The organism is Pauljensenia sp. 20925_1_25 (genome assembly GCF_041433955.1).
Lineage (GTDB): Bacteria > Actinomycetota > Actinomycetes > Actinomycetales > Actinomycetaceae > Pauljensenia.
On record NZ_JAPWCL010000016.1, the window covers coordinates 1 to 57,671 of the forward strand.

Consider the following 57,671-nt stretch of genomic DNA (forward strand, 5'->3'; position numbering starts at 1 on the left):
CGTCGGTGCGTGGCAGTGAGAGGCGTCCCCAGGCCTCGTCTGATCCCACGTCGGTGCGCGGCAGTGAGAGGCGCCCCCAGGCCTCGTCCGACCCCAGGTCGACGCCCGCCCGTGAGACCTCGCGGCGACGCTTCACCGACCCCGACCCGACCCAGACTCCCCTGCAGGGGGTTGACCGGGCCTCTACGACAAAGAAGAGTTCCGTTCGCGGCTTGTGGCGGTCAACGCGCACGATGCCGGACCCTACCCCGACGCCCGATGCTGGAGTACCGTCGGTTGCGGACGACGATGACGAGTCCTTCGACACGTCGACCGACTTCGGCTTTGATGCCTTGACGGATCCCGGCGAAGAGACAGCCACGGTCAGCGGATTCGACGCAATCATCGCCGGAACCGGAGACGAAGGCCGCTCCCGTCAACATTCAGAAGACCCCTCCGAGACCACCGGCATGCGCTCGCGTCGCATCGCCGCCGAGAGACATGCGGCGCGCAAGCGCAAGCGCCGTCGTCGCATCCGTTCCTTCTTCGTGCTGCTCCTCGTGATCGGACTGGTCAGTGGGGCAGGCTACGTGGCCTACTCGCAGCTCATGAATACCTCAATGGTCGCCTCCGACGACTTCCCGGGGCCGGGCACCGACCCAATCCTCGTCACCATCGATGACCAGGCCACGGGCCGTGACATCGGTCGTGCCCTACACGAGGCCGGCGTCGTCAAGTCGGTGGGTGCCTTTGTCCGCCAGTACGAAAAGAACAGCGCGGCACGCACAATTAACCCGGGCACCTACCGCTTCAAGCGCCAGATGAGCGCGGCCGACGCGCTTGCCGTGATGCTCGATCCCATGAACCGTGTCGAGTCAACCATCACGGTCCTCGCAGGCGAACGCATGTCCGCCATCAAGAGACGCATCGTGGACGTCATGGATGTTTCCTCCGCGGACGTGGACAAAGCTTTCGCGGACACCGCCGCCATCGGCCTGCCCGCTGAAGCGGGTGGCAGCGCCGAGGGATGGCTGCACCGCGGCGAGTACAAGGTCGAGGAAGGCGACACCCCGACGGCTGTCATCGCCCGCATGGTCAAGGCGACTATCGACGAGTTGGATGCGCTCGGGGTACCCGCTGCGGACCGCGAGACGGTCCTTATTAAGGCGTCGATCGTCGAAGGAGAGATGGGAAACAACCCGAAGTACATGCCCAAGGTCGCCCGCGTCATCGAGAATCGCCTCGTCGACGACAAAGATACACACGGTGTCCTTGGCATGGACTCGACCACACTCTACGGAGCCGGCAAGGAGTCCGGCCTGCCGAGCCAAGCTGACCTCGATAACGACAACCCCTACAACACGCGTCTGCACGCAGGCCTGCCGCCCACGCCCATCAACCAGCCGAGCGCGGACGCCATCAAGGCCGTTCTGAACCCGGAAGCGGGCGACTGGCTCTACTTCGTGACGGTCGACCTCAACTCGGGTGAGACTCTCTTCGCGGCCACTGCCGATGAGCACGAGAAGAACAAAGCGAAGCTGGACGCGTACTGCACCAAGCACCCGATTCAGTGCTCGCCGCAGTCATGACGATGTGGGCCGCAGTTATCGGATCCCCTATTGCTCACTCACTGTCCCCGGTCATCCACCGGGCGGCGTGGCAGCAGCTCGGGATCGACGGATGGGAGTATCGCCGCGCCGAGGTGACCGAAGAGTCTCTGCCGACTTTCATCGGCCAGCTCGACGAGTCCTTCCGCGGACTATCGGTCACGATGCCCTGCAAGCAGGCCGTCATGCCGCTGCTTGATGCCATCGACCCGCTGGCGAGCGCGGTAGGAGCCGTCAACACGGTCGTGCCCTCGGCAGGAATGCTCGCGGGTTTTAACACCGATGTCACCGGTATTGCGTCAGCGATCCGCCGTGTGTGCTCGCGCTCTGGCGTACCCGTTCCGTCGAGTGCCCTCGTGCTCGGAGCGCGCGCAACTGCTTCCTCTGCCCTGGCAGCCTTGGGAGAGCTGGGAGTCACGACGACGACAGTGGCTGCCCGACGTTTCGGTGGTCCCGGCTCTGTCATCTCCGCAGCCTCACGCCTCGGCGTGAGCGTCGAGCAGGTCATGTGGTCCGATGTCTCTGCGGTAGCGAGTGCTGCCGCCCGCGCCGACGTGCTGATCTCGACGCTGCCCGCGGGCGTTGCAGATGCCATAGCGAGCCGTCTGGCACCCCGCGAGGGCCAGATTCTCCTGGACGTCATCTACTCGCCGCGTGACACCGCGCTGCGCACCACCTTCGAGAAAGCCGGGGGAGTCGTCGCTGAAGGCACCGACATGCTGGTCTACCAGGGGGCCGCACAGGTCCAGCTGATGACCGGTCGCAGCCCCGATCCCGCCGTGATGCGTCATGCGCTGGAGACTGAGCTGGAGCGCCGCGCGCGCGAGGCCGGGGGAACGGTGCACCCGTGATCGTCGAGTGGCTTCCACCTCGTATCAGCGCCGATCTGTCCCTCGTGTCGGGCTTCCTCACGTGGATCATTATCCTGGCGTGGCTGTGGCGCTCTGGCTGGAGGATTCAGCGCCGATACTTCATCGAGGCCACGCAGAAGCCGCTGACACGCAATGCCATCGTGTGGTGCGCTGGAATCTTCGGAGCGTTCTTTTTCGTAGGTGCCCAGATGCGCCCAGGCATGCCCGCCGTCATGACGGTGGCCATGATTGGGGCGCTGAGCGCGTACGTGGATGCCTGCACGCACCGGTTGCCGAACACGTATACGGCGGTCATGGGCATCGGTGTTCTCGCGGGTACCCTTGTCGGAATGCTCATTTCACCGATGTGGCAACAGCGGCTCATTGGCTGCGTGATCGGCATGCTCATCTGGACCATCCCGATTGCAATCCTGAATCGCCTGCCCGGTGGAATGGGCGGAGGCGACGTGAAGCTCGCCCCCGTCCTCGGCGCGATGGTGGGATCTGTTGGTCTCGAGGCCGCAGTCGCTGCGTTGGCCTTGTCGTTCCTCTCCGCCGGTCTCGCGGCCCTGTGGAAGATCGTCGTCGGCTGGGCTGGCACGCAGAGCCGCGTTCCCATGGGACCGTGGATGATTGGGTCCGCGCTGGTGGGCACCATCGCGTGGGGCGTCGTCCCCGACTGGCTATAGGCCTTTGTCACTGGCCTCATCGTGGACCCGTCGGGACGGAGTGGGTCCGGGATGGGACAATGACACGGTGAGTATTACGACGCCTTCGCATCAGTCCGAGCCTGTCAGCCTCGAATGGGGCCAAACGTGGCCTCCTCGTGACGTGTTCACCTCGCTCGCCGCGTCTCGGCGCGTGATCCCCGTCGTGCGCCGTGTTCTCGCTGACGAACTGAGCGCAGTCGGCGTCTACCGCCAGCTCGCTCATGGTGACTATGGCAGTTTTATTCTCGAATCCGCCGAGCATGGTGGCTCCTGGGGGCGCTGGTCCTTTGTCGGGGCGTCGAGTGCCGGTGCCATCGTTGCCCGTGATGGTCATGCCCAGTGGGTGGGTGCTCATCCGGAGGGGGCGCAGCCGGAGGGTACGTTCCTAGAGGTCGTGCACTCCGCGCTTGAGCAGCTGGCGGCGTCGCCCATCGAGGGGCTGCCCCCGCTGACGGGCGCTCTCGTCGGCTCGCTCGGTTGGGGCATCATCCCCGAATGGGAGCCGACCTTGGCGGCAACAGCCCCCAAGGAGTCCGACGTCCCCGATGCGACGCTCGTGCTCGCCACCGAGGTGGCCGCCATCGACCACGCGACGGGGTCGGTGTACCTGATGGCCATCGCCTGGAACCTCAACGGCTCGGATGAGGGTGTCGACGGTGCCTATGATCGCGCGATCGAGCGCCTGGACGCTATGACAGCCCAGCTTGCCTCGCCTATCGCTCCGGCTGTGCTGGGGGTGAGTGGCCAGGAGGCACCTGCCGTCCGTCAGCGCACGCAGCGCGCGGACTTCGAATCCTCCGTTCACGCCGCCAAGCAGGCGATCACGGACGGTGATGCATTCCAGATCGTGCTCTCCCAGCGACTCGACGTCTCCACGAATGCCAGCGGCGTCGACGTCTACCGCGTGCTGCGCACCGTCAACCCGTCACCCTACATGTACTACCTGGACTTGCCCGACGAGCGTGGCGGCCACTTCGAGGTCGTCGGTTCCTCGCCGGAGACTCTGGTCAAGGCCGAGGGGCGGCGGGTGTGGACCTATCCGATCGCCGGGTCGCGTCCGCGCGGTGGCGATTCCGCGGAGGACCATCGCCTTGCCGCCGAGCTCCTTGAGGACCCGAAGGAACTCTCGGAGCACGTCATGCTGGTCGATCTGGCGCGCAATGACCTGTCGAAGGTGTGTGATCCCGCCTCGGTCGAGGTCGCCACGCTCATGGAACTCAAGCGTTTCTCGCACATCCAGCATATTTCCTCGACCGTCACGGGAGTGCTGCGCCCGGATGCGGATGCCCTCGACGCCCTGGTCGCGACGTTCCCGGCGGGCACTCTCTCGGGTGCACCCAAGCCTCGTGCGATCCAGCTGATCGACGACTTCGAACCCGCAGCGCGCGGTGTCTACGGCGGCGTCGTTGGCTACTTCGACCTGTCGGGTGATGCGGACCTTGCGATCGCGATCCGCACGGCGTCCCTTAAGGATGGCGTCGCCTCGGTGCAGGCCGGTGCCGGCGTTGTCGCCGACTCGGTGCCCGCGCTTGAGTACGAGGAGTCCCGCAACAAGGCGGCAGCCGCAGTGGAATCCGTCGTGCGCGCCTCGACGCTGGCCCCTCTGTCGTGACACGCGCGTCCGGACGCTGCAAACGGGCGTCCCTATTATTCGCTAGCCTTGATGGCGTCCAATTGTTTCTCGGTGAAAGGGGAGCGTCGTGAGCGTTCTCGATGACATTATTGCAGGGGTTCTCGACGACCTGAAAGAGCGCGAGGACCGCGTTCCTCTCAGCCGTGTCAAGGAAATGGAGCAGGCCGTCCCCGAGGCGAAGGACGCCCTGGGTGTCCTTCGCAACCGAGATGGTGCCGTCAAGATCATTTCCGAGGTGAAGCGTTCGTCTCCCTCCAAAGGGGCGCTCGCCGATATCCCCGACCCCGCAGCGCTGGCATCGATGTACGAGGCCGGGGGAGCCTCCGTGGTCTCTGTGCTGACCGAGCAGCGCCGCTTCCACGGCTCGCTGGCCGACCTCGACGCGGTGCGCGCGGCGGTCGATATCCCGATCCTGCGCAAGGACTTCATCGTGACGCCGTATCAGATTCACGAGGCGCGTGCTCACGGCGCGGATCTCGTCCTGCTGATCGTGGCTGCCCTGGAGCAGAGCGCGTTGGTCTCCCTGCTAGAGCGCACGCGTTCGCTTGGTATGGAGGCGCTCGTCGAGACGCATTCGCGACTGGAGGCGCTGCGTGCCCTTGAGGCCGGTGCATCGATCATCGGCGTCAACGCACGTAACCTGAAGACCCTCGAGGTTGACCGCTCGACCGTCGAGCAGGTCATCGATGTCATCCCGCAGAACGTCGTTGCGGTCGCAGAGTCGGGTGTCGCTAAGGCCCACGACGTCTTTGAATACGCGAAGTGGGGCGCGGACGCCGTTCTGGTCGGTGAGGCTCTCGTGACCTCGGGTGACCCGCGCTCGAGTATTCAGGACATGGTCAGCGCCGGGCAGCACCCCGCGCTGCGCACGGATCGTAAGGCCCGCGTCGCCGCGGCGCTCAAGGAAGGATTGTGATGACGGCTGAGAACTTTGTGCCCGGACCTTACTTTGGCGATTTCGGAGGTCGCTTCGTCGCCGAGTCGCTCATGGGACCCCTTGAGGAGGTTGAGGCTGCGTGGAAGCGCCTGTGGCGCGACAAGTCCTTCCAGCATCGCCTGCGCGACCTGTTCGCCAACTACGCCGGTCGTCCCTCCCTGCTGACCGAGGCTCCGCGCTTTGCCGCCGATCTGGGCGGCGTGCGCGTCTTCCTCAAGCGCGAGGACCTTAACCACACGGGTTCCCACAAGATCAACAACGTACTGGGTCAGGCTCTGCTCACCAAAGAGCTGGGCAAGACGCGCGTCATCGCTGAGACGGGCGCGGGCCAGCACGGCGTGGCCACCGCGACGGCCGCCGCACTCCTGGGGCTGGATTGCACGATCTACATGGGCCGCGAGGACACCGAGCGTCAGGCCCTCAACGTCGCGCGCATGCAGATGCTGGGTGCCGAGGTGATCGCCGTGACCGCCGGCTCTGCGACCCTCAAGGACGCCATCAACGAGGCGTTCCGCGACTGGGTGACCAACGTCGAGACGACGAACTACATTTTCGGCACCGCCGCGGGTCCGCACCCGTTCCCCGAGCTTGTGCGTGACCTCCAGCGTGTCATCGGTGACGAGGCGCGCGCCCAGCTGCTTGCCGCCGAGGGGCGCCTGCCCGACGTCGTCGTGGCGTGCGTGGGCGGCGGCTCGAACGCGATTGGCTCTTTCACGGCGTTTATCGATGACCCGAGCGTCGAGCTGCTGGGCTGCGAGGCTGCGGGCGACGGTTTTGACACCGGGCGTCACGCCGCCTCCATCACCGCCGACCAGGTCGGCGTCCTTCACGGTGCACGCACCTTTGTCCTGCAGGAGCGCGACGGCCAGACCAAGGCTTCACACTCGATTTCTGCCGGCCTCGATTACCCGGGCGTTGGTCCGGAGCACGCATGGTTGGCGCGTACGGGACGCGCCTCGTATATCCCCGTCTCCGACGCCGAGGCCATGGATGCCTTCCTGCTCCTGTCGCGCACGGAGGGCATCATCCCCGCCATTGAGTCCTCGCACGCGCTCGCCGGAGTACGCGCATGGGCGCGCGCGAAGGTCGAAGCCGAGGGGCCCTTCGCACCGGGGGAGGAACCCATCGCCATCGTGACCGTGTCGGGACGCGGCGACAAGGACGTGGACACCGCGTCGCGCTGGTTCGGCTACGGACGCGCGAAGCTGCAGGTGATCGACCCCAGTGCCGGACCCTCCGGCGTGGCCGTCTTGGACGAGAACGAGGAGAAGTGAGATGACGCGAGCACCCCATTCCGCCGTCGCTATTGACGCTGCCCTGGCGCGCGGTGACGCCGCGCTGATCGCTTATCTGCCCGTCGGCTTCCCGTCGGTCGAGGATTCGATCCGCGCGGGTAAAGTTCTGGCGGACGCTGGCGTGGACGCCATCGAACTCGGCTTCCCGTACTCGGATCCGGGCATGGATGGCCCCACGATCCAGCGCGCGACCGTTGCAGCCCTCAAGCGCGGCACCCACCTGGAGGACCTTTTCCACGCGGTGGACGAGCTGACCTCGTACGGTGTCTCGACGACCTCGATGACCTACTGGAACCCCGTGGAGTGGTGGGGCGTCGAACGCTTCGCGCGGGACTTTGCGGCGGTCGGCGGCTCCGGTCTGATCACCCCCGACCTGCCACCCGAGGAAGGTGCGCAGTGGGAGGCGGCATCGGACAAGTACGATCTGGAGCGCATCTACCTGACCGCCCCCTCCTCACCGGAACACCGCCTCACGTTGATCGCTGAACACTCGCGAGGCTGGGTCTACGCCGCCTCCTCGATGGGTGTCACGGGTGCCCGTGCGACTGTCGGGGAGCACGTCGCGGACGTCGTCGCGCGTACTCGCGCCGCGGGGGCACAGCGCGTGTGCGTCGGCCTCGGCGTCTCCACCGGCGCCCAGGCCCGCGAGATCGGCGCCTACGCGGACGGTGTCATCGTCGGATCCGCGCTCGTCAAGACTCTCTTCGATGAGGATTTCGACCGTGGTCTGAAGGCCCTGGGCGAGCTTGCCAGCGAACTGAAGTCCGGCGTGACTGGAGCCCGCGCGTGAGCCTCGTCGCCGCCACTGGCATCCCTTCACCCTCCGAGGGCGTGTGGTACCTCGGTCCGCTGCCGCTACGCGCGTACGGCATCATCATTGCTATTGGAATGGTGGTGGGCGTGTGGTGGACCGCTCGCCGCTACGTGGCACGCGGTGGTAGTTCCGACACGATTTACGACGTCGCACTGTGGGCGATCCCGCTGGGCGTCGTCGGAGCCCGTCTGTACCACGTCGTCACCTCGCCCGAGGCCTATTTCGGGCCCGGCGGCGACCCGATGCTTGCCTTCCAGATTTGGCGCGGCGGCTTGGGGATCTGGGGCGGTGTCACCCTGGGCGCGCTCGGCGCTTACGTTGGCGTTAAACGCGCCAAGGTGCGCTTTGGCCCCATTGCAGACTCGCTGGCCCCCGCGCTACTCGTTGCCCAGGGCATCGGTCGGTGGGGGAACTGGTTCAACCAGGAGCTGTTCGGTGGACCGACGACCCTGCCGTGGGGTCTTCAGATCGACGCAGCGCATGTGCCTGCGGGCTACCCGGTCGGTACCCTGTTCCACCCGACGTTCCTCTACGAAAGCCTATGGGATCTGGCCGGCGCGGCGCTCATCGTGGCGCTTGAGCGCCGTCGCCGCTTCGCGGCCGGTCAACTCTTCGGGATGTACCTGATGGTGTACACCGCAGGACGCGCGTGGATCGAGATGCTGCGCATCGACGACGCACACACGGTTGCCGGTTTGCGCCTGAACGTGTGGACGTCCCTGGCAGTGTTCCTCCTGGGCGTCGTACTGTTTGTTGTCGCGGGTCGCCTGGGGCGGTCTCGCGAGGTCGCCGGTGACGGGGCAGTGACGGATGATGACGAGCGTGAGGAGGAGCACTCTGAGGCTAGCGACTCCGATGCTGAGGACATTATCGAGACACGCGTGGGCGAGGACGAGTCCGCCGAGGAGAGTTCTCTCGAAGACTTTTAAAGCGCCGTCGGGCACGCTATTGGAGTCGAAGGTCCCATGATCACCTAATTCATGGGAATGATCACGTTCCGTGCGAGTGGGTCCTTCGGGATTACCGCGTGATTGAGCGGTAAACTTGCAACCATGCGTCGAGCTAAGATTGTCTGCACTATTGGACCTGCCACTGAATCTCCTGAGCAGCTCCAAGCGCTGGTGGACGCCGGCATGGATGTCGCGCGTATCAACCGGTCGCATGGAAAGGCTGAGGAACATGCGGCCGTCATTTCGCGTGTGCGAAAGGCGTCTGCGACGTCCGGCCGCGCGATTGCGGTTCTCGTTGATCTCCAGGGCCCGAAGATCCGTTTGGAAACCTTCCAGGACGGCCCCCAGGAGCTGCACATCGGTGATACCTTCACCATCACGACCCGCGACGTTCCCGGCACGAAGGAACTCGTTGGTACCACCTTCAAGGGTCTGCCCGGCGACTGTGCCCCCGGAGACCGCCTGCTGATTGACGACGGCAACGTCGCGGTCCGTGTCCTCGAGGTTACCGATACCGACGTCGTGACACGCGTCGAGGTGCCCGGCATGGTGTCGGATCATAAGGGCCTGAACTTGCCCGGCGTTGCTGTGTCCGTGCCTGCCCTGTCCGAGAAGGACAAGGAAGATCTGCGTTGGGGCATCGAGCAGGATGCCGACTTCATCGCTCTGTCCTTCGTGCGCTCCGCTGACGACATTAAGGACGTTCACGAGATCATGGACGAGATGGGCAAGCGTATCCCCGTCATCGCCAAGATCGAGAAGCCCCAGGCCGTCGAGGCGCTGGAAGAGATTATCGAGGCCTTCGACGGCATCATGGTCGCCCGCGGCGATCTGGGTGTCGAAATGCCTCTTGAGGCCGTGCCGCTGGTGCAGAAGCGCGCGATCGAGCTGGCTCGTATTGCCGCTAAGCCCGTCATCGTTGCGACGCAGGTCATGGATTCCATGATCAAGAACCCGCGCCCGACGCGCGCCGAGGCCTCCGACTGCGCCAACGCAATTCTCGACGGTGCCGATGCAGTCATGCTGTCCGGTGAGACCTCGGTGGGTGCGTTCCCCATCGAGACCGTTCGCACGATGGCCGCGATCATCGAGTCCACCGAGGAAAACGGCGGTGAGCGCATCGCTTCCATCCCCGGCTTCTTTGCTGATCGCGCCGGCGTCATCTGTGAAGCCGCCGCGCGTATCGCGGAGCATATGGATGCCCGCTACCTGGTGACCTTCACCCAGTCGGGTACCTCGGCTCGCATGCTTTCGCGTATGCGTCGCCCGATTCCGATGCTGGCATTTACGCCGCTCGAGTCGACGCGCCGACGCCTGGCTCTGTCGTGGGGCATCCAGACGTACCGCGTTCCCGAGGTGCAGCACACGGATGACATGGTCTGGCAGCTCGACCTGGTCGCGCAGTCCTCGCGCCTAGCCGAGATCGGTGACCAGCTCGTCATCGTCGCCGGTATGCCCCCGGGCATCCCCGGCTCCTCGAACATGCTGCGTATTCACGAGGTGGGAGACGAAGCCGACTACATGATCGGTGGAGCCCGCGAGGCGTGATCCATGCGAACGGAGGGGTGTCGGCCTGGGGTCGACACCCCTCCCATTTGTTACCGAGAACACATGTTGATTCGCATAGACAAAGTGGCATCGGTGGAATAAAGTTCTCGGATACACGTTGAGGCGTGTAGCGCCGTTCCAACGACGGAGCGGTGAATACAGCAGATTGCTGCGGGTGCGTTTCTTGGAATGCCCGTGCGAACAAAGCACGTTTCCGCGCGCCCACAATGGAAGATGGAGGAAAAATGAATACGAACATCCGGACCGTGTCGGTCCACGACACGCTGTTTGGTCGCGTGGCCAACAACCTGGAGGTCGCCCAGCTCTCGCGAGCCGTTGAGCCGTGGTTTGCTGACTTCCACGACACGAGGGTCAAGCAGGCGATTGCGGATCTCGACGAGCCGACCCGTAGGGGAGCGGCAGCGGAGTACCTCGGCCTCGAGCTGATCGTGGTCGCCTAGAAGATACGGTGAGGGGCCGACAAGCGTTGCTTGTCGGCCCCTGTTCGTCTGCGAAAACTGCGCGTATCAATCCCTGTTCCAGCGTCGCGCTGGTACCTGTTTGCCGGTAGGATAGATCACGTACTCCAATGGCGGTACCCCGAGTGGGATTCGAACCCACAACAAGCCGGGTTTGAGCCGACCGCCTCTGCCAGTTGGGCTATCGGGGCTTTCGCGTCTGCGGGATCCACAATAGAACAGCTGGGCACACCAATCAAACTGAGGGATATGACAATGAGTGAAGAGCAGGCTGAACCGCGTCGCGTCCTCGTGGCCGAGGACGAGGGGTTGATTCGTCTCGATATCGTTGAGACGCTGACCCAGGCGGGGTTCGAAGTCGTCGGCGAAGCAGCCGACGGTGAAGAGGCTGTCGAGCTGGCACTGGAGCTCGAACCTGACCTTTGTGTGATGGACGTCAAAATGCCGAAGATGGACGGCATCACGGCTGCCGAGAAGATTCTGCAGGAGCTGTCGTGCGCGGTCGTCATGCTGACGGCGTTCTCCCAGACGGAGCTTGTTGAGCGTGCTCGCGACGCCGGCGCGATGGCATACGTCGTCAAGCCCTTCAGCCCCTCCGACCTGATCCCCGCCGTTGAGATCGCGCTGTCGCGTCACGCGGAGATTGAGTCCCTGGAAGACCAGATCGCCGACCTGACGGATCGCTTCGAGACTCGCAAGCGCGTGGATCGCGCGAAGGGCCTGCTCATGAAGAACATGGGGATGAGCGAGCCAGAGGCGTTCCGCTGGATTCAGAAGACGTCGATGGATCGTCGCCTGTCCATGCGTGAGGTTGCCGACGCGGTCATCAACCAGGTCGATGACTGATTACTGGCTGAGATGAGGCGGGGAGAGTCTACATGACTCTCCCCGCCTTCGTCGTCTCGTCACGACGCGACATTAGTCGTGCGTGGAGCGCACCAGGATGCGGTTGGCGACGCGCGCGATAGAGATCAGGCGGTCGGCTTCGTCGCGGATCTCCACGGTGTGAACGGTGGAGGAACGGCCCAGGTGCACGGCCGTGGCCGTGGCCGTGATCGTGCCCTCGCGTCCGGCCGCGATGTGCGAGGCGTTGAGTTCAGTGCCCACCGCGTAGGCCTGCTTACCGGGGTGTGTTTCGCGCGCGTGGATCTGCGCGGCGAAGGATGCAGCGGTCTCGGCGAGAGCTGCAGAAGCTCCGCCGTGCAGAATACCGGCGCTCTGCCGGTTGCCATCGATGGGCATGGAGATGACGGTGCGCGCTGCGGAGTGCTCGAGTACCTCCATGCCGGTTGCCTCCATGAGGGTGCCGGGCCAGTGGGCCCCCACCCATCCGCCCCGGGCGAGGGGGTCGGGCGTGGAGGAGTGGGAGCGTTTCGTCTGGTGATCGTGTGTCATGGCATCTAGGGTGGCATGTGTGAGTGACACTGTGCTGATTATTGATGGCCATTCGATGGCGTTCCGTGCGTTCTACGCGCTGCCGCCGGACAACTTTGTGACGGCGACGGGCCAGCACACGAACGCTGTTTACGGCTTCGTGTCAATGCTGACGCGCCTCTTGGAGACGGAGCGACCAACGCACGTGGCCGTTGCCTTCGATGTGTCGAGGCACTCATTTAGGACCGAGGAGTACCCGGACTATAAGGGGACGCGCGACGCGACCCCCGAAGAGTTTAAGGGGCAGGTGGAGCTGATCCGTGAAGTCCTGGACGCGATGGGTATTGTGTCGCTCTCGCGCGAAGGGTTTGAGGCTGACGACATCCTGGCGACCCTGGCCTACCGCGCTGGTCACGAGGGCGCGACCGTCCTTGTTGTGTCGGGTGACCGCGACTCGTTCCAGACGGTGACGGAGAACGTGACGGTCCTCTACCCGGGCACAGGTCCCGGCGATCTGCGCCGTATGACTCCCGAGGCCGTGGAAGCAAAGTACGGGGTGCCTCCCCACCGCTACCCGGAGATCGCCGCCATCGTGGGCGAGACCTCAGACAATCTGCCGGGTGTTCCCGGCGTCGGCCCCAAGACCGCCGCCCAGTGGATCAACAAGTACGACGGCCTGGATAACCTTCTGGCCCGCGCGGATGAGATCGGGGGCAAGCGCGGCGCTGCGCTGCGCGAGCACATGGACGATGTCGTGCGCAACCGGCGTCTCAACCGCCTCCTGACTGACATGGACCTGGAGGTTGGCCCCGCAGACTTGGCGCGCCGAGCGACCGATGTGGCTGCCATTGACCGTCTCTTCGACTCCCTCGAGTTCGGACGCCTGCGCGTCAAGGTCCGCGAGGTGTCCGGCATTGGCATGGGGGAGAGCGCAACCGTCGAGGCCGTGGACGCTGCCGCTCCCGAGGCTCAGACCGAGGTGAGCCTGGCCGATGATTCGTGCGACATCGCGGCCTGGGCAAACGCACACCCGGTCCTTGCTCTCCTGGTCGAGGGGGATATGCGCCCGACGCGCGGCGAGGTCACCCGGATCGTTCTGGCGGGAGCCAACGACGCGCTCGTGATTGCCCCCGCAGAGCTGAGTCCCGCGCAGGAGAGAGGTCTGGCCGAAGTCCTCGCCCAGGCCTCGTCCCTGATCACCCACGACGCGAAGGGAGCACGCCACGCCCTGGCCGCACGCGGCTGGACGCTCGGTGACGTCGCCTTCGACACGATGCTCGCGGCGTACCTGGCCCACCCGGACCAGCGCTCGCACAAGCTCGAGGACGTGCTCTCCCGCCTGCTCGGCGTCACCATCGAGGAGGAAGCCTCAGATTCCGACGCCCTCTTCGACCTGGGCGAGATTGGTGCGGGACCCAGCGCCGCCCAGGTGCGTGCGGGGCGCCTGGCCGCAGCGCTCCACCCGCTCACCGACAAGCTGCGTCGGGCGCTGGATGAGAGCGGCGAAACCGCGCTCCTTACCGACATGGAGATGCCGCTGTCGCGCCTCCTCGCCCAGATGGAAACCACGGGCATCGCCGCGGACACGCGTGTCCTCGACGACCTGTCCGCCGAACTCGGAGCCGACGTTGACGCCGCCCGTCAGGGAGCCTGGAGCGCCGCCGGACGCGAGGTGAACCTCTCCAGCCCCAAGCAGCTCCAGGAAATCCTTTTTGACCACTTCGCTCTGCCCAAGACCAAGAAAACGAAAACCGGCTACACGACGAACGCCGACGCCCTGGCGGACCTGTGGGCCAAGACCGAGGCGAGCGGGGGAGCGGGGCACGACTTCCTCGGCTTCTTGCTCACCCACCGCGACCGCATCAAGCTCAAGCAGATGGTGGACTCCCTGTCCGCCACAGTCGCCTCCGATGGGCGCATCCACTCGACCTTCTCCCAGGTAGCCGCAGCCACGGGACGCCTAGCCTCTTCCGACCCGAACCTGCAGAACATTCCCGCGCGCAGTGCCGACGGCATGCGCATTCGCGGTGCCTTCGTTCCCGGAGTAGGCTTCGAATCCCTCATGAGCGCCGACTACTCGCAGATCGAAATGCGCCTCATGGCCCACCTGTCCGGCGACGAGGCACTCATTGAGGCCTTCAACTCCGGCGAAGACCTGCACCGGACCATGGCATCGATGGTCTTTGGGACGCCCGTCGCCGAGGTCAGCGGCGAGGAACGCTCGCGTATCAAGGCCACCTCCTACGGCCTCGCCTACGGCCTGTCCTCCTACGGCCTGGCCGCACAGCTCGGCATCCCTGTGCCCGAGGCCGCCGCCCTGCGCGACCGTTACTTCGAGCGCTTCGGCAAGGTTCGCGACTACCTCGAAGGACTCGTCGCCCAGGCTCGCGCCGACGGCTACACGCAGACCATGTTCGGTCGCCGACGCTACCTGCCCGACCTGCGCTCCTCCAACCGCCAGCGCCGAGAGATGGCTGAACGCGCCGCCCTCAACGCGCCGATCCAAGGCAGTGCCGCCGATATCGTCAAGATCGCCATGATGGATGTTGCCACCGCCCTGTCCGAGGCCGACCTGACCTCGCGCCTCCTCGTGCAGATCCACGACGAACTCCTCCTCGAGATCGCACCCGGTGAAGAGGAGACTGTCGAGGCCCTCGTTCGAGAGAAGATGGCGTCGCCTGTCATGCTCTCCGTGCCCCTGGATGTCGCTGTTGGAATCGGTGCGTCTTGGCAGTTGGCAGCACATTAGGAGCCGGAGGGGCGACGCATACCACGGAAACGAGCGCTACATTCGTCACATTTATGCGTCAAAGGCTGCTAAACTAGACCACGGTGCCTAGGGACAGGTGCATCTGCATCCATCCTGCCGCACTGGAACTGTCCATCTACTATCCAGTCCGTTTCGGAGAAACTACTACATGACCACGAATACGCCGCAGGTCGCTATCAACGACATTGGTTCGGAAGCAGACCTGATCGCAGCCATCGACGAGACCATCAAGTACTTCAACGATGGCGACATCGTCGAGGGCACTGTCGTCAAGGTCGACCACGACGAGGTCCTCCTCGACATCGGCTACAAGACCGAGGGTGTCATCCTCTCTCGTGAGCTGTCCATCAAGCACGACGTCAACCCCGACGACGTCGTCGCCGTGGGCGACCAGATCGAGGCCCTCGTCCTCCAGAAGGAAGACAAGGAAGGCCGCCTCCTCCTGTCGAAGAAGCGCGCTCAGTACGAGCGTGCGTGGGGCAAGATCGAAAAGATCAAGGAAGAGGACGGCGTCGTTACCGGTACCGTCATCGAGGTCGTCAAGGGCGGCCTGATCCTCGACATCGGCCTGCGTGGCTTCCTGCCCGCCTCCCTCGTCGAGATGCGTCGCGTCCGCGACCTCGCCCCCTACATCGGTCGCGAGATCGAAGCGAAGATCATCGAACTCGACAAGAACCGCAACAACGTGGTCCTGTCCCGCCGCGCATGGCTCGAGCAGACTCAGTCCGAGGTCCGCACGAACTTCCTGCACACCCTGCAGAAGGGCCAGGTGCGCTCCGGCGTCGTTTCCTCCATCGTCAACTTCGGCGCGTTCGTCGATCTCGGTGGTGTCGACGGCCTGGTTCACGTCTCCGAGCTGTCCTGGAAGCACATCGACCACCCGTCCGAGGTCGTCGAAGTTGGTCAGGAAGTCACCGTCGAGGTTCTCGACGTCGACATGGATCGCGAGCGCGTCTCCCTGTCCCTCAAGGCCACACAGGAAGATCCGTGGCAGGCCTTTGCCCGCACCCACGCCATCGGCCAGGTTGTGCCCGGCAAGGTCACCAAGCTCGTCCCCTTCGGCGCGTTCGTCCGCGTCGAGGACGGCATCGAGGGCCTCGTTCACATCTCCGAGCTGGCTCAGCGTCACGTCGAGCTGCCGGACCAGGTCGTCAAGGTCGGCGAAGAGGTCTTCGTCAAGGTCATCGACATCGACCTCGAGCGTCGCCGCATCTCCCTGTCCCTCAAGCAGGCCAACGAGGGCGTGGACCCGAACTCCGAAGAGTTCGATCCTTCGCTCTACGGCATGGCTGCCGAGTACGACGAGAACGGCAACTACAAGTACCCCGAGGGCTTCGATCCCGAGACCCAGGAGTGGATGGAAGGCTTCGACGCTCAGCGCGAGGCTTGGGAAGCCCAGTACGCCGAGGCTCAGGCCCGCTGGGAGGCCCACAAGGCTCAGGTCCGCAAGGCTCTCGAAGAGGACGCCGACGCGGCTCCCTCCATCGAGGAGCAGGCCTCCTACTCGACCCCGGTCGACAACGAGGGCACCCTTGCGTCCGACGAGGCCCTGGCCGCGCTGCGTGAGAAGCTGACGAACAACTGAATCAGTCTTTCTGACTGAGCTTCAACTCGTCAGTTCACGCGAGTGAACGCATGAGTGGTGGTCCCCAGGTTTTCCTGGGGGCCACCACTTTTTGTCTGATTGCGACGCCGCCAGATCTCCGGCCTCCGCGAGGAGCACCTGTTGGTATCGGCCTGCTTGGTGTGCCCGTGGGCGGCGGCCCGCCCGCTCGCCGTCCGCGCTGCGAGCTTCGCTCGGCGCGTCGTCTCGAAGCCCGGCCAGGCCCTGCCGCCGCCCACGGACATCGCAGCCAGGCCCCGCAGGCCTCGCAGCGACCTCCGATCGGGCGGTCTGATGAGCAAAGCCCGGCCCCGCCACAGCCTACGAACAGCGGAATACGAGAGGTTCCGACACAGTTCGTGTGGTGCCGCGCCTAGTGGCGAAGACAACTGAACCCCGCACAGAAACGAATCCGCACGGGGCCTTTGCTGTTGGCGCTCAGGAGGCAGCGCGTTTCATCGCTACTAGGTCGGCGCACGTGCCGATCAACGCCGCGACAACGGTGGGGAGGATCCAACCAAGCTGGTTGGCCTGGAGCGGACTCCACGTAAGCGCGGAGTTGATTTGGTTGGTGGCGACGCCCACCTGCGCGAGCGTCGTTGCGGCCGACCACGCGGCGGCCATCCAGGTGCCCAGGCGGAAGGTCCACGTCACAGGGGTCGCCAGGCGGAAGGGGTGGGTCATGATCGTAATGAAGACGACTGTGATAGCGATCGGGTAGAGGAAGGTGATGATCGGTACCGCGATCGTGAGCACCGAGGACAGCCCCGCAGACGCCAGCACGAAGGAGATGAGCGTGAAAAGGATTATCCATGTGCGGTACGGAATCGCGGGCAGCAGACGGTTAAAGAACTCCGAGGTCGCGGCGATGAGGCCCACCGCCGTTGTCATACACGCGGTCAGCACGATCAGACCGAAAACGATCTGCCCCGGACGCCCCATCGTCGACTGCGCGGCGTCGGCCAGGAGGCTGGCACCATCCGTGTAAGACTGTGCGTTCGGGATGACATGCCCGATGAGGCCCAGGCCGACGTAGACGACGCCCAGGAGCGCACCCGCAATGACCGCCGCGATCGAGGTCCGATGCACGACCTTCGCACCGATGCCACCGCCCGTATGCCCGAGCGAAGTCACGACGATGATGCCGAAGGCCAGGGCTGCGATGGAGTCCATCGTCATGTAGCCCTCAAGTAGACCGGCGGCCAGCGGGTTGTGGACGTACTCGCCGGTGGGCGCGTCGTGCGAGGCCGGCAGCGACGCCAGGCAGAGGAATACCAGCAGAACGAGCAGGCCAAGGAGGATCGGTGTCAGGACCTTCCCGAGGCTGTCGATAATGTTCGTCGGGTTCCAACACAGGTAAAAGGCGATCCCAAAAAAGATCAGGTTGAAGATGACCGAGGCGAGCACCGACTTCGTGCCGATGACGGGCGCGACAGCCGTCGAGAAGGAGACAGCACCCGTTCGCGGGAGGGCGTAGAAGGCGCCGATGGACAGGTAGACCAGGACCGAGAAAACGAACCCGAAGGGCTTTCCGGCGCGGCTGACAAGGTCGCGGATATCGGTGCCGGATAGGGCGATCGTGATGATCGAGATGACGGGCAGAGCGACGCCGCCGATCAGGAAACCGATCATCGCGGGGGTCAAGTTGGTGCCGGCCGACGCGCCCATGATCGGCGGGAAAATAAGGTTACCGGCACCAAAAAACATGGAGAAAAGAGTCAGGGAGGTCGCGATGAGGACCGCGGTACTCGAACGCTGGCCGGAATCATCGTTGACTGTCTGCGTCACTGCTGCTCACTGTGTTGTGTGGGGGCTTTAACAGCTCCAATTCTTGCACGAGGGCACATATACGCAACCGCAGCCGCGATACCCTGAGGATGTGACCGCTTCGTTTTCTTGTGGAGGATGCTCTGCGACGCTGCTCCGCCCGCTGCACCAACACCGCAGTGGGGGACCTGCACGCGTGGTCGCGGTGAGTGGCGGAATCGGTTCGGGCAAGTCCTCAGTGACCGCTTCCTTCAAGTCTCTGGGTGCACTGGTCGCCGATGCCGACGTCATTGCCCGTGAGATTCTCGAACCCGGTCGGCCCGCGCTCGCGCAGGTGGCCGCACGATTCGGAGATGATCTGATCCGTGAGGACGGGACCCTTGACCGGGCGTGCCTCGCGCGTCGTGTCTTCGCCGGTGAGGGCGCCGACGAGCGCGTCGCTGCTCTCAACGCGATCACCCACCCGGCCATCGAGCGTCGTGCTTGGGAGATCCTGAACGCTGCCCCCGCAGGATCGCTTGCCGTCTACGACATTCCGCTCCTCGTCGAGGGCGACTACGCTGACCGTTTTGACGCCGTCGTCATCGTCGATGCCCCCATCGAGGAGCGTGTCGCACGCCTGGAGGGCAGGGGAGTGGCCCCCGAGGACGCGCGCGCCCGGATCCGCGCCCAGGCCTCGTCCGATCAAAGGCGAGCGATCGCGCACGTGTGGATCGATAACTGCGGAAGCGCGGACGATCTGGCGCAGGTGTGCACGCAGGTGTGGGAGCGTTGGCTGACCTCAGACCTCTAGGGGCCATCGACGAGGCCGAGGCGGGCTTTCGCTGGCCGCGCACCCGGGCGGGTCCTCCGCGCGATGCCAGGGCGTGGGCGGTAGCGTAGGAGAGTGAGTGAAACCCCCGTCATCCGGCAAGACAAGCCTTTCGAGGTCATCTCCCCCTACACGCCGTCGGGTGACCAGCCCAAGGCGATCCGTGAGCTGGCAGCGCGCATTCGCGACGGCGAGCAGGACGTCGTCCTCATGGGTGCGACGGGTACGGGCAAGAGCGCGACCACCGCCTGGCTCATTGAGGAGCTGCAACGTCCCGCGCTGGTCCTGGAACCCAACAAGACGCTCGCCGCGCAGCTTGCGGCCGAGTTCCGCGAGCTGCTGCCGGGCAACGCCGTCGAGTACTTTGTCTCCTACTACGACTACTACCAGCCCGAAGCCTACGTCCCCCAGACGGACACCTTCATCGAGAAGGATTCCTCGATCAACGATGAGGTCGAGCGGCTGCGCCACAGCGCTACCAACTCGCTGCTCACGCGGCGCGACACGGTCGTCGTCTCCTCCGTGTCCTGCATCTACGGCCTCGGCACCCCCGAGGAATACGTGGCGCGCATGATCGAACTCGAGCGCGGCATGATCATCGACCGCGACGCACTGCTGCGCCGCTTCGTCGCCATGCAGTACGTGCGCAACGACATGGCCTTCACACGCGGCACCTTCCGCGTGCGTGGCGACACGATTGAGATCATCCCGGTGTACGAGGAACTCGCGATCCGCATCGAGATGTTTGGCGACGAGATCGACTCCCTGGCGGTCCTGCACCCCCTCACCGGCGACGTGATCGACCAGGTCGACCACACCTACCTGTTCCCGGCCTCGCACTACGTGGCCGGCGAGGAACGCATGAAGAAGGCGATTGCCTCCATCGAGGACGAGCTCGATGATCGGCTTGCGTGGTTCCGAAGCCAGAACAAACTCCTCGAGGAGCAGCGCCTGCGCATGCGCACGACCTTCGACCTGGAGATGCTCAAGGAAATCGGGTCGTGCTCGGGCGTGGAAAACTATTCGCGCCACATCGACGGGCGCGGTCCCGGCACCCCTCCGCACACGCTGTTGGACTACTTCCCGGACGACTTCCTGCTCATCATCGACGAGTCCCACGTGACCGTCCCACAGATCGGCGCGATGTTCGAAGGCGATATGTCGCGTAAGCGCACCCTCGTCGACTACGGATTCCGCCTGCCCTCCGCGATGGACAACCGTCCGCTCAAGTGGGACGAGTTCGCCCAGCGCATCGGCCAGACCGTGTACCTCTCCGCGACCCCCGGCCCCTACGAGCTCGAGCGCTCGGACGGCGTGGTCGAGCAGATTATTCGCCCAACGGGTCTCGTCGATCCGCTCGTCGTTGTCAAGCCCACCGAGGGACAGATCGATGACCTCCTCGAACAGGTGCGGTTGCGCGTCGAACGTGACGAGCGCGTCCTCGTCACCACCCTCACCAAGAAGATGGCCGAGGAACTGACCACCTACCTGGCCGAGCGCGGCGTCAAGGTCGAATACCTGCACTCCGACGTCGACACGCTGCGCCGCGTCGAGCTGCTGCGCGAGCTGCGCCTGGGTACCTTCGACGTGCTTGTCGGCATCAACCTGCTGCGCGAGGGCTTGGACCTGCCCGAGGTCTCCCTCGTGTCCATCCTCGACGCAGACAAGGAAGGCTTCCTGCGCTCCACCCGCTCGCTCATCCAGACCATTGGCCGCGCCGCCCGAAACGTGTCCGGCGAGGTCCACATGTACGCCGACAACATGACGGACTCGATGAACGAGGCCATCTCCGAGACCATGCGTCGCCGCGAGATCCAGATCGCCTACAACAAGGAGCACGGCATCGACCCGCAGCCGCTGCGCAAGAAGATCTCCGACGTCACCGATATGCTCGCCCGCGAACAGGTCGACACTCAGACCCTGCTCGAGGGCGGGTACCGCAAGGAGAAGAGCGCACGCGACCGCAGTGCCGCTGCGAAGGCACCCGCCGTCTCGAATCCTGGTCAGCGCGCGGAGGCAGAACTCGCCGAACTCATCGAAGAACTCTCTGCCCAGATGATGACCGCCGCTCAGCACCTCCAGTTCGAGGTTGCCGCGCGCCTGCGCGACGAAATCGAGGACCTCAAGAAGGAACTGCGCGCCATGAAGCGCGCCCACTGACGCCCGCCGACCACCTGCTTCGCGCTGAGGAACGAGGCAGCCACTGCCTCGTTCCTCAGAAATCGCGGCGCTAAGCGACCGATGCCACTGCTCGGGCGTGGACGCGCGCGCAGCCGCCCCACTAAACTAGACGGCGTTAGCGGAGGGGAGTACTCCCACAAACAGTGGCGTCGTCATCACGACGGCCCCGCCCACGCGGCGAGGCCTCCGGCGCCACCGGCCAGGGATTCCTGGCGGGAGGAGACCTCCGGTACCCGACTCGTACCGGAGGCCCCACGTATGCACGTGCACGCGCTCGCCTGGATCGTCCTGGCTGGCATTATCCTGACCATGATCGCCGTCGATATCGTCGGTCACGTTCGCACACCCCACGAACCCACTCTCAAGGAAGCCACCTGGTGGTCGGTCGCCTACATCGCGATCGCCCTCCTTTTTGGCGGCATCGTCTGGGCTGTGTGGGGACCGCAGTACGGTCAGGAATACTTGGGCGGCTATATCACCGAAAAAGCGCTCAGCATCGACAACCTGTTCGTCTTCGTCATCATCCTCTCGAGCTTCCGCGTGCCCCGCAAGGATCAGCAGGAAGTCCTGCTGGCGGGTATCGTGATCGCGCTGATCCTGCGCCTCATCTTCATTCTCGCGGGCGCAGCCCTCATCGAAAACTTCTCGTGGGTGTTCTACATCTTCGGAGCCTGGCTGCTGTGGACCGCCATCAATCAGGTCCGCGAGGGCGTAGGCGAGGAGGAGGAAGACGAATACCGCCCGCCGTCAATCGTGCGGTGGGTGTCTAAGATCGTGCCCGTCACCGACGGCTTCATCGGCTCGCGCATGCTCTACCGCCACGGCGGCCGCACCTACGTCACTCCGATGCTCCTGTGCGTCATCGCGGTGGGCACAGCCGACGTCATGTTCGCCGTCGACTCGATCCCCGCGATCTACTCGCTCACCAACGAGGCATACCTGGTGTTTGCCGCCAACGCGTTCTCCTTGCTCGGCTTGCGTCAGCTCTACTTCCTCATCGATGGTCTGCTTGACCGCATCATTTTCTTGCACTACGGACTCGCAGCGATCCTCGGCTTCATCGGCTTCAAGCTGATCAACCACGCGCTGCACACGAACGAGCTGCCCTTCATCAACGGCGGGCAACCCATTGTTGCGGTTCCTGAGCCGAACATCGCCTTCTCGCTCGGCTTCATCGTGGTTACCATTCTCATCACGGTCGCTGCCTCCCTGGCGGTGTCACGCTCCCGGCGTGGAGGCGAGGATAGCGCGGCGTAAGGGCGCTATGATGCCGCGGTCAAATAGTTAAGGGGTATTCATGGTTATTCACCCGTGGGCGTGGGGAATCCTCGCTCTTGTGGCCATCGGCCTGGTCGTGATCGATTTCCTCGGTCATGCGCGCAACCCGCACCCGCCCACAGCGGTCGAGGCCGCTCGATGGACCCTGTTCTACGTCGGACTCGCCGGGCTTTTCGGCGTCGGCATCTGGCTGACAAACGGGTGGCTCTACGCTCAGGAGTTCTACGCGGGATGGGCCATGGAGTGGTCCCTGTCCGTCGACAACCTCTTCGTGTTCATCCTGATTCTCAAGGCGTTCCGCGTTCCTCGAGAAAATCAGCAGAAGGCCTTGCTCCTCGGCATTATCATCGCCCTGCTCCTGCGTCTCGTGTTCATCCTCCTTGGAGCCGCGCTGGTGTCGCGTTTCTCGTGGGTATTCTTCATCTTCGGACTCTGGCTGCTGTGGACCGCGTTCAGCCAGGTTTGTGAGACAGCGCGGGGGAGCGACGAAGACGAGGAATACCACGAGAGTGGTTTTATCCGCGCGGTTCGGCGTGTTCTCCCGATCACCGATGGCTTCATTGGCAACCGCATGCTCTTCCGTCACGGCGGGCGCACCTACATCACGCCGATGCTCGTCGTTGTCCTGGCCCTCGGCTCGGCGGACCTGATGTTTGCGTTTGACTCGATTCCCGCGATTTTCGGTATCACGCAGCAGGCATTCCTGGTCTTTGCCTGCAACGTGTTTGCGCTGATGGGTTTGCGCCAGCTGTTCTTCTTAGTGGATGCTCTTCTCAGCAAGCTCGTGTACCTGGGCTACGGCCTCGGCGTGATTTTGAGTTTTATCGGCGTCAAGCTGATTCTTGAGGCGTTGCACGCGAACACTCTGCCGTTTATCAACGGGGGATCGGGCGTGGAGTGGGCACCGGAGATTTCCGTATCGGTATCGCTGGGCGTCATCGTCGTGACGCTGGCGGTCACTGTTGTCGCGTCGCTGATTCGTAGCGCGATGGATGAGGGGGATGCCCATGGTAACTGAGGTGGCGAGCGTGGACGAGCGCGGTCTGAGCACCGACGAAGTGTTCGAGCGCATGTCGCGCGGCGCGGTGAACCGCGTCAAGGACCGTACGTCGCGGTCGGTGGCATCCATCGTCCGCGAGAACGTGTTTACGCTCTTCAACGCGATCATCGTGGGTGCGTCGATCATCGTCCTGTTGTTCGGCGATCTGCGCGACGGCATCTTCGGCGGTGTCATGGTCATTAATGCGGTTATCGGTATCATGTCGGAGCTGCGCGCCAAGCGCACCCTGGATTCTCTTGCAATCGTGGATGCACCGCAAGCCTCCGTCCTGCGTAACGGCGAGGTGTCGGTAATCCCTGCTCGCGACGTCGTGCTCGATGACGTCATCGAGCTGGCGCTTGGCGACCAGGTGAGCGTGGACGGTACGGTGCTGGCCTCGGCAGGCCTCGAGATCGATGAGTCGCTGCTGACGGGCGAGTCGCGCCCGGTTAAGAAGAAGGAGGGCGATCAGCTCCTGGCTGGCACGAGCGTCGTTGCCGGATCGGGACGCATGGTCGCCACGGCAGTCGGCGAGCGTGTCTACGCGCAGGGCCTGTCCGAGCAGGCACGTGCCTTCACCCGTACGATCTCCGAGATCCAGGTGTCGATTAATCGCGTCCTGCAGGTTGTCTCGGTCATGCTGCTGCCGATTGTTGCCTTGACGTTCTATTCGCAGAATCGCATCGCGGGCGGCTTAGGCGGGGACTGGCGAGAGGCCTTGGTCCTGTCGGTTGCCTCGGTCATCGGCATGATCCCCCAGGGCCTCGTACTTCTGACTTCGATGAACTTCGCGATTGGGTCGGCGACGCTGGCCCGGCGCGGGGTCCTCGTGCAGGAACTTCCGGCCGTCGAAGTTCTCGCCCGTGTCGACTGCCTGTGCCTGGACAAGACGGGCACGCTCACCACCGGCGGCATCCGCGTGCGCCAGATCGACGTGATCTCGGGCGACGAGGCACTCATTCGCCGCGCGCTCGCGACTGCGTCGAGCGACCGCACGAACGCGACCGCGCAGGCCATCTGGTCTTTCCTCGACGAGGAGGCACTGGCGGGCGCTCAGGCGCGCGCACAGTGGAGCGTTCCCTTCTCGTCGGCGCGTAAGTGGAGCGCGTGGGGCACGGACTGCGAGTCCTGGATCCTGGGTGCCCCCGAGATCGTCATCGACGAGGCCGTGGCTGGAAACTCAGCTCTGCTGGAGCGGGTGGGTGGCTTCGCGAGTAGCGGAGCCCGCGTCGTCGCGCTTGTCCGCGCGGATTCGGCTGTCGTGGACGATGAGCTGCCGGAGGCCCGCGAGGTAGCCGCGATTGTGGTCCTGGAGGAGGATCTGCGCGAAGACGTGGCCGAAACGCTCGACTACTTCCGTTCTCAGGGCGTGCACGTGCGCGTCATTTCGGGCGACAACCCGACAACGGTCGGCGCGTTGGCCACCCAGGCTGGACTGACGGCGCCCGACGGCATGCCCGCCCGCCTCATGGACGCACGCGACCTGCCCGAGGACCTTTCCTCCGAGGCATTCATCGACGCAATTGAGAAGCATGATGTCTTCGGGCGCGTGACGCCCGAGCAGAAGCGTGCGATGGTCGGCGCTCTGCAGGCCCGCGAGCACTGCGTTGCGATGACGGGCGATGGCGTGAACGACGCCCTCGCGCTCAAGGATGCCGACCTCGGTATCGCGATGGGCAACGGCACGCAGGCCACGAAGGCGGTTGCGCAGATTGTCCTCGTTGACTCGAAGTTCTCTGTTCTGCCGGGCGTTTTGTCGGAGGGCCGCCGCATCATCGCGAACATGGAGCGCGTCTCCTCGCTGTTCCTGGCCAAGACCACCTACGCGGCTGTCCTCGTGATCGTGACCGCACTGGTCGGCTGGCGCTACCCGTTCCTGCCGCGCCAGTTCAGCTACATCGACTCCCTGACGATCGGCATCCCGGCGTTCTTCCTGGCGCTATGGCCCAACCCGCGTCGTTATGTGCCGGGATTCCTCAAGCGCACGCTGTCCCTGGCGATGCCGACGGGTGTCATCCTGGCGGCTGCCGCGTTGACCGCTTTCGGCATTGCCGACGGCCCGCAGGACCGCGAGTCGACGGCGGCGATCCTCTCCCTGATGCTTGGCGCGATCTGGCTGCTGGTCATCACGTCGCGACCGCTGTCCCTGTGGAAGTGGGTTCTGCTCGTGGCCGTCACGTCCGCAACCGTCGGCGGCGTGTTGATCCCGCCCGTTCGCCACTTCTTCTCAACCGTGGCACCGACCACGCATGAGTGGCTCCTCATCCTGTGCGTCGGTGCGGGTGCCGCCTTGCTCATTGAAGTCGCTCAGCGCATCTTTTACGCCCGACAATTCGCTCGCTCCCTCGAGCAATAGCTGGGTAGATACGACACGAGGCCGGTGCGGGAAAAACCCGCCCCGGCCTCGTGCGTGGAAGCGACTCAGAACACCCGGATGACGGGATTCCACTCGCGGATGAGACGAGCCTGGATGACCTCGGCGACGTAGAAGGGATCCTGATTGAGGATCTGCTCGACGTCGGCCTGGCTCTCGGCGTTGATGAGAATCAGCGCGCCGGGAACCTCACCAGCGAGGGGGCCGGACGCGACGTTGATTCCCTGTTCGAGCAAACCGGACAGGAACGCGCGGTGAGTCGGGCGGACTTCGTCCATCGTCTCGGTCATGGAGGGGTTGTAGACGTATTCGACTGCGTAGTATGCCATACGCATAACACTAGCCCTGATCCGCGATTTTGCCTAGGGGACGGATAGGATCAAAGGGTGCATGACAAGCTAATCATCCAGGGTGCCCGCGAACACAACCTCAAGGACGTAAACCTCGAGCTGCCCCGTGACTCCATGATCGTCTTCACCGGCCTGTCCGGATCCGGTAAGTCCTCCCTCGCCTTTGACACGATTTTCGCCGAGGGACAGCGCCGCTACGTCGAGTCCCTGTCCTCCTACGCGCGTCAGTTCCTCGGCCAGATGGACAAGCCGGATGTTGACTTCATCGAAGGCTTGTCACCCGCCGTCTCCATCGACCAGAAGTCGACGTCACGCAACCCGCGCTCGACGGTCGGCACGATCACGGAGATCCACGACTACCTGCGTCTGCTCTACGCGCGTGCCGGCGTCGCGCACTGCCCCGAGTGCGGGGCGCGCATCCAGGCACAGACACCCCAGCAGATCGTCGACCGCGTGCGCACGATGGACGAGGGCACGCGCTTCCAGGTCCTTTCCCCGGTCGTGCGCGGCCGCAAGGGCGAGTACCAGGATCTCATCGACGAACTGCGCTCCGAGGGCTACACGCGCGCGATCATCGACGGCGAGGCCGTGCGTCTCGAGAATGCCCCCAAGCTGGAGAAGAAACTCAAACACACGATCGAGGTCGTTATCGACCGCCTTGTCGTCCGCGAGGGCATGCGCCAGCGCCTCACCGATTCGGTCGAGACCGCGTTGCGCCTGTCCGATGGCCTCGTCGTCATCGATTGCGTCGACCTGGACGAGAACGACCCGGAGCGCCGCCGCCGTTTCTCCGAGAAGCGCGCCTGCCCGAATGACCACCCTCTGGCCCTCGACGAGATCGAGCCTCGCACCTTCTCCTTCAACGCCCCCTACGGCGCGTGCCCGGACTGCGCGGGACTTGGCTTCCGCCAGGAGGTGGACCCCGAGCTGGTCGTCCCCGACGAGGAACTCTCGCTCGCCGACGGTGCTGTCATCCCCTGGAACTCGAACTTCAAGTACCACAAGAAGCTCCTCGAATCCCTGTCCAAGGAACTCGGCTTCGCGATGGGCACGCCCTGGAAGAACCTGCCCAAGAAGGTCAAAAACGCCGTTCTGTATGGCAAGGACTACGAGGTCACCGTCAAGTTCCGCAACCGCTGGGGCCGCGAGCGCTCTTACACGACGGGCTTCGAGGGCGCGGTCAACTACATTGAGCGTAAGCGCGAGGAGACCGAGTCTGCGGCTGTGTCCGAGAAGCTCGACTCCTACATGCGTGAGATTCCGTGCCCGACGTGCGAGGGCGCGCGCCTGAAGCCGGAGGTCCTGGCAGTGCGTATCGGCGACAAGTCGATCGCCGAGCTGTCCGACATGTCCATCTTGGAGGCACGTGAGTTCCTCGCGACCGTCGAACTCGAGCAGCGTGCGCGCGCTATCGCGGCACCCATCCTCACCGAGATCGAGGCCCGCCTGGCCTTCCTCGTTGACGTGGGCCTGACCTACCTGACGCTCTCTCGCGGTGCGGGCACACTGTCGGGAGGCGAGGCACAGCGTATCCGCCTGGCCACGCAGATCGGCTCCGGCCTCGTCGGTGTCCTCTACGTTCTGGACGAGCCTTCGATCGGCCTGCACCAGCGCGACAACCGCAAGCTCATCGCGACGCTCGAACGCCTGCGCGACCTGGGCAACACGCTCATCGTCGTCGAGCACGACGAGGAGACGATGGAGGCGGCCGACTGGATCGTGGATATCGGTCCCGGCGCGGGTGAGACGGGTGGCTGGGTCGTTCACTCGGGGCCGCTTTCCGAACTGCTGAAGAACCGCAAGTCGCTGACCGGCCAGTACCTGTCGGGCAAGCGCCGTATTCTCCTGCCGCCGACGCGACGCCCGGTCGATAAGAAGCGCGTCGTCACGGTCAAGGGTGCGCGCGAAAACAACCTGAAGAACATCGATGTGTCGTTCCCGCTCGGCGTGTTCACTGCCGTCACCGGCGTGTCTGGCTCGGGCAAGTCGACGCTGGTGAATGGCATCCTCTACCGCACACTGGCATCGCGTCTCAACGGCGCGCGCATGGTGCCCGGCCGCCACCGCACGATCACGGGCATCGAACAGCTCGACAAGGTCGTGCACGTGGACCAGAGCCCAATCGGTCGTACGCCGCGCTCGAATCCGGCGACCTACACGGGCGTGTGGGACCAGATCCGCAAGCTTTTTGCCGAAACACAGGAGGCAAAGGTGCGTGGCTACGGTCCGGGACGCTTCTCCTTCAATGTGAAGGGCGGACGCTGCGAGTCCTGTAAGGGCGACGGCACGCTGAAGATCGAGATGAACTTCCTGCCCGACGTGTACGTCCCCTGCGAGGTCTGCCATGGCGCTCGCTACAACCGCGAAACCCTGGAGGTCGAGTACAAGGGCAAGACTGTCGCGGACGTGCTCGACATGCCGATCGCGGAGGCCGCACAGTTCTTCGCGCCGATCTCGCGCATTGCCCGTCACCTCAACACGCTTGTCGAGGTGGGCCTGGGTTACGTGCGCCTCGGACAGAGTGCGACGACCCTGTCGGGCGGCGAGGCTCAGCGCGTCAAGCTTGCTTCCGAGTTGCAGCGGCGCTCGACGGGACGCACGGTGTACGTGCTCGATGAGCCCACGACCGGCCTGCACTCCGAGGACATCCGCAAGCTCCTCCTCGTGCTGCAGTCCCTAGCCGACAAAGGCAACACTGTCATCGTCATCGAGCACAACCTGGACGTCATCAAGAGCGCCGACTGGATCATCGACATGGGGCCCGAGGGCGGCGCGGGCGGCGGCATGGTCGTCGCCGAGGGAACACCCGAACAGGTTGCAACCGTAGAGGAATCATTCACGGGCCAGTACCTGGCGGAGGTCCTCGCGAAGGAGGCCGCGCGCGACGCCGCTGAGTCGTAGGAACCGCTAGGATGAGCCTCATGCTCCCCGCTTACGGTTTGTACGGCTTCGCCTACTACTGGCCCTCCTGGGTTCACCTGCTGGTGATTGCCCTCATGGTCGTGGCCGGCTCTCTCACGCTTAAGGCGCTCGCGGCCCGCTCGGCTGGGCGCAGCCGCGTCTACGGCCTGTCCTGCGGGTTTGTCGCTGGCCTGGGCAACCTGAGCCTGTGTGTGCTCGGCCAGGCGGAGGCCCGTCACGTGTGGCAGCTGGGCACGGTCATCGCGATCTATGCGGTCGTCGCTGTATGCGTGATCATGTCGCTGTTCACGTTGTGGAGCGGCGACAGCGATGGCTTCCTGTGGTCTCGCGCCTTCCACACCCTCCTGCTTGTCGGTATTCTCGTCTCGGCCGCTCTGGAGATTACCCGGCGCACGCTGTTCTGGATTCCGCTGCCCGTCATGGGAGTGGCGGTCCTCCTCGCGTTGTTCGGTGCCTTCGTCGTGGGACGCAACACCGCCGACTAGGGGAGTCCTCGCGCGCGACTCGGCCCCGACCTCGTTCATGGTGACGAGGTCGGGGCCGGTTCGTCGGATCGAGATCCCCTGGCAGGTCGCCGGGCTACTCCTGGTTCTTCTGGGTCTTCGCGGCCTCGCCGGACGCGTAGAGGGCGTCGACCTCGTCGGCGTAGTCGGCTAGGACGCGGCGGCGCTTGAGCTTGAGGGAGGGCGTCATGTAGCCGTTCTCCACGGTGAAGGCCGCATTGACGATGCGGTAACGGCGGATCGACTCGGCTCGCGACACCGCCTTGTTGGCGCGGGCGATTGCCTTCTCCAAGGACTCACGCACCTCGGGCAGGTTCGCCGCCTGTGCCGCGTCCACGACGGGCAGACCGTGAGTGGCCAGCCACTCAGGCAGCATCTCCGTGTCCAGCGCGATGAGCGCGCCGATGTAGGGGCGGTTGTCACCGACGACGATGATGTTCGCGATGAGTGGGTGCGTCGAGAGGGACTCTTCGAGGATCTCGGGGGACACGTTCTTACCGCCCGCGGTGACGATGAGTTCTTTCTTGCGTCCCGTGATGCGCAGGTGGCCACGGTCGTCGATGGAGGCGAGGTCACCCGTCTTGAACCAGCCGTCGACGAAGGCCTCAGCCGTGGCCTCGGGCAGGTTATGGTATCCCTTCGACACGGAGATGCCGCGCACGAGGAGCTCGCCGTCAGGGGCGATCATCATCTGGTTGCCCGGCCAGGGGAAGCCTACCGAGTCCGGAGGGAAATCCTGTGGCGTCTCCACGGAGATCGGACCGGTCGTCTCGGACAGGCCGTAGCCCTGCAGGAGGGTGATGCCCAGGCCACGATAGAAGTTCGCCAGGTCGAGAGCCAGGGGAGCGCCGCCCGAGATGATTGTGTGCAGGTTCGGGCCGAGGATCGCCCGTACCTTCGACAGAACAAGGGCATCCGCGATGCGACCGCGCAGCTTGAGGGCAGCAGAAGGACCGGGGGAGGGCATTGCCGAGGCATCCGGGATGGGCGTCGTGTCCGGACCGGGTCCGGCGACCGCCGACTCGGGCAGAGGAGAATCCACGTAGGCGGTGGCCTTGGACAGGGCACGCGCCTGCTTGGCGGCCCACGCGAACATACGGCCCTTCATGCCGCCGCCCGCCTTAGCAGCGGCCGCGTTGTAGACCTTCTCCATGACGCGCGGAACAACAAGGAGCATCGTCGGCTTGAACGTCGCGATGTCGTCGACCAGGTTGCGGGTGTCCGGAGAGAACGCGGTGATGCCCTGGCCTGCGAGCAGGCAGTACATGACGAATCGCGCGAGCACGTGGGCGACCGGCAGGAAGAGCAGGGAGCGCGACTTCGGGTCGTTGATGAGGACGGGCAGGAAGTCGTAAGCCTGCAGCATCGGTGAAATAAAGTTCCCGTGCGTGAGGACCACACCCTTGGGCATGCCGGTCGTGCCCGACGTGTAGATGATCGTCGCCTCGTCGCTGAGCGTCACGGCGTTGGTACGCGCGCGCACCTGTTCGACGCTCACGCCCCGCGCGGCACTCGTCAGGACACGCTCGGCACCCCGATCAAGGGAGAAGACATAGCGGACCCCCTCCGTGCGCACGGACTCCACCAGCTCGGCCTGCTGCGTGGTCGCCGTGATGACGATGCGCACGTCTGCGTCGGCCAGGATGTGCGCGATCTGCTGGGCCGAGTCCGTCTCGTAGATCGGCACGGTGATCGCACCGCAGGACAAGGTAGCCACGTCAATGAGGGCCCACTCGTAGGAGGTGGGAGCCAAAATCGCGAGGTGGTCACCCGGCTCGAGGCCGATGCCGATGAGGCCGCGCGCGATGGAATCCACTTCCGCCAGGAAGCTCTCCATCGTCACCTTGCGCCAGGCACCCACGTTCGAGCGACGCTCGATCGCGAACTGGCCGGGGTGGCGCTCCACGCGCTGGTGCAGCATCTTCGGGAGGTTCATATCCTCGGTGGCTTCTCGCGTCGCAATCGACTCCCATGAGCCATCGGCGAGCCTACGTACCGTCATTGCGGTCCTTTCGTGGGGTGAATGTATGCCGCTTGTGTGGGGGATCAGTTCTTTGTGAAGCGAGCGAAGAAGCCACGCTTCTTCGCAGGCTGCGCGGAGACTGGGCCGCCGTAGAGGGCGTCGACCTCGTAGGCGTAGTCGGCCAGCACCTTGCGGCGGCGCAGCTTCATCGACGGTGTGACGTAGCCGTTTTCAACGGTGAAGGTAGCGTCGATGATGCGGAACTTGCGGATCGATTCGGCGCGGGAGACGGCCTTGTTGGCGCGCTCAACGGCCTTCTCTAGGGACTCGCGGACCGCCGGCAGCTCGGCGGCCTCGGTGGGCGAGCACTGCGGCAGGCCGTGCTTGGCCAGCCAGTCGGGCAGCATGTCGGCGTCGAGGGTGAAGAGGGCGCCGACGTAGGGGCGCTGGTCGCCCACCACGATGACGTTGGCGATGAGGGGATGAGTGGCCAGAGAATCCTCGAGGACCTCGGGGGAGACGTTCTTGCCGCCCGCCGTCACGATGAGTTCCTTCTTGCGGCCCGTGATGGTCAGCTGGCCCTTGCGGTCGATCGAACCCAGGTCACCCGTGTGGAACCACTTGCCGTCGGGCATAACCTCGGCGGTCTGCTCGGGCAGGTGGTAGTAGCCGGGCATGACGGACTGGCCACGCACGAGGATTTCGCCGTCCTTGGCGATCTTGATGAAGTTACCGGGCAGGGGCAGGCCAACGCCGCCGACGGGGTTCTTGCCGATGTGCTGGACAGCGATCGGGCCGGTCGTCTCGCTCAGGCCGTAGCCCTGGATCAGCGTGATGCCCATGCCCGCGTAGAAGTGGGCGAGATCGGTGGCCAGAGGGGCGCCGCCGGAGACGATGTAGCGCAGGTTAGGGCCGAGGATCGAGCGGATCTTCTTCAAGACGAGCGCGTCGGCGATGCCGTGGCGGATTTTCTTGAAGGGACCTGGGCCAAACGTCTTCTCCGAAGCGAGAGAATAGGCGTGGGCCTGCTTGGCGCTCCACGCGAACATGCGCCCCTTGATGCCGCCGCCCGCCTTGGAGGAGGCCGCGTTGTAAACCTTCTCCAGGACGCGCGGCACGACGAGGAGCACGGAGGGCTTGAAAGCCTTGATATCTGGCAGCAGGTTCTTGATGTTGGGGGAGAAACCGAGCACGCCTTGACCGGAGAGGATGACGTGCATGACAAGGCGGGCGAGCACGTGTGCGACGGGCAGGAAGAGCAGGAGCCGGGTCTCGGGAGAGTCGATGACATCGCCGAGCACCTGGCGCGCACCTTCACTGGTCGCAATGAAGTTCGCGTGGGTGAGAGCCACGCCCTTGGGGTTCCCGGTCGTGCCGGACGTGTAGATAATGGTCGCGATGTCGGAGGAGGACACGGCGGCACGGCGCTTCTCGACGTCCTTGATGGTCACGTCGGTTGCGGCGCGCGCGATCTTACGAATGGCTCCCTGATCGAAGGAGTCGACGGCGAGGGTGAACGAGGGGCGGACCGAGCGCACGAGCTCGGCTTGCTGGGTGGTGGCCGTGAAGACGCGGGTCACGTGGGCGTCGGTGAGGATGTGCTCGATCTGGGACGCGGAGTCGGACTCATAGATCGGCACGGTGATCGCGCCGATCGTGAGGAGGGCGAGATCGAGGAGGAGCCATTCGTACGAGGTCGGGGCCAGGATTGCGACCGCGTGACCTGACTTGACGCCGAGGCCAATGAGGCCGCAGGCGGTGTATTCGACCTGGCGCTGGAGCTCGCCTGCAGTGAGGGAACGCGTGGCACCGACGGAGGAGCGCTGCTCAACGACGACCTGATTCGGGAACTTGATGGCCCGATTGGCCAGCATGTCGGGGATGATGTCGTGTTCTCCGACCTTGTAGGCCGGTTTAATCGTGTAGGAGCCGTCGCGCATGCGCTTCATCGTGTCCTCCGGATGTCGGTTCAAAGACTGAACAATAGGTCTAGAGGTGAGTCTATCGGGTAACGAGCGGCCCCTGCGCCAAAAATGGGGCAGGGGCCGCTCAAGTGACGATTAGATCACAGGTCGTAGTACATCTGGTACTCGTAGGGGTGCACGTAGGCGCGCATCGGGGCGACCTCGTTGGTCTCCTTGTAGTCCAGCCAGGTGTCGATGAGATCCTGGGTGAAGACGTCGCCCTCGGTGAGGAACTCGTGGTCCTCGCGCAGTGCGTCCAGGGCGGCCTCGAGCGAGCTGGGTAGCTTAGCAATGTCCTGGTACTCGGCCGGGGGTAGCTCGTAGAGGTCCTTGTCGATGGGAGCTGCCGGCTCGATGCGGCGCTTGATGCCGTCGATACCCGCCATGAGGCAGGCGGAGAAGGCCAGGTAGGGGTTCGCGCTCGGATCCGGCACGCGGTACTCCACGCGCTTGGCCTTTGGGGACGTGCCCGTCACGGGGATACGGATGCATGCGGAGCGGTTGCGCGCCGAGTACACGAGGTTGATCGGGGCCTCGAAGCCGGGCACCAGGCGGCGGAAAGAATTCACCGACGGGTTCGTGAAGGCAAGCAGCGCGGGGGCGTGCTCCAGCAGGCCACCGATGAACCAGCGGGCTGTGTCGGACAGGGAGCCGTAGCCACGCTCGTCGTAGAAGAGGGGTTCGCCGTTCTTCCACAGGGACATGTGCGTGTGCATGCCCGAGCCGTTGTCGCCGAACAGGGGCTTAGGCATGAAGGTCGCGGAATGACCGAACTCGAGGGCCGCGTTCTTGATGACGTACTTGAACTTCATCATGTCGTCGGCCGCGGTCTGCAGAGTCGCGAAACGGTAGTTGATCTCCTGCTGACCGCCCGAGCCGACCTCATGGTGGGCGCGCTCGATCGTCAGGCCGACCTGCTCGAGGAGGCGGCTCATCTCGTCGCGCACGTCCGCGTACTTGTCGGCGGGGGAGACGGGGAAATAGCCGCCCTTGATGGGCACCTTGTAGCCCATGTTGCCGCCCTCTTCTGCGCGACCGGTGTTCCAGTAGGCCTCGGGGGAGTCGACGGAGAAGAACGTGTTGTGCGGGGTGACCTGGTAGCGCACGTCATCGAAGAGGTAGAACTCGGCCTCGGCACCGATGAAGCACTCGTCCGCGATGCCGGTCGAGCGCAGGTAGGCTTCGGCCTTGGCGGCCACCTGGCGCGGATCGCGCGAGAAAGGCTCGTCGGTGAAGGGGTCGACGATCGAGAAGTTGACGACCAGGGTCTTACGATCACGGAACGGGTCGACGAAGGCGGAGGAGATGTCCGGGATGAGCTTCATGTCGGACTCGTGGATGGCGGTGAATCCGCGCACCGAGGAGCCGTCGAACATGAGTCCGTCCGACAAAGCGGCGTCCAGGAATTCGCTCACGGGGATCGTAAAGTGCTGCTGAACACCGGGGACGTCACAGAAGCGCACGTCGACGAGTTCAATGTTCTGCTCGGAGATAAAGTCTGCGACCTCTTGGGTGGAGGTGAACATGAACGTCCTTCTTTGTGGGAGAGATGTACTCAATGGTCAAGAACCGGTCAATTCGTAACCAAGCTCAGTATATGCCTACGGGTGGCGCGCGCGTGCCTTAGTTTCATCATTCAAAGGTTTCATGACATAGAGCACGCCCAACGTGGGTGCCGGGCACTCCCAGCCCCGGCCTCGTACCCTGGGATCGTGGCAGATCCTTCGACGTACAGGCCCCGCACGGGGGACATTCCGACCTCGCCGGGCGTCTACCGATTCTCAGATCCGCAGGGCCGCGTCATCTACGTCGGCAAGGCCAAAAACCTGCGTAATCGCCTCACTAACTACTTCCAGGACCTGGCGAATCTGCACCCGCGCACCCAGCAAATGGTGACGACCGCGAGCGCCGTTCAGTGGACCGTCGTGCGTTCCGAGGTGGAGGCCCTGACGCTGGAGTTCACGTGGATTAAGGAATTCAATCCGCGCTTCAATGTCATGTTTAAGGACGACAAGTCCTACCCGTACCTGGCGGTGTCGATGGGGGAGTGTTTCCCCCGCGTGCAGGTGACCCGCGAGCGTAAGCGGGCGGGCTCGCGGTATTTCGGTCCGTACACGCAAGTGTGGGCGATTCGCGAGACGATCGATCAGCTCCTGCGCGTCTTCCCGATGCGCTCGTGTTCGGCGGGTGTGTTTCAGCGCGCGAAGGCGCAGGGACGGCCCTGTCTGCTCGGCTATATCGACAAGTGCGCGGCCCCGTGCGTGGGTCGCGTGTCGATGGAGGAGCATCGCGCGCTTGCCGAGGGACTGTGTCAGTTCATGGAGGGGCGCACCGGGCCCGTGATTCGCGACCTGGAGGCGCAGATGCGCCAGGCCTCGGCGGAGCTGAATTTCGAGCGTGCGGCGAAGCTGCGTGACGATGTCCTGGCGTTGCGCACGGTGCTGGAGCGTAACGCTGTGGTGCTCGATGACGGGGCGGACGCGGATGCGTTCGCGCTCGTCAGCGACGACCTCGACGCTGCCGTTCATGTTTTTCATGTGCGCGGCGGGCGCATTCGAGGAACGCGCGGCTGGGTCATCGAGCGCGTCGACGGCGCAGACGACGCTGCCCTCATGTCGCGCCTCCTCGAGCAGGTGTATTCGTCTGCGTCACCGGACGAGGCCGGGGCTGGGAAAGGCATGAAGGTGGCGGCCGTGAGCGTGGACGACGTTGCGCACACTCCCACCTCGGCGATTCCACGCGAAGTGCTGGTCTCTGTCGCGCCCGAGGATCAGGAGACGATTGCGAGCTGGCTGGGGCAGACGCGCGGTGCGTCCGTGTCTGTGCACGTGCCCAAGCGCGGTCCGAAGGCTCAACTCATGGAGACGGTCACGGAGAACGCCCGGCAAGCCCTCGCCCTGCATCGCACGAAGCGTGCGGGTGACATTACGGCGCGCTCGAAGGCGCTGGAGCAGCTCGCGGAGAACCTTGACCTGCCCAGCGCGCCCCTGCGCATCGAATGCTACGACGTCTCGCACACGGGCGGAGAAAACCAGGTCGCCTCGATGGTCGTCTTCGAGGATGGTATGCCACGTAAGGACGCCTATCGCACCTACAACATCCGCGGCGAGGACGGCAACGGAACCCCCGACGATACGAGCGCGATGAACGAGGTCCTCACCCGCCGCTTCTCTCGCCTCCTCGCTGAGGAAGCCGGTGTTGATGGGGAAGATGAGGATGGCGTCGCCTACGCCTCTGGCCTGATCGATGCGACGACGGGACGCCCCAAACGCTTCTCCTACCGACCTGACTTGGTCGTTGTGGACGGCGGCCTGCCTCAGGTTAACGCCGCGCGAGCCGCCCTGGACGCGGTGGGCGCGGACGTGCCCGTCGTCGGCCTGGCCAAGCGCCTGGAAGAGGTATGGATCCCAGGCGATGAGTTCCCGCTCATTCTGCCGCGCACCTCGGAGGCTCTCTACCTCCTGCAGTACCTGCGCGACGAGTCACACCGCTTTGCGATCACGAAGCATCGCAAGCGCCGCTCGAAGGCGCAGCGTCGCTCGGTCCTCGATTCCATCCCAGGGCTTGGACCCGCACGTCAGGCCGCACTGCTCAAGCATTTCGGCTCTGTCAAGCGGATCCGGGAGGCTTCCGTCGAACAGATTGCCGAGGTCAAGGGCGTGGGACCCACCCTCGCGGCTACGATCCGCGATAGGCTAGTCACATCGTCGAGGGAGGACACACCATGACACTGACGCTTCCCCTGCCGTTGCCGGCGCGCGTGCTGCTGCTGGGTTCTGGCGAACTCGGCAAGGAGGTGACGATCGCCCTGCAACGCTACGGGTGCACCGTCATCGCGTGTGACTCCTACGGCAATGCCCCCGCGATGCAGGTCGCGGACCAGTCACGCGTCTTCGACATGAGTGATCCGGCTGCCCTGAGCGCCGTTCTAGACGAGAGTGACGTCGACCTCATTGTCCCCGAGGTGGAGGCCATTGCCACTGACTGCTTGAGCGCCTCGGAGGAACGCGGTGTGCGCGTCGTCCCCAACGCCTTTGCCGTCCAGGCCACGATGGACCGCCAGCGCATCCGCACCCTTGCCGCGTCCCTGCCCGGCGTGCGCACCTCGGCTTTCCGCTTCGCGCACAGCGCAGCTGAGCTGGCCGCCGCACTCGACGAGATCGGCTACCCAGCTTTCGTCAAGCCAACGATGTCCTCCTCCGGGCATGGCCAGTCCCGCGTGACCGGCCCCGAGCAGGCCACATCCGCATGGACTCACGCCGAGCAGGACGCGCGTGCGACTACGGGTGTCGTCATCGTCGAGGAAGGCATCGACTTCGACTACGAGATCACCCTGCTGACCGTGCGCTCCTGGGATGCCGCAACGGGCACGGTCACGACGAGCTTCTGTGCGCCTATCGGGCACCGCCAGGAAGGTGGCGACTACGTCGAATCCTGGCAGCCCATGGCCATGAGCGGGTCCGCCCTGGAACGCGCCCGCACAATGGCCAAGGCCGTCACCGATGCGCTCGCACAGGCCGGTAACGGCCCCTGCCTGGGACTCTTCGGCGTCGAATTCTTCGTGCGTGGCGACGACGTGTGGTTCTCCGAACTCTCTCCGCGTCCCCACGACACGGGCATGGTCACCATGGCGACGCAGGCACAGTCCGAATTTGAATTGCACGCGCGCGCGATCCTCGGCCTGCCCACCTCCACCGCACTGGCCTCTCCGGGTGCTTCCGCTGTCATCAAGTCCACCCGCGCGATTGACACCCCTGCCTACCGCGGTGTCGCCACAGCCTTGGCTACCGCCGACATCGTTCGTATCTTCGGCAAGCCGATCAGCCGTTCTGGCCGCCGCGTTGGCGTCGTCGCGGCCACCGCCACGACGCCCAAGGAATCGCGTGTCATCGCCCGCCGTGCAGCGGCGGCCATCACCATTGACGACGCACAGAACCCCAGCTAATCAGACATCCCCACGCACTCACCGCACTCCCAAGGAGGACATCATGACCGACCACGCACCAGGCGGCGCGCCCCGACTGACCGACGCCACGGCCTCGTCCACGAGGGAGGAGAACCCGCGCACCTTCCCCGAGGGCATCCCCGTGCGTGACGCCGCCCGTACGCGCTTCGAACCCCGCGCATCCAACGAAGTCCTCATCATCACCGGCTACTCGGGTGCCGGACGAACCGGTGCCGCCCGTGCCCTGGAAGACCTCGACTGGTACGTCGTCGACAACCTGCCCCCGACGATGCTTCCCGCGCTGGTCGGCATGATGTCGAACGACCCCGCAGCCGGCGTGCACCGCCTGGCCGTCGGTGTCGACGTGCGCTCGCGTACCTTCTTCCGCACCCTGGACGCCACTCTCGAACAGCTCAAGGGCGCGGGCATTGCCTACCGCGTCATCTTCCTTGAGGCCAGTCCCGAAACCCTCGTGCGCCGCTACGAATCCAATCGACGCCCCCATCCCCTCCAGGGTGCCGGCACCCTCATGGATGGCATCAAGGCCGAAATGCGCCTCCTCGCGCCCCTGCGCCGCGCAGCCGACGAGGTCATTGACACCTCCGACATGAGCGTCCACGATCTCACGCGACGCATCCGCGACATCGTGGCGGGGGAGCAACGCCCCCTCCAAGTCACCGTCGAATCCTTCGGATTCAAGCACGGCCTGCCCCTCGACGCCGATCACGTCGTCGACGTGCGCTTCCTGAAGAACCCCTACTGGGTTGATGAACTGCGTCATCTCACCGGAAAAGACCAGGCCGTAGCCGACTACGTCCTCTCCCAGCCCGGCGCACGCGATTTCGCTCTGGGCTATGCGGATCTTTTGGCCCCCATGCTCGCTGGCTATCTGGCAGAATTGAAGCCATTCGTCACGATTGCCATCGGATGCACGGGCGGAAAGCACCGCTCCGTTGCCTGCTCCGAGGCCATCGCCAAGCGCCTGCGCGAGCACGGACATTCGGTGCGCGTCATGCACCGCGACATTGGGAGAGAGTAATGCCCTATCTTGATGCAGCTGGCTGGGTTCAACGAGGAGAATCCGGCCAGTCCATCGTCGCCCTCGGTGGCGGACACGGCCTGTCCGCCACCCTGAGGGCCCTCCGACATATCACCCGCGCCCTGACGGCTGTCGTTACCGTCGCCGACGACGGCGGCAGTTCCGGTCGCCTCCGCCAGGAAATGACGATCCTGCCCCCGGGCGACCTGCGCATGGCCCTGGCCTCCCTCTGTGAAGAATCCGAATGGGGACTCACCTGGCGCGACGTCATGCAGCTGCGCCTGGACACGACCGGTCCCCTCAATGGACACGCGCTCGGTAATCTGATCATCTCTGGACTCTGGCAGCTCCTCGACGACCCGGTTGAAGGACTCGACTGGGTGGGGCGTCTGCTCGGCGCGCAAGGTCGTGTCCTGCCCATGGCGACCACCCCCATCGACATTGAAGCCGACATGAATGACGACGGACGCTGCTACGTCGTTTCCGGCCAGTGCAAGGTTGCCATCGCGCCGGGTACCGTTGAGCATGTGCGTATCACCCCCGAGGCTCCCGAGGTTCCCGCCGCCGTCATCGACGCCATCTCCGAGGCCGACTGGGTCGTCTTGGGTCCCGGCTCCTGGTACACCTCCGTCATCCCGCATCTGCTTGTCCCCGAGATTAACCGAGCTCTGGCCACGACCGACGCGCACCGCGCGCTCGTGCTCAATCTCGCCCGCCAGCGCGGCGAAACCGACACCATGTCCACAGCAGACCACGTGCGTGTTCTGCGCGAATACGCGCCCGCCCTCAAACTCGACGTCATCGTCGCCGACCCCACCGCCTGTGATGACATTGACGACCTGATCGTTGCCGCCGAGGAGTTGGGTGCCCGCGTGCTCCTGCGCCAGGTACGCACCGGTGACGGTGCCCCGCACCACGACCCCCTGCGCCTCGCCGCAGCGCTGCGTGATGCGTTCGACGGCTTCCTCGGTGAGGTCGGCCAAGCCGAAACGTGGTTACCTTAGAAGCTGTTGCCCGCTGACAAACGACATCACATCGCTGGGAGAATCAGTGTCCCTGACATCAGACATGAAGGACGAGCTCGCGCGCGCCATCATCACAACCCCTTCCGAGGTAGCCGCCGAAGTGAGCGCGACGCTGCGTTTCGCCGGGGGACTCCACCTCGTGGGTGGGCGTATCCTCGTCGAGGCTGAGCTCGACTCACCCGTGGCCGCCCGTCGCCTTCGGGGCTACCTGCAGGCCCTCTATAACGCTGAGTCCTCCGTCGTCGTTGTTTCCGGTTCCTCCCTGCGCCGGGGCAAGCGTTACGTCGTGCGCGTCGTCCACAAGGCAGACGAGCTTGCACGCATGACCGGCCTGGTCGACTCCATGCGCCGACCCGTGCGCGGGCTTCCCCCCGTCCTCGTCGCGTCGGGCACAGCCGAAGCCTCAGCCATCTGGCGTGGTGCATTCCTTGCTCGCGGCTCCCTCATGGAACCCGGACGCTCCTCTTCCCTCGAAATCACGTGCCCGGGTCCAGAGGTTGCCCTTGCGATGGTCGGCTGCGCGCGCAAGCTCGGGGCAGCTGCTCGCTCGAAGGAAGTACGCGGTACTGATCGCGTGTCCGTCCGCGATTCGGACGCAATTGGCACCCTGATTTCCGCAATGGGGGCACCACAGACCTTTGAGGCCTGGCAGGAGCGCCGCGAACGTCGCGAGGCTCGAGGCAGTGCCAATCGATTGGCCAACTTCGACGACGCGAACCTGCGCCGCTCCGCCCGAGCTGCCGTCGCCGCCGGTGCTCGCGTCGAGCGCGCCTTCGAGATTCTTGGGGATGACGTGCCCGCTCACCTGCTCGAGGCGGGAACCCTGCGCCTCCAGTACAAGCAGGCCTCCCTCGAGGAGCTTGGCAAGCACACGAATCCGCCGCTTACCAAGGATGCTGTCGCCGGGCGAATCCGCCGCCTCCTGGCCCTCGCCGACAAGGTCGCACACGAACGAGGTATTCCCGATACAGAATCCGCGCTCACCCTCGACATGCTCGAAGAAGACTAAAGATTTCGCCTCTGTTACGTTCGTCCCAGTTCAAACGAGAATTACCCCACGTGCGAATTTCTAAATTGGGGTGTGACAGAGTCCGCTTTCGGGTGTAAATTAGGAAGTGCTGGAACCGCAGAAACCTGCGGGCCGGGCTGGCAACCCGCACGCCCGGTTGCATCGAAAACCGTGCCCTGTGAGGGGCACGAGCAGGAGGAACCATAGTGACCACCCGCGTTGGCATCAACGGCTTCGGCCGCATCGGCCGTAACTTCTTCCGCGCCGCCCTCGAGCAGGGCGCGGACATCGAGATCGTCGCCGTGAACGACCTGACCGACAACAAGACCCTCGCTCACCTGCTGAAGTACGACTCGATCACGGGCCGCTTCCAGGGTGAGGTCTCCTACGACGACGAGGGTATCGTCGTTGACGGCAAGCACATCAAGGTGCTCGCTCAGCGTAACCCCGCCGACCTGCCTTGGGGCGAGCTCGGTGTTGAGGTTGTCGTTGAGTCCACCGGCTTCTTCACCGACGGTGAGAAGGCCAAGGCTCACATCGAGGCTGGTGCCAAGAAGGTCGTCATCTCCGCTCCCGCGAAGAACGTCGACGGCACCTTCGTCATGGGCGTGAACGAGGCCGACTACGACAACGCCACGATGAACATCGTGTCGAACGCCTCCTGCACGACCAACTGCCTCGCCCCCCTCGCCAAGGTTCTCGAGGAGAACTTCGGCATCGAGCGCGGCATCATGACGACCATCCACTCCTACACGGGTGACCAGCGCGTCCTCGACGCCCCCCACAAGGATCTGCGTCGCGCCCGCGCCGCGGCCCTGAACATGATCCCCACCAAGACCGGTGCTGCTCAGGCCGTCGCCCTGGTTCTGCCCGCTCTTGCCGGCAAGTTCGATGGCCTCGCCGTCCGCGTTCCCACCCCGACCGGCTCCCTGACCGACCTCACCTTCATCGCGAAGAAGGAGGTCTCCGTCGAGGCCGTTAAGGCTGCCGTCAAGGCCGCCGCCGAGGGTGAGCTCAAGGGTGTTCTGAAGTACACCGAGGATCCGATCGTCTCCTCCGACATCGTGGGCGACCCGCACACCTCGATCTTCGACGCCACCGAGACCAAGGTCATCGGCAACCTCGTCAAGGTCCTGTCCTGGTACGACAACGAGTGGGGCTACTCGAACGCTCTCGTTCGCCTCACCGCCCTCGTCGGTTCCAAGCTCGCCTGAGAGCACTGACGATACAGCCATGAGCTGACAGTGAGATGCCCGTGCACGCACGTGCACGGGCATCTCGCACACCACCTTCGTTTTCTTTCCACCGAAAGGATTCCCCCATGAGGACCATTTCCTCCCTGGGCGACCTGCGCGGCAAGCGCGTCCTGGTCCGTTCCGATTTCAATGTTCCGCTCAAGGACGGCGTCATCACTGACGATGGCCGCATCCGCGCGGCGCTGCCGACCCTCAAGACGCTGACCGATGCCGGTGCCAAGGTCGTCATCCTGGCCCACCTCGGCCGCCCCAAGGGCAAGGTCGACCCCGCATTCTCGCTGGCCCCCGTCGCCAAGCGCCTCGCCGAGCTCTCCGGCGTGAAGGTCACCCTGGCCACCGACGTCGTCGGCGAGTCCGCCGCTGCGACCGTTGCAGCCCTCGGTGAGGGCGAGATCGCCCTGCTCGAGAACGTCCGCTACGACGCCCGCGAGACCTCCAAGGTCGACGAGGAGCGCGAAGAACTGGCCCGTGAGTACGCCAAGCTCGGTGACGCCTTCGTTTCCGACGGCTTTGGTGTCGTCCACCGCAAGCAGGCCTCCGTCTACGACATTGCCAAGCTGCTGCCCTCGGCCGCTGGCCTGCTCGTTCTCAAGGAGATCGAGTCCCTGTCCAAGGTGACTGGCGACCCCGAGCGCCCCTACGGCGTTGTTCTCGGCGGTTCCAAGGTCTCCGACAAGCTGGGCGTCATCGCCAACCTGCTGAAGAAGGCTGACATGCTCTTCATCGGCGGCGGCATGGCCTTCACCTTCCTGGCCGCACAGGGCTACTCGGTTGGTAAGTCCCTGCTCGAGTCCGATCAGATCGACACCGTCAAGGGCTACATTGCTGAGGCCGCTGAGCGCGGCGTCGACCTGGTTCTGCCCGTCGACGTTGTTGTAGCCCCCGAGTTCTCGGCTGATGCGCCCGCGACCGTCGTCAAGGTCGACGCCATTCCCGACGATCAGATGGGTCTTGACATCGGTCCCGAGTCCCAGAAGCTTTTCGCCGACAAGCTGGCCACTGCCAAGACCGTCGCGTGGAACGGCCCCATGGGCGTCTTTGAATTCGAGGCATTCTCCGGCGGCACCCGCGCCGTCGCGGAGGCCCTGTCCAAGGGTTCCATGTTCTCCGTCATCGGTGGCGGCGACTCCGCCGCTGCCGTGCGCCTGCTCGGCTTCGACGAGAACACTTTCTCCCACATTTCCACTGGTGGTGGTGCCTCCCTCGAGCTCCTCGAGGGCAAGGTTCTGCCCGGTATCGCAGTTCTGGAGGACTGACTCATGGCACGTACCCCCCTCATGGCCGGCAACTGGAAGATGAACCTCGATCACCTCGAGGCCAACCATCTCGTTCAGGGCTTGGCAATGGCACTGTCCGATGCAGGACATGACTACTCCAAGTGCGAGGTCCTGGTCATCCCGCCGTTCACCGACATCCGCACCGTCCAGACCATCGTTGATGCCGACGAACTCAGTATCAAGTATGGTGCGCAGGACGTGTCGATCCACGACAACGGTGCCTACACTGGCGAAATCTCCACTGAGATGCTCAGCAAGCTCGGTGTCACCTATGTTGTCATGGGCCACTCGGAGCGTCGCGAGTACCACAATGAGTCCGACGAGCTCGTCGGTGCGAAGGCTCGCAAGGTCTTTGACGCGGGCATGACCCCGATCCTGTGCTGCGGCGAGGCCCTCGAGGTCCGCAAGGCTGGCACCTACGTTGAGTTTGTGCTCGGCCAGATCCGTGCCGCCCTCGCCGGCTGGAAGGCCGAAGAGGTCGCCAAGATCGTCATCGCCTACGAGCCTATCTGGGCCATCGGCACCGGCGAGACCGCCTCCGCCGAGGACGCCCAGGAAGTGTGCGGTGCTATCCGCGCCGCCCTGGCCGAGGACTTTGGTGCCGAGACCGCTGAAGCGACCCGCATTCTGTACGGCGGCTCCGCTAAGCCCGGCAACATCAAGGAGCTCATGGCTCAGCCCGACGTTGACGGTGGTCTCGTCGGCGGCGCATCCCTCAAGGCCGATTCCTTCGCCGCCATGGCGAACTTCTACGCCTGAGAGAAGCTAACGCTCCTAGCCATCCTCACCACGTGAGGCGGATCTAACGGGAGCGAGGTGGGGTCAACCGGTGTGCCGGTTGGCCCCACCGTCATTCTCCGTTATACTTATGATGTATGTGCCTCAAATTGGGGCGTGACCGCGATAGAAATTGGACCCACAGTGACCATTCTGAACAACGTGCTGATCGTGCTGATTTTCCTGACCAGCATCCTGCTGACCCTGACCATCCTGATGCATAAGGGGCAGGGTGGCGGTCTGTCGGATATGTTCGGTGGCGGCATCTCCTCGTCGGCCGGCTCCTCCGGTGTCGCTGAGCGCAACCTGAACCGCATCACCATGGGGACGCTGTTCATTTGGCTGGTGTGCATCGTCGGCTACGCGCTGCTGGCGAAGTACGGTCGTTGATCGATCAATGATCGATATCGTTTCCTGGCTCCCCACCATCGCGTGGGGAGCCAGTTTCATTTGTTCTTAACGCCGCGAGCCGCGTCAGTTCCCGAACGCGTTTTCTTCTTCCTTTTCTGCTCGTCTATTCTCGGTGCGGCATCCGCCCAACTCGATGTATGGCAGAGGCGGGGTCACAGTGACCCCGCCTCCTTGTGTGTCTGCAGATCCCCTATGGGAGAGCGATCTGCGAAGCTGCCGCCTCGTCCAGATAGACGCGCGTCGTGGGGGAGAGGACGCCCGCGACGGGCAGGTCGAGGGGTGATGCCCCCGCGAAAGCCGCGCCGAGGGCCGAGGCCTTGGCCGCCCCGGTGGTTGTCAGCCACACCTCGGGGCAGGCTTGTATGACCGGCATGGAGACGGAGATGCGCTCGGGCGGAGGCTTGGGGGAGTTGCGAATCGCCAGGATGGGGCTGGTCTCGCCGGGGTCGATCCGACCCGGGAAGAGTGAGCAGATGTGCCCGTCGGGACCCATGCCGATGAGCGCGATGTCGAAGGAACGCTGCCCCATCACATCGGCCCACGTGGCAGCGAAGGCAGCACAGGCCTCGTCGAGGGATCCGCCGCCCGGAGCCCAACTATCGGAGGTTGGCATGCGCATGAACTCCACGCCTGTGGCCGCGTGGAAGAAGCCCTCCCACGCTTGGTCGTCGTTACGGTCCTCGTCTCCCGCGGGCACGTAGCGCTCGTCAACCATCCACACGCGCACGCGCGACCAATCGATCTCGCCGACGCGGGGGAGCAACGACGGAAGCAGCGAGGTCGTTACCGCGCCACCGGAGAGAGCAAGGTTGATCCGTGCGGGTGCCTCCGCCTCGTCGATGAGCATGCGCAGGCGCGCGAGGAAAGCCTCACCGACCGACTCGTTCAATGCGTCGACTGTCGGACGGACCTCGAGCGTGTGAACGCTGAGCATGTCAGCCCTCCGCCCTGCACTCTGCGAGGCGGGGCAGCTCCGTTGTGAGCAGCTCGCCGTAGTAGACGTCGGGATCGAGGCGGCGCAAGTCTTCCATGAGAGAGTCCTGCACGGAGCGGCGCGCCAGGTTCACGTTGCGATCCTCGAGGCCCGGGCGCGAGAGGCGTGCAACCGAGGAGGTGGCGCTACGTGAGAGGGACACGGTCGTGTCGTCGTCGAAGAAGAAGGTGATGTCCGTGATCGTGTACGCCGAGGCGTCGACGACGCGCTCGACGGGCACGCCCAGCTGGTGATGGAGCCACGCGGCCACCAGGAAAGGGGAGGGGTGCGTCGCGTTGCCGGCCACGCGGATCGACGTCGGAAGGCGGTCGAAGTCTTCGGCGACGGCTGCGAGCAGCGCGCGCCACAGAGTGACGCCCGCCCACGCCAGGTCCGTGTCGCCGGGAGTGTAGACGGCTGACAGGGCCGAGAGCGTTTCCATCGGGCACAGCGTTGCACGCGAATCCGTGATGCGCTTGATGGCCAGGCGACCCAACGGGTGCTCGCCCGGATTCTTCGGTGGGGTCACCGGCCAGTAGGTAACGACTGGCGTATCCGATTGGAGCAGCGGCATGACGAGGGAATCGATGTTCGACGCTGCCTCGCCGCGCGGCTCCAGGATGATGATGTCCGACAGGCCCGCCGCATCTCCGACGCGGATCTGGGCGTTCAGGCGCGCGTCACCTGAACTTGAGTCGGGCTCCACGATGACGATGACGCGGCACGGGTGCTCGCGCGAGACTGCGTCCGAAATTTCGATCGCATTGTCGACGTCAATCAGGTCGGGTACGCAGATGAGGAGTGTGAGGACGCGGCTGAGGGCCGCAGCGCCACGTTCGTCGCGCAGCTCCACGATGCGCGACGCCACCTCGGCGGATGTGGTGTTTTTCAGGGTGATGATCATGGGAGCCTCCAGAAACGGCCATCTCGGGCCAGCATGTCGTGCGCGGACTGGGGACCCCACGTGCCCGGCGCGTAGGGTTCGGGCTGGCCCTGGGTCTCCCAGAAGGACAGGATCGGGTCGAGGATCTTCCACGAGGCTTCGACCTCGCGCTGATGCGGGAACAGGGGAGCGGACCCGACGAGCGCGTCGAGGATGAGACGCTCGTAGGCCTCGGGTGAGTCCTCGGTGAACGCATGGCCGTAGGCAAAGTCCATCGTGACGTCGCGCACCTGCATCGAGGTGCCCGGGACCTTCGCGCCAAGCTTGAGGGTCAGACCCTCATCCGGTTGGACGCGGATGACGAGCGCGTTCTGAGCAGACTCGCTGAGGGCCGAGTTGCCGAAGGGCACGTGGGCGGAGCGCTTAAAGATGACGGCGATCTCGGTGACGCGCTTACCGAGGCGCTTGCCGGCGCGCAGGTAGAAGGGAACGCCCGCCCAGCGGCGCGTGTCCACGAAGAGCTTGATCGCGGCGAAGGTATCGGTCGTCGAGTCGGCGGGGATGCCGTCCTCCTCGAGGTAACCGCGCACCTGGGCACCGCCTTGCCAGCCGCTCGCGTACTGGCCTCGCGCGGTGTCGATGGCCAGGTCCTCGGGCAGGCGAACAGCTGAGAGGACCTTTTCCTTCTCCGCGCGGATTTCCTCAGGAGTGAAGTGGACGGGTTCTTCCATGGCGGTCAGCGCCATGAGTTGGAGCAGGTGGTTTTGGATGATGTCGCGGGCAGCGCCGATGCCGTCGTAGTAGCCGGCGCGCGTGCCGATACCGATGTCTTCAGCCATCGTAATCTGCACGGAATCGACGTAGTTGGCCTTCCACAGCGGCTCGAACATGGCGTTCGCGAAGCGCATCGCCATGATGTTCTGGACGGTTTCCTTGCCCAGGTAGTGGTCGATACGGAAGACGTCCTGCTCGTCGAAGATCTGCGAGATGACGTCGGAGAGTTCGCGCGCCGACTCAAGATTGTGCCCGAATGGCTTCTCGATGATGACGCGTCGCCACTCGCGGCCCTGGCGCTTGTTGAGGCCTGTGTCGGACAGATGCTTGGCGACGACGGGGAAGTAGGACGGCGGGATCGACAGGTAGAAGGCGTGGTTACCGCCGGTGCCACGTACGCTGTCGAGTTCGGCGACGGTGTCGGCCAGACGGCGGTAGGCCTCGGGGTCGTCGAAGGTACCGGACACGAAGCGCAAGCCTGAGCGCAGCTGGTTCCACGTCCCCTCGTTGAAACCGGTGCGGGTGTGAGCTTCAATGGAGGCGCGCACGTATTCCTCGAAGTCCTGCGGACTCCAGTCGCGCCGTGCGAAGCCGGTCAGTGAGAAAGCGGGGTGGAGCAGACCGCGGTTGGCGAGGTCGTAGATGGCGGGCAGGAGCTTTTTGCGTGCGAGGTCACCGGTGATGCCGAAGATGACGAGGCCGCAGGGTGGTGAAATGCGCGGAAGCCTGCGGTCTTGGGGATCGCGCAGGGTGGGAATCTCGTTGCTCACGAGGTAACGCTCCGTTCGCTGGGAATTGGGACGAGGCCGTGGCTCCTTCCGGAATCTCGCGCGGTGTGCGCGGGAGCCGGGGCGACCCACTACGTCTACGAGAATAGGGCTGCTGGCGCGCGAGTGCGCGCCAGCAGCCCTTGGTCAGATCAGGTGACTAAAAAGTCACGACCGTGCGGCCTCGATGGATTCCTTCGCGGCAGCGGTCACGTGCTCGGCGTCGATGCCGTACTCCTTGAAGAGGAGTTCGCCGGGAGCCGAGGCACCGAAGTGCTCGATGGACACCGCGCGACCAGCGTCGCCGATCCAGCGGTACCAGGGCAGGGCCAGGCCGGCCTCGACGGAGACACGGGCGCGCACCGACGGGGGCAGGACTGCGTCGCGGTATTCGCGATCCTGGGCCTCGAACCAGTCGAGGCAGGGGACCGACACGACGCGGGCAGCCACACCCTCGGCGGCCAGGGCTTCGCGTGCCTCAAGAGCGACGGACACCTCGGATCCCGACGCCATGAGGATCACGTCGGGCGTGCCCTCGGTGTCGGCCAGGACGTAGGCGCCGCGCGCCAGGTCCTCGGTGGTGGCCAGACCGGTGCCTTCACCACGAGCGGGGTTAGGCAGGTTCTGGCGCGACAGGATAATGGCGGCGGGGTGGGACTGCTCGAGGATCGCCTTCCAGGAGGCTGCCGTCTCAGCCGCGTCCGCGGGGCGCACGACAGCGAGGTTCGGGATCGCGCGGTAGGAAGCCAGGTGCTCGATCGGCTGGTGGGTCGGGCCGTCCTCGCCCACGCCGATAGAGTCGTGTGTCCACACGTAGGTGACCGGAAGGTCCATGAGGGCGGCCAGGCGCACGGCACCGCGCATGAAGTCGGAGAACACGAAGAAGGTACCGCCATAGGGGCGGGTCAGGCCGTCAGCGGCGATGCCGTTCAGGGCTGCGCCCATCGCGAACTCGCGCACTCCGAAGTGCAGGTTGCGACCGAACTTGTTGCCGGAGAAAGCCGACGAGGACCGGTGCGCGGGGAGGAAGGAAGGCTCTCCCTTCATGAAGGTGTTGTTCGAACCGGCGAGGTCGGCAGAGCCGCCCCATAGCTCGGGCAGCACCGGAGCGATGGCGTTGAGCACCTGGCCGGAGGCGGCGCGGGTCGCCAGCGCCTTGCCTTCTTCGAAGGTGGGCAGCGAGGCTTCCCAGCCTTCGGGCAGGCGGCCGGCGGAGAGACGATCAAGCAGTGCGGCACCCTCGGGGTTGGCTGCCTTCCAGGCATCGAAGCGAGCGTCCCAGTCCTTGCGGTACTGTGCGGCGCGGGCGGTGGCGCGGGCGCGGACCTCGTCCACGAGGGCAGCGTCGACGTCGAACATCTTCTCGGGGTCCGCACCCAGGGCGGCCTTGAGGCCCGACAGGGCTTCGCCGCCGAGCTTCGAACCGTGAATGCCGCCGGTGTTCTGCTTACCGGGGGTGGGCCAGCCAATGATGGTGCGCAGTGCGATGAGCGAGGGCTTCGTGGTCTCGGCCTTGGCGGCCTCAAGAGCCTCATTCAGAGCGGCGGTGTTCTCCTCGTAGGAGCCGTCCTCACCGAGCCAGTCGACGCGTTGAACGTGCCAGCCGTAAGCCTCGTAGCGGGCCAGGACGTCCTCGTTGAAAGCAATGGAGGTGTCGTCTTCGATAGAGATGTGGTTGTCGTCCCAGATGACGGTGAGGTTGCCGAGTTCCTGGGTGCCAGCCAGCGAGGAGGCTTCGGCGGACAGACCTTCTTCGAAGCAACCGTCGCCGGCGATGACGTAGACGTTGTGGTCGAAGACGGACTCGCCGAGCGGGGTCTCGGGGTCAAGCAGGCCATGGACGCGGCGGGCATTCATGGCGAAGCCGACGGCGGAGGCGATGCCCGTGCCGAGCGGACCGGTCGTGATCTCAACGCCCTTGGTGTGGCCGTATTCGGGGTGGCCCGGTGTCAGGGATCCGGCGGTGCGCAGCTTCTTGATGTCGTCGAGCTCGAGGCCGAAGCCTGTCAGGTAGAGCTGGACGTACTGGGTCAGTGACGAGTGGCCAGCGGAGAGGATGAAACGGTCACGGCCGATCCATTGAGGATCGGCCGGATCGACGTTCATGACCTTGTTGTAGAGGAGGTACGCGGCGGGTGCGAGCGAGATGGCGGAACCGGGGTGTCCGGATCCGGCTTGCTCAACGGCGTCTGCCGCGAGGAGCTTTGCGGTCTTCACAGCTGCATCGTCAATATTGTCCCATTGAAGTGTCACGTCGGCCTCCAGCCGTATATAGGCCCCAACATCGGGGAAAGGAAATGGTTACCGGGTCACATATTAGCGAAAATGTGCGAACGCGCATAGGGATTGCGCACATTTGTTGGAATCTCGCTTACTCTGTCGCTATGACCTCCCTCGAAGCAGCCGTGAACGAGTGGGTGGACTATCTTCGCGTCGAGAAAGGCGCGTCTGCTCACACTGTTTCCAACTACCGCCGCGATGCGTTGCGTTATGCCCGCGACCTGGGTGAACGCGGCGTGGTCAGTCTCGCTGACGTGAATGCGCGTGACATCGAGGATTACACGATGAGGCTCGCGTCTGGGGAGGTGACCGGAAGTCCCGCAGCGGCCTCGTCGGTCGCCCGTGCCTCGGCAGCGATCCGAGGCCTGCACAAATATGCGCTTACGGAAGGCCTCGTAGGGGTCGATCCAGCAGCCCAGTTGCGTGCGCCGCGCCAAGGGCGTCACCTGCCTAAGGCCTTGACGGTTGACGAGGTTGGCCGCCTCCTTGACGTTGCCCACGCGGACGACTCACCCATCGGCCTGCGCGACTGTGCGCTGCTGGAGCTGCTCTATGCGACGGGCGCGCGTGTGTCAGAAGCCGTGAGCCTGAGCGCGGACGACCTCGACCTCGACGGGGATGTGCCCGTCGTCCGCTTGTTCGGCAAAGGCCGCAAGGAACGGATCGTGCCCGTTGGTTCTTTCGCGGTCGAGGCCGTGGAAGCTTACCGGGTACGTGCTCGTCCCGCCCTGGCTGCGCGAGGCCGGGGGGCCACCGCGTTCTTCCTCAACTCCCGGGGCGGCCCGCTCTCGCGCCAGAGCGCGTGGACCGCTATCCGGCGAGCAGCCGAGGCTGCGCAGCTGGGGGAGAAAATCTCCCCCCACACGATGCGTCATTCATTTGCCACCCATCTCCTCGAAGGTGGCGCGAGCGTGCGCGAGGTGCAGGAGCTGCTGGGGCATGCCTCGGTGGCAACCACGCAGATATATACGGCGGTGACCGCTGCAGCTCTGCGCGAGGTTTTTACACTCTCGCATCCCCGGGCGCGTGGCACCAACGAGATACCCGACCAATGACCTAGGATGGTGACGTGACCGAGAATTCGCATCCGACGCTGACGAACGATCTGCCCGACGGACAGATCGATTTTCCTGTGCCCGCGCCCCTGATGGGCCACGGACCCGCACGCGTGATCGCGATGTGTAACCAAAAGGGTGGCGTCGGTAAGACGACGACCACGATCAACCTGGGTGCCGCGCTGGCTGAGTACGGTCGCCGCGTGCTGATCGTTGACTTCGATCCGCAAGGTGCCGCATCCGTGGGCCTGGGGATTAATACCCTCGACATGGACCAGACCATCTACACGCTGCTCATGAACCCGAGGGCCGACGTTCACGCGACAATCTGCCAGACGGCCACGGAAAACCTGGATATCCTCCCGGCGAATATCGATTTGTCCGCCGCCGAGGTGCAGCTCGTGAACGAGGTCGCGCGTGAGAGTGCCCTGGCCCGCGTGCTGCGCCACGTGGAGGCGGAGTACGACGTTATCCTCATTGACTGCCAGCCCTCGCTGGGCCTGCTTGCCGTGAACGCGCTGACTGCCGCGCACGGCGTCATCGTGCCTGTGGAGGCCGAGTTCTTCGCGCTGCGCGGCGTGGCCCTGCTGGTCGAGACCATCGAGACGGTGCGTGATCGCATCAACCCGCGTCTAAAGATCGACGGTATTGTCGCGACGATGGTCGACCTGCGCACGTTGCACTCGCGTGAGGTTCTCGAGCGCCTGCAGGAAGCCTTTGGCGATCTCATCTTCGACACACGCATCGGGCGAACGATCAAGTTCCCGGACGCGTCCGTCGCGACGGAACCCATCATCTCCTACGCGCCCAACCACGCGGGAGCGCACGCGTACCGCCGACTAGCGCGTGAAATCATCGCCCGTGGCGACGCCGCCTGACACGATCGAGGTTCAGGGGGAGTTCGAGCTTTTCGCCGTTTCCCTCCCCGTCTTCGAGGGTCCTTTCGACCTGCTCCTGTCGCTCATTGCGCGTAAGAAGCTCGACATCACCGAGGTGGCGCTCGCCCAGGTGACGGACGAATTCATCGCCTTCATGAAGGCGTCTCCTGACCTGTCTCGTACGACGGAGTTCCTGGTGGTCGCCGCGACTCTCCTCGACATGAAGGCCGCGCACCTGCTGCCTCGTTTTGAGGAAGACGAGCAGGCGAGCGATGCCGACCTGGAGGCCCGAGATCTGCTGTTTTCCCGGCTCCTGCAGTACCGTGCCTTCAAAGAAGCCTCGAAGGACATCGGCGAGCGCATGAGGCACTTCGAGACCTATGTGGCGCGCGACGTCCCCCTGGAGCCGCATTTTGCGACCCTGCTGCCCGAACTCGCGTGGATCACGAGCCCGCAGGACCTCGCACGCCTAGCTGCCGACGCACTTACCGCCTCGGTACCCACCGTCCAGGTTGGGCACCTGCATGACCCGGTTGTACCCGTGCGTGAACAGGCACGCGTCGTGGCGACCGCCCTCGCGGCGGAGGGACAGATGACGTTTCGCGACCTCGTTGCCGACGCTGCGACGCGCGCCGTCGTCGTCTCCCGCTTCCTGGCATTGCTGGAACTCTACCGGCGTGGTGTTGTCGAGTTCGCCCAGGACGAGGCCCTGGGAACCCTCACGATCACGTGGACTGGGACCGATGCGGAGGTCGACATCGACGTGGATGATGACGTCGGTCAGGTGAGCGCGGGCTGTGCCACGGCCTCGTCGGTGGATGAGGAAGCCGCAGCGGAAGGAACCGATACCGATGAGTGAGTACGATCTGCGCGCCCCGATTGAGGCGATCCTGATGGTCATCTCGGAGCCTGTCACTCCCGAGGACCTGGCAGCCGCGCTGGGAACGGAGGTTGCGGACGTTGAGGCAACGCTGCGCGCCCTGGCGCACGAGTACCTGGGGGAAGGCGGTGCCCGAGTCCGCGGCTTCGAGCTGCGCGAAGTGGCGGGCGGCTGGCGCATCTATTCCGCGCGCGCCTACGCCGACGTCGTCGGACGTTTCGTTGTCGGCTCCTCCCACGCGCGGCTCTCGCAAGCCGCACTCGAAACGCTGGCAGTCATTGCCTACCGCCAGCCGATCTCGCGCGCTCGGATCGCCCGTATCCGCGGCGTCAACGTCGATGGCGTCGTGCGCACCCTCCTTGCCCGAGGACTCGTGGAAGAGACAGGTACGACACCGTCCGGGGCGCGCCTATACGGCACGACCGGGGAGTTTCTTGAGAAAATGGGGATGACGAGCCTGTCAGAGCTGGTACCCTTGGCACCTTACTTGCCGAGCGCCGATGCGCTGGATGAATTGGAGGAAGAACTATGAGGGCTAACCCCTACACCGAGGGGGGCGTGCGCCTGCAGAAGGTACTCGCCCAGGCCGGCGTCGCGTCCAGGCGCGCGTCCGAACAGATGATCGCGGATGGCCGCGTGAGCGTCGACGGCACGGTCGTGCGCAGCCAGGGCGTGCGCGTTGACCCCGCAACGCAGGTCATTCACGTCGACGGCGAGCGCCTGATTCTCGACGAGACGAAGCACATTGTGCTGGCCGTCAACAAGCCGATTGGGACCGTCTCTACGATGAGCGACCCGGAGGGACGCCCCTCGATTGCCGATCTGATCGCTGATTACCCCGAGCGCCTCTACCACGTGGGTCGCCTCGACATTGATACGTCCGGTCTGCTGCTGCTCACCAACGACGGCGAGCTGGCGAATCGCCTCACCCACCCCAAGTATGAGATCCGCAAGACCTACGTGGCGCGCCTGCACGGCGACGTGAAGCCCGGCGTCAAGCGTAAGCTCATGAACGGTATCGAGCTGGAGGACGGCCCCATCAAGGTTGACGCCTTCCGCATCGTTGACACCTACGGCGACATCACGACCGTTGAGATCGTCGTGCACGAGGGCCGCAACCGCCTGGTGCGCCGCATGATGGAGGCCGTCGGCTACCCCGTGCGCGAACTCGTGCGCACCGGCTTCGGCCCAATCTCCCTCGATCACCTCAAGCAGGGCACGACTCGTCGCGTCAAAGGCAATGCCTTGACCGCGCTGTACGGGGCCGTCGGCCTGTGAGCGCACCCACGCGCGTCGTCTCCACGGTTGGCCCGGTTCTTATCATTGGTTCGGGCCTCCTGGGTGCATCCCTCGGCCTGGCGTTGCGAGCCGGGGGAGTGCGCGTCTACCTCGAGGACGCGTCGCCGACGTCGCTGCGCCTTGCGTCCGACGTGGGCGCGGGAGTCGCCTTTGGTGACGCTATCGACGAGGCCGGGGTGGCCTACGCGGATGCGGGAACGGATGCGCCCGGTTACGAGGCTCCGCGCATCGTCGTGGTGGCTACGCCTCCTGACGTCGCTGATCGTGTCATCGTAGATTCTCTCCTGCGTTTCCCAGGTGCGATCGTCACGGACGTCGCCTCGGTGAAGGACGCGGTCGTCGCCGACGTGCTCGCGACGCTTGAGGAACGCGGTCTGGAGGACGCGGCGTGCCGGTACGTCGGCTCCCACCCGATGGCTGGCCGCGAGCGCTCCGGTGCTGGTGCAGCTGACGCCGACCTGTTTTACGGACGTCCGTGGGTTATCGTGGCGCACGAGACGACGTGGCCGCGCGCGCTGCTGGCCGCGCGTGCTCTCGCAACGGATGTGGGTGCTGTGCCCCTGGAGATGAACGCGGGGACGCACGACCATGCGGTGGCGCTGGTGTCTCACGTACCTCAGCTCGTGTCCTCAATGCTGGCGGCACGCCTCGTGGATGCTCCAGCGCAGGCACTCGGTCTGGCTGGGCAAGGGTTGCGCGATACGGCGCGCATTGCGGCGTCGGATCCTCGCCTGTGGACGGCGATTCTGGCGGGGAACGCGGGGCCGGTAGCCTCGATTCTGCGTGAGCTACGCGCTGACCTGGACGATCTGCTACACCACTTGGATGCGGCGGCCGAGCTGGGGCCGCTGCGCGGCGGCAGCGTTGGCGCGATCAATCGCGTCATGACGGCCGGAAACCAGGGCGTGGCACGTATCCCCGGCAAGCACGGCGGTGCCCCCTCACGGTACCGTGAGGTCGAGGTGCTCATCCCGGACGAGCCGGGTGCCCTCGGTCGTCTGTTCAGCGAGCTCGGCGAGGCCTCGATTAACATCGAAGACCTGGTCCTTGAGCACTCTGCTGGCGCGCAGGCCGGCGTCGCTCGCGTCATGATTGATCCGGCGGTCGCTGACCGCTGCGCCGCAGGCCTGCAGGAGCGGGGCTGGCGGCTCATCACCCATTAGAACAACCTCGATGAGGAGAATGAACGGATGAACGACACGCTGCGTCAGGACGCGATCTCGCGCGTTGGCATCACCATTGCGATCGATGGCCCTGCGGGTTCGGGTAAGTCCACGGTGTCCAAGGAACTGGCGTCGCGACTGGGCATCGGATATCTCGACACGGGGGCGATGTATCGCGCGCTGACGTGGTACGTGCTGGACCGCGGCATCGACCTCGAGGACACGGACGCGGTCGCCGCAGCTGCCAACGAGATGCTTCTGCGCCTGCAGTCCGATCCCGCCGACCCGCACGTGTGGGTGGGGGAGACCGAGGTGACCGCCGCAATCCGCGAACCTCGCATCGCCCTGGCGATTAAGCACATCTCCACGAACCTGAAGGTACGTGCATGGATGGCCTCAGAGCAGCGTCGTCGCATGATGGAGGCACGTCAGCAAGGCTCTGGCATGATCGCCGAGGGTCGCGACATCACGACCGTCGTGTGTCCGGATGCAGACGTGCGCATCCTGCTGCTGGCTGACCAGGAGGCGCGTCTGCGTCGGCGCACCCTGGAGCTCTACGGTGACGCGACGGAGGAGCACATGGAGATTGTGCGCGCCCAGGTTGAGGGCCGCGACAAGGCCGACTCCGCCGTCTCCGAGTTCATGACCGCCGCGCCCGGCGTCGAAACAGTCGACTCGACCGGCCTGGACATCGCCGGCGTGTGTGAGGCCATTCTGGCCTACGTGGATGAGGATCTGGCCGCTCGCGAAGCCTGAGCGCATAACGTCAGTGAGGGGTCCGAGCGTATCGCTCGGACCCCTCGACATTGTTGTTTGCGGACTGAGGGTCGTTTATGCCGGTGTCGTTCGGCATGCCCTCATCGTGTTTGCATCGGTTGTGGGCGGGCCGGGTGAGGGGCGCACTCTAGCGGTAGGTGGGCGGGTACTGGCCGTAGCCCTGTCCGCCCTGCTGGGGCGGATAGTAGCCCTGCTGGCCGGGAGCGCCCCCATACCCGTAGCCGGTGTTTGGCATCATCGGTGTGCCACCGCCGTTCGGCTGGTAGGGCATCGCTTGTGGTCTGGAAGGAACCCCGCCGTTGTAGGTGGGGGCGACCGCGCCATACTGAGGCCCAGCGGGACCTCCGTAGGCGGGAGGGTTCTGTCGCAGCCGCTCCTGCGCGATCCGGGTACGCTTGCGACGGTTGTATACGTTCCAGACGCACACGCCGATAAAGATAATCACCGAAATCGTCCCGAAGACCGGGTCGCTGCTTCCTCTGCCTCCGTGGTAGCGGAAGC

47 protein-coding genes and 1 tRNA gene (1 of these 48 running past the window's edge) are annotated in these 57,671 nt (G+C 64.8%); 36 read left to right on the forward strand and 12 right to left on the reverse strand.

Annotated features, from left to right (window positions below):
- The 10 genes from mltG to O3932_RS07675 form a co-directional block, all read left to right on the forward strand.
- A partial coding sequence (gene mltG, locus O3932_RS07630; RefSeq protein WP_371537482.1) for an endolytic transglycosylase MltG occupies window positions 1-1,568 on the forward strand: 1,568 nt, incomplete at its 5' end.
- Window positions 1,565-2,437 carry a shikimate dehydrogenase gene (locus O3932_RS07635; RefSeq protein ID WP_009648443.1) on the forward strand — a complete coding sequence of 291 codons (873 nt, stop codon included), beginning with the start codon at window positions 1,565-1,567 and terminating at the stop codon, window positions 2,435-2,437. The genes mltG and O3932_RS07635, both read left to right, overlap by 4 nt.
- Window positions 2,434-3,126: an A24 family peptidase gene (locus O3932_RS07640; RefSeq protein WP_009648439.1), complete on the forward strand. Its 693-nt coding sequence runs from the start codon at window positions 2,434-2,436 to the stop codon at window positions 3,124-3,126. The genes O3932_RS07635 and O3932_RS07640 overlap by 4 nt, the downstream gene beginning before the upstream one ends.
- 67 nt (window positions 3,127-3,193) lie before the next feature.
- Complete coding sequence (locus tag O3932_RS07645) at window positions 3,194-4,759, forward strand: chorismate-binding protein (RefSeq protein WP_371537485.1); 1,566 nt, start codon at window positions 3,194-3,196, stop codon at window positions 4,757-4,759.
- 88 nt (window positions 4,760-4,847) lie between these two features.
- Complete coding sequence (gene trpC, locus O3932_RS07650; protein WP_009648440.1) at window positions 4,848-5,696, forward strand: indole-3-glycerol phosphate synthase TrpC; 849 nt, start codon at window positions 4,848-4,850, stop codon at window positions 5,694-5,696.
- On the forward strand, window positions 5,696-6,991 hold the full coding sequence (trpB, locus tag O3932_RS07655) for a tryptophan synthase subunit beta (RefSeq protein WP_314569658.1): 1,296 nt from the start codon (window positions 5,696-5,698) through the stop codon (window positions 6,989-6,991). Before trpC ends, trpB begins: the two co-directional genes overlap by 1 nt.
- A 1-nt stretch (window position 6,992) precedes the next feature.
- A complete protein-coding gene (gene trpA, locus O3932_RS07660; protein WP_009648435.1) occupies window positions 6,993-7,802 on the forward strand; it encodes a tryptophan synthase subunit alpha in 810 nt (269 codons plus the stop codon).
- Complete coding sequence (gene lgt, locus O3932_RS07665) at window positions 7,799-8,755, forward strand: prolipoprotein diacylglyceryl transferase (RefSeq protein ID WP_371537489.1); 957 nt, start codon at window positions 7,799-7,801, stop codon at window positions 8,753-8,755. The genes trpA and lgt overlap by 4 nt, the downstream gene beginning before the upstream one ends.
- 123 nt (window positions 8,756-8,878) lie before the next feature.
- Window positions 8,879-10,324, forward strand: coding sequence for a pyruvate kinase (pyk, locus tag O3932_RS07670; RefSeq protein ID WP_083836254.1), 1,446 nt, complete (start codon window positions 8,879-8,881; stop codon window positions 10,322-10,324).
- 245 nt (window positions 10,325-10,569) lie between these two features.
- Window positions 10,570-10,785, forward strand: coding sequence for a hypothetical protein (locus tag O3932_RS07675; RefSeq protein ID WP_034505136.1), 216 nt, complete (start codon window positions 10,570-10,572; stop codon window positions 10,783-10,785).
- Window positions 10,786-10,920: 135 nt separating this feature from the next.
- Here the strand turns inward: O3932_RS07675 and O3932_RS07680 are convergent.
- A tRNA-Leu gene (locus O3932_RS07680) sits at window positions 10,921-10,994 on the reverse strand.
- 64 nt (window positions 10,995-11,058) lie between these two features.
- Between O3932_RS07680 and O3932_RS07685 the strand changes: the two genes are divergently transcribed.
- Window positions 11,059-11,649: an ANTAR domain-containing response regulator gene (locus O3932_RS07685; RefSeq protein WP_009057992.1), complete on the forward strand. Its 591-nt coding sequence runs from the start codon at window positions 11,059-11,061 to the stop codon at window positions 11,647-11,649.
- 72 nt (window positions 11,650-11,721) lie between these two features.
- On the opposite strand, the gene O3932_RS07690 is transcribed toward O3932_RS07685, so the two are convergent.
- Window positions 11,722-12,198: a PaaI family thioesterase gene (locus tag O3932_RS07690; protein WP_034504563.1), complete on the reverse strand. Its 477-nt coding sequence runs from the start codon at window positions 12,196-12,198 to the stop codon at window positions 11,722-11,724.
- Here O3932_RS07690 and polA point away from each other — a divergent pair.
- Window positions 12,197-14,926 (forward strand): DNA polymerase I, encoded by a 2,730-nt coding sequence (gene polA, locus O3932_RS07695; RefSeq protein ID WP_371537493.1) that lies wholly within the window; start codon window positions 12,197-12,199, stop codon window positions 14,924-14,926. The genes O3932_RS07690 and polA overlap by 2 nt on opposite strands.
- 169 nt (window positions 14,927-15,095) lie before the next feature.
- Window positions 15,096-16,532 (forward strand): 30S ribosomal protein S1, encoded by a 1,437-nt coding sequence (gene rpsA, locus O3932_RS07700; RefSeq protein WP_009647770.1) that lies wholly within the window; start codon window positions 15,096-15,098, stop codon window positions 16,530-16,532.
- A 456-nt stretch (window positions 16,533-16,988) separates the two neighbouring features.
- On the opposite strand, the gene brnQ is transcribed toward rpsA, so the two are convergent.
- Window positions 16,989-18,338: a branched-chain amino acid transport system II carrier protein gene (gene brnQ / locus O3932_RS07705; protein WP_296504288.1), complete on the reverse strand. Its 1,350-nt coding sequence runs from the start codon at window positions 18,336-18,338 to the stop codon at window positions 16,989-16,991.
- 175 nt (window positions 18,339-18,513) lie between these two features.
- Between brnQ and coaE the strand changes: the two genes are divergently transcribed.
- The 5 genes from coaE to O3932_RS07730 all read left to right on the forward strand — a co-directional run bounded on the left by coaE (window position 18,514) and on the right by O3932_RS07730 (window position 25,982).
- Entirely contained in the window at window positions 18,514-19,110 is a 597-nt protein-coding gene (coaE, locus tag O3932_RS07710) for a dephospho-CoA kinase (protein WP_371537496.1), read from the forward strand.
- 93 nt (window positions 19,111-19,203) lie between these two features.
- Window positions 19,204-21,288 carry an excinuclease ABC subunit UvrB gene (uvrB, locus tag O3932_RS07715; protein ID WP_371537499.1) on the forward strand — a complete coding sequence of 695 codons (2,085 nt, stop codon included), beginning with the start codon at window positions 19,204-19,206 and terminating at the stop codon, window positions 21,286-21,288.
- A 279-nt stretch (window positions 21,289-21,567) separates the two neighbouring features.
- Window positions 21,568-22,566: a TerC family protein gene (locus O3932_RS07720; RefSeq protein ID WP_371537502.1), complete on the forward strand. Its 999-nt coding sequence runs from the start codon at window positions 21,568-21,570 to the stop codon at window positions 22,564-22,566.
- Between the two features lie 40 nt (window positions 22,567-22,606).
- Window positions 22,607-23,605 carry a TerC/Alx family metal homeostasis membrane protein gene (locus O3932_RS07725; RefSeq protein ID WP_371537505.1) on the forward strand — a complete coding sequence of 333 codons (999 nt, stop codon included), beginning with the start codon at window positions 22,607-22,609 and terminating at the stop codon, window positions 23,603-23,605.
- Window positions 23,595-25,982: a cation-translocating P-type ATPase gene (locus O3932_RS07730; protein ID WP_371537508.1), complete on the forward strand. Its 2,388-nt coding sequence runs from the start codon at window positions 23,595-23,597 to the stop codon at window positions 25,980-25,982. Before O3932_RS07725 ends, O3932_RS07730 begins: the two co-directional genes overlap by 11 nt.
- A gap of 65 nt (window positions 25,983-26,047) precedes the next feature.
- Here the strand turns inward: O3932_RS07730 and O3932_RS07735 are convergent, their stop codons facing one another.
- Window positions 26,048-26,329 carry a YciI family protein gene (locus O3932_RS07735; RefSeq protein WP_296504301.1) on the reverse strand — a complete coding sequence of 94 codons (282 nt, stop codon included), beginning with the start codon at window positions 26,327-26,329 and terminating at the stop codon, window positions 26,048-26,050.
- 57 nt (window positions 26,330-26,386) lie between these two features.
- Between O3932_RS07735 and uvrA the strand changes: the two genes are divergently transcribed.
- Together uvrA and O3932_RS07745 are read left to right on the forward strand one after the other, a co-directional pair.
- Complete coding sequence (uvrA, locus tag O3932_RS07740) at window positions 26,387-29,251, forward strand: excinuclease ABC subunit UvrA (protein WP_371537510.1); 2,865 nt, start codon at window positions 26,387-26,389, stop codon at window positions 29,249-29,251.
- An 11-nt stretch (window positions 29,252-29,262) separates the two neighbouring features.
- Window positions 29,263-29,757: a polysaccharide transporter gene (locus O3932_RS07745; protein ID WP_296504305.1), complete on the forward strand. Its 495-nt coding sequence runs from the start codon at window positions 29,263-29,265 to the stop codon at window positions 29,755-29,757.
- Window positions 29,758-29,851: 94 nt separating this feature from the next.
- On the opposite strand, the gene O3932_RS07750 is transcribed toward O3932_RS07745, so the two are convergent.
- The 3 genes from O3932_RS07750 to glnA form a co-directional block, all read right to left on the reverse strand.
- Entirely contained in the window at window positions 29,852-31,777 is a 1,926-nt protein-coding gene (locus tag O3932_RS07750) for a long-chain fatty acid--CoA ligase (RefSeq protein WP_315294426.1), read from the reverse strand.
- A gap of 44 nt (window positions 31,778-31,821) precedes the next feature.
- On the reverse strand, window positions 31,822-33,687 hold the full coding sequence (locus O3932_RS07755; RefSeq protein ID WP_371537513.1) for a long-chain fatty acid--CoA ligase: 1,866 nt from the start codon (window positions 33,685-33,687) through the stop codon (window positions 31,822-31,824).
- 116 nt (window positions 33,688-33,803) lie between these two features.
- Window positions 33,804-35,228 (reverse strand): type I glutamate--ammonia ligase, encoded by a 1,425-nt coding sequence (glnA, locus tag O3932_RS07760; RefSeq protein WP_299240702.1) that lies wholly within the window; start codon window positions 35,226-35,228, stop codon window positions 33,804-33,806.
- A gap of 186 nt (window positions 35,229-35,414) precedes the next feature.
- Here glnA and uvrC point away from each other — a divergent pair, with 186 nt between their 5' ends.
- The 9 genes from uvrC to secG all read left to right on the forward strand — a co-directional run bounded on the left by uvrC (window position 35,415) and on the right by secG (window position 45,420).
- Complete coding sequence (uvrC, locus tag O3932_RS07765) at window positions 35,415-37,430, forward strand: excinuclease ABC subunit UvrC (RefSeq protein ID WP_314735742.1); 2,016 nt, start codon at window positions 35,415-35,417, stop codon at window positions 37,428-37,430.
- Window positions 37,427-38,647 carry a formate-dependent phosphoribosylglycinamide formyltransferase gene (purT, locus tag O3932_RS07770; RefSeq protein WP_009647760.1) on the forward strand — a complete coding sequence of 407 codons (1,221 nt, stop codon included), beginning with the start codon at window positions 37,427-37,429 and terminating at the stop codon, window positions 38,645-38,647. The genes uvrC and purT overlap by 4 nt, the downstream gene beginning before the upstream one ends.
- A gap of 43 nt (window positions 38,648-38,690) precedes the next feature.
- Window positions 38,691-39,686, forward strand: a complete 996-nt coding sequence (gene rapZ / locus O3932_RS07775) for an RNase adapter RapZ (RefSeq protein ID WP_009647764.1) — start codon at window positions 38,691-38,693, stop codon at window positions 39,684-39,686.
- Window positions 39,686-40,690, forward strand: coding sequence for a uridine diphosphate-N-acetylglucosamine-binding protein YvcK (yvcK, locus tag O3932_RS07780; RefSeq protein WP_009647774.1), 1,005 nt, complete (start codon window positions 39,686-39,688; stop codon window positions 40,688-40,690). Before rapZ ends, yvcK begins: the two co-directional genes overlap by 1 nt.
- Window positions 40,691-40,736: 46 nt before the next feature.
- Entirely contained in the window at window positions 40,737-41,720 is a 984-nt protein-coding gene (whiA, locus tag O3932_RS07785; protein ID WP_009647769.1) for a DNA-binding protein WhiA, read from the forward strand.
- A gap of 206 nt (window positions 41,721-41,926) precedes the next feature.
- Window positions 41,927-42,934: a type I glyceraldehyde-3-phosphate dehydrogenase gene (gene gap, locus O3932_RS07790; protein ID WP_009647756.1), complete on the forward strand. Its 1,008-nt coding sequence runs from the start codon at window positions 41,927-41,929 to the stop codon at window positions 42,932-42,934.
- A 107-nt stretch (window positions 42,935-43,041) separates the two neighbouring features.
- Window positions 43,042-44,232: a phosphoglycerate kinase gene (gene pgk / locus O3932_RS07795; RefSeq protein WP_009647761.1), complete on the forward strand. Its 1,191-nt coding sequence runs from the start codon at window positions 43,042-43,044 to the stop codon at window positions 44,230-44,232.
- A 3-nt stretch (window positions 44,233-44,235) separates the two neighbouring features.
- Window positions 44,236-45,012, forward strand: coding sequence for a triose-phosphate isomerase (tpiA, locus tag O3932_RS07800; RefSeq protein ID WP_009647772.1), 777 nt, complete (start codon window positions 44,236-44,238; stop codon window positions 45,010-45,012).
- A 162-nt stretch (window positions 45,013-45,174) separates the two neighbouring features.
- Entirely contained in the window at window positions 45,175-45,420 is a 246-nt protein-coding gene (gene secG, locus O3932_RS07805; RefSeq protein ID WP_009647776.1) for a preprotein translocase subunit SecG, read from the forward strand.
- 211 nt (window positions 45,421-45,631) lie between these two features.
- Here secG and pgl read toward each other — a convergent pair whose 3' ends face one another.
- From pgl to tkt, 4 genes are all read right to left on the reverse strand, one after another.
- Window positions 45,632-46,375 carry a 6-phosphogluconolactonase gene (gene pgl / locus O3932_RS07810; RefSeq protein WP_009647780.1) on the reverse strand — a complete coding sequence of 248 codons (744 nt, stop codon included), beginning with the start codon at window positions 46,373-46,375 and terminating at the stop codon, window positions 45,632-45,634.
- A gap of 1 nt (window position 46,376) precedes the next feature.
- A complete protein-coding gene (locus O3932_RS07815) occupies window positions 46,377-47,318 on the reverse strand; it encodes a glucose-6-phosphate dehydrogenase assembly protein OpcA (RefSeq protein WP_009647775.1) in 942 nt (313 codons plus the stop codon).
- The gene (gene zwf, locus O3932_RS07820; protein WP_009647757.1) at window positions 47,315-48,841 is read right to left on the reverse strand and encodes a glucose-6-phosphate dehydrogenase; all 1,527 of its coding nucleotides are present in this window, start codon (window positions 48,839-48,841) and stop codon (window positions 47,315-47,317) included. Before zwf ends, O3932_RS07815 begins: the two co-directional genes overlap by 4 nt.
- Before the next feature lie 165 nt (window positions 48,842-49,006).
- Complete coding sequence (gene tkt, locus O3932_RS07825; protein ID WP_371537520.1) at window positions 49,007-51,091, reverse strand: transketolase; 2,085 nt, start codon at window positions 51,089-51,091, stop codon at window positions 49,007-49,009.
- 131 nt (window positions 51,092-51,222) lie between these two features.
- Here tkt and O3932_RS07830 point away from each other — a divergent pair, with 131 nt between their 5' ends.
- Genes O3932_RS07830 through cmk form a run of 7 tightly spaced genes read left to right on the forward strand, consistent with a single transcriptional unit; the run spans window position 51,223 to window position 57,149 of the window.
- A complete protein-coding gene (locus O3932_RS07830; RefSeq protein WP_009648974.1) occupies window positions 51,223-52,173 on the forward strand; it encodes a site-specific tyrosine recombinase XerD in 951 nt (316 codons plus the stop codon).
- Window positions 52,174-52,187: 14 nt separating this feature from the next.
- Entirely contained in the window at window positions 52,188-53,051 is an 864-nt protein-coding gene (locus tag O3932_RS07835) for a ParA family protein (protein WP_009648963.1), read from the forward strand.
- On the forward strand, window positions 53,035-53,910 hold the full coding sequence (locus O3932_RS07840) for a ScpA family protein (protein ID WP_009648961.1): 876 nt from the start codon (window positions 53,035-53,037) through the stop codon (window positions 53,908-53,910). The genes O3932_RS07835 and O3932_RS07840 overlap by 17 nt, the downstream gene beginning before the upstream one ends.
- A complete protein-coding gene (gene scpB, locus O3932_RS07845) occupies window positions 53,903-54,463 on the forward strand; it encodes an SMC-Scp complex subunit ScpB (protein ID WP_009648973.1) in 561 nt (186 codons plus the stop codon). The genes O3932_RS07840 and scpB overlap by 8 nt, the downstream gene beginning before the upstream one ends.
- A complete protein-coding gene (locus tag O3932_RS07850) occupies window positions 54,460-55,209 on the forward strand; it encodes a pseudouridine synthase (protein ID WP_009648962.1) in 750 nt (249 codons plus the stop codon). Before scpB ends, O3932_RS07850 begins: the two co-directional genes overlap by 4 nt.
- Window positions 55,206-56,393, forward strand: a complete 1,188-nt coding sequence (locus O3932_RS07855) for a prephenate dehydrogenase (RefSeq protein ID WP_009648972.1) — start codon at window positions 55,206-55,208, stop codon at window positions 56,391-56,393. Before O3932_RS07850 ends, O3932_RS07855 begins: the two co-directional genes overlap by 4 nt.
- A gap of 27 nt (window positions 56,394-56,420) precedes the next feature.
- Window positions 56,421-57,149: a (d)CMP kinase gene (cmk, locus tag O3932_RS07860; protein ID WP_009648966.1), complete on the forward strand. Its 729-nt coding sequence runs from the start codon at window positions 56,421-56,423 to the stop codon at window positions 57,147-57,149.
- 148 nt (window positions 57,150-57,297) lie between these two features.
- Here the strand turns inward: cmk and O3932_RS07865 are convergent, their stop codons facing one another.
- On the reverse strand, window positions 57,298-57,671 hold the 3' portion of the coding sequence (locus O3932_RS07865; RefSeq protein WP_009648965.1) for a hypothetical protein. 202 nt of this gene lie beyond the right edge of the window; only the last 374 of its 576 coding nucleotides appear in the window; the start codon falls outside the window, past its right edge; the stop codon is at window positions 57,298-57,300.

What these genes read in the sequence shown, in the direction of transcription:
- O3932_RS07725 (WP_371537505.1), top strand. Translation starts at nt 22,607, where the DNA reads ATGGTTATTCACCCGTGGGCGTGGGGAATCCTCGCTCTTGTGGCCATC.
- polA (WP_371537493.1), top strand. Translation starts at nt 12,197, where the DNA reads ATGGCATCTAGGGTGGCATGTGTGAGTGACACTGTGCTGATTATTGAT.
- rpsA (WP_009647770.1), top strand. Translation starts at nt 15,096, where the DNA reads ATGACCACGAATACGCCGCAGGTCGCTATCAACGACATTGGTTCGGAA.
- pgl (WP_009647780.1), bottom strand. Translation starts at nt 46,375, where the DNA reads ATGCTCAGCGTTCACACGCTCGAGGTCCGTCCGACAGTCGACGCATTG.
- tpiA (WP_009647772.1), top strand. Translation starts at nt 44,236, where the DNA reads ATGGCACGTACCCCCCTCATGGCCGGCAACTGGAAGATGAACCTCGAT.
- rapZ (WP_009647764.1), top strand. Translation starts at nt 38,691, where the DNA reads ATGACCGACCACGCACCAGGCGGCGCGCCCCGACTGACCGACGCCACG.
- trpA (WP_009648435.1), top strand. Translation starts at nt 6,993, where the DNA reads ATGACGCGAGCACCCCATTCCGCCGTCGCTATTGACGCTGCCCTGGCG.
- yvcK (WP_009647774.1), top strand. Translation starts at nt 39,686, where the DNA reads ATGCCCTATCTTGATGCAGCTGGCTGGGTTCAACGAGGAGAATCCGGC.
- O3932_RS07755 (WP_371537513.1), bottom strand. Translation starts at nt 33,687, where the DNA reads ATGAAGCGCATGCGCGACGGCTCCTACACGATTAAACCGGCCTACAAG.
- cmk (WP_009648966.1), top strand. Translation starts at nt 56,421, where the DNA reads ATGAACGACACGCTGCGTCAGGACGCGATCTCGCGCGTTGGCATCACC.
- O3932_RS07730 (WP_371537508.1), top strand. Translation starts at nt 23,595, where the DNA reads ATGGTAACTGAGGTGGCGAGCGTGGACGAGCGCGGTCTGAGCACCGAC.
- purT (WP_009647760.1), top strand. Translation starts at nt 37,427, where the DNA reads ATGACACTGACGCTTCCCCTGCCGTTGCCGGCGCGCGTGCTGCTGCTG.
- scpB (WP_009648973.1), top strand. Translation starts at nt 53,903, where the DNA reads ATGAGTGAGTACGATCTGCGCGCCCCGATTGAGGCGATCCTGATGGTC.
- O3932_RS07635 (WP_009648443.1), top strand. Translation starts at nt 1,565, where the DNA reads ATGACGATGTGGGCCGCAGTTATCGGATCCCCTATTGCTCACTCACTG.
- O3932_RS07850 (WP_009648962.1), top strand. Translation starts at nt 54,460, where the DNA reads ATGAGGGCTAACCCCTACACCGAGGGGGGCGTGCGCCTGCAGAAGGTA.
- pgk (WP_009647761.1), top strand. Translation starts at nt 43,042, where the DNA reads ATGAGGACCATTTCCTCCCTGGGCGACCTGCGCGGCAAGCGCGTCCTG.
- O3932_RS07815 (WP_009647775.1), bottom strand. Translation starts at nt 47,318, where the DNA reads ATGATCATCACCCTGAAAAACACCACATCCGCCGAGGTGGCGTCGCGC.
- O3932_RS07745 (WP_296504305.1), top strand. Translation starts at nt 29,263, where the DNA reads ATGAGCCTCATGCTCCCCGCTTACGGTTTGTACGGCTTCGCCTACTAC.
- O3932_RS07735 (WP_296504301.1), bottom strand. Translation starts at nt 26,329, where the DNA reads ATGGCATACTACGCAGTCGAATACGTCTACAACCCCTCCATGACCGAG.
- pyk (WP_083836254.1), top strand. Translation starts at nt 8,879, where the DNA reads ATGCGTCGAGCTAAGATTGTCTGCACTATTGGACCTGCCACTGAATCT.
- O3932_RS07685 (WP_009057992.1), top strand. Translation starts at nt 11,059, where the DNA reads ATGAGTGAAGAGCAGGCTGAACCGCGTCGCGTCCTCGTGGCCGAGGAC.
- O3932_RS07690 (WP_034504563.1), bottom strand. Translation starts at nt 12,198, where the DNA reads ATGACACACGATCACCAGACGAAACGCTCCCACTCCTCCACGCCCGAC.
- O3932_RS07720 (WP_371537502.1), top strand. Translation starts at nt 21,568, where the DNA reads ATGCACGTGCACGCGCTCGCCTGGATCGTCCTGGCTGGCATTATCCTG.
- O3932_RS07675 (WP_034505136.1), top strand. Translation starts at nt 10,570, where the DNA reads ATGAATACGAACATCCGGACCGTGTCGGTCCACGACACGCTGTTTGGT.
- O3932_RS07750 (WP_315294426.1), bottom strand. Translation starts at nt 31,777, where the DNA reads ATGACGGTACGTAGGCTCGCCGATGGCTCATGGGAGTCGATTGCGACG.
- glnA (WP_299240702.1), bottom strand. Translation starts at nt 35,228, where the DNA reads ATGTTCACCTCCACCCAAGAGGTCGCAGACTTTATCTCCGAGCAGAAC.
- trpB (WP_314569658.1), top strand. Translation starts at nt 5,696, where the DNA reads ATGACGGCTGAGAACTTTGTGCCCGGACCTTACTTTGGCGATTTCGGA.
- O3932_RS07830 (WP_009648974.1), top strand. Translation starts at nt 51,223, where the DNA reads ATGACCTCCCTCGAAGCAGCCGTGAACGAGTGGGTGGACTATCTTCGC.